The 56,207-nt window shown below is 68.9% G+C and carries 57 protein-coding genes (1 of these 57 cut by a window edge); 31 read left to right on the top strand and 26 right to left on the bottom strand.

All coding sequences use genetic code 11. The features are described from left to right. Together B2869_RS15465 and B2869_RS15460 are read right to left on the bottom strand one after the other, a co-directional pair. Window positions 1-135: the beginning of a mandelate racemase/muconate lactonizing enzyme family protein gene (locus B2869_RS15465; RefSeq protein WP_292768477.1), read on the bottom strand. The gene continues 1,026 nt to the left of window position 1, outside the view; the window shows 135 of its 1,161 coding nt (coding positions 1-135); it begins with the start codon at window positions 133-135; the stop codon falls past the left edge of the window. A 96-nt stretch (window positions 136-231) separates the two neighbouring features. Further along, on the bottom strand, window positions 232-1,035 hold the full coding sequence (locus B2869_RS15460) for an IclR family transcriptional regulator (protein ID WP_021199741.1): 804 nt from the start codon (window positions 1,033-1,035) through the stop codon (window positions 232-234). A 227-nt stretch (window positions 1,036-1,262) separates the two neighbouring features. On the opposite strand from B2869_RS15460, the gene B2869_RS15455 reads away from it, so the two are divergent. Genes B2869_RS15455 through B2869_RS15445 form a run of 3 tightly spaced genes read left to right on the top strand, consistent with a single transcriptional unit; the run spans window position 1,263 to window position 4,421 of the window. Then, window positions 1,263-2,201, top strand: a complete 939-nt coding sequence (locus tag B2869_RS15455; RefSeq protein ID WP_021199740.1) for a carbohydrate ABC transporter permease — start codon at window positions 1,263-1,265, stop codon at window positions 2,199-2,201. Further along, a complete protein-coding gene (locus tag B2869_RS15450) occupies window positions 2,201-3,058 on the top strand; it encodes a carbohydrate ABC transporter permease (RefSeq protein ID WP_021199739.1) in 858 nt (285 codons plus the stop codon). The genes B2869_RS15455 and B2869_RS15450 overlap by 1 nt, the downstream gene beginning before the upstream one ends. Window positions 3,059-3,107: 49 nt before the next feature. Continuing rightward, on the top strand, window positions 3,108-4,421 hold the full coding sequence (locus B2869_RS15445) for an extracellular solute-binding protein (protein WP_021199738.1): 1,314 nt from the start codon (window positions 3,108-3,110) through the stop codon (window positions 4,419-4,421). Window positions 4,422-4,487: 66 nt separating this feature from the next. Here B2869_RS15445 and B2869_RS15440 read toward each other — a convergent pair whose 3' ends face one another. Both B2869_RS15440 and B2869_RS15435 read right to left on the bottom strand, forming a co-directional pair. Next, a complete protein-coding gene (locus B2869_RS15440; protein WP_292768473.1) occupies window positions 4,488-5,207 on the bottom strand; it encodes an SDR family NAD(P)-dependent oxidoreductase in 720 nt (239 codons plus the stop codon). Continuing rightward, the gene (locus tag B2869_RS15435; protein WP_029260540.1) at window positions 5,204-6,121 is read right to left on the bottom strand and encodes a dihydrodipicolinate synthase family protein; all 918 of its coding nucleotides are present in this window, start codon (window positions 6,119-6,121) and stop codon (window positions 5,204-5,206) included. Before B2869_RS15435 ends, B2869_RS15440 begins: the two co-directional genes overlap by 4 nt. Before the next feature lie 112 nt (window positions 6,122-6,233). Between B2869_RS15435 and B2869_RS15430 the strand changes: the two genes are divergently transcribed. The 4 genes from B2869_RS15430 (at window position 6,234) to B2869_RS15415 (ending at window position 10,183) form a co-directional block, all read left to right on the top strand. Further along, a complete protein-coding gene (locus B2869_RS15430; RefSeq protein WP_292768470.1) occupies window positions 6,234-7,151 on the top strand; it encodes an SMP-30/gluconolactonase/LRE family protein in 918 nt (305 codons plus the stop codon). After that, window positions 7,148-7,792 (top strand): bifunctional 4-hydroxy-2-oxoglutarate aldolase/2-dehydro-3-deoxy-phosphogluconate aldolase, encoded by a 645-nt coding sequence (locus B2869_RS15425; protein ID WP_292768461.1) that lies wholly within the window; start codon window positions 7,148-7,150, stop codon window positions 7,790-7,792. Before B2869_RS15430 ends, B2869_RS15425 begins: the two co-directional genes overlap by 4 nt. A gap of 103 nt (window positions 7,793-7,895) precedes the next feature. Further along, window positions 7,896-9,368 carry an ABC transporter permease gene (locus B2869_RS15420; RefSeq protein WP_292768459.1) on the top strand — a complete coding sequence of 491 codons (1,473 nt, stop codon included), beginning with the start codon at window positions 7,896-7,898 and terminating at the stop codon, window positions 9,366-9,368. 89 nt (window positions 9,369-9,457) lie between these two features. Beyond that, the gene (locus tag B2869_RS15415) at window positions 9,458-10,183 is read left to right on the top strand and encodes an ABC transporter ATP-binding protein (RefSeq protein ID WP_172889133.1); all 726 of its coding nucleotides are present in this window, start codon (window positions 9,458-9,460) and stop codon (window positions 10,181-10,183) included. 74 nt (window positions 10,184-10,257) lie between these two features. On the opposite strand, the gene gndA is transcribed toward B2869_RS15415, so the two are convergent. After that, complete coding sequence (gene gndA, locus B2869_RS15410; RefSeq protein WP_292768455.1) at window positions 10,258-11,712, bottom strand: NADP-dependent phosphogluconate dehydrogenase; 1,455 nt, start codon at window positions 11,710-11,712, stop codon at window positions 10,258-10,260. A gap of 56 nt (window positions 11,713-11,768) precedes the next feature. Then, window positions 11,769-12,659 (bottom strand): NAD(P)-dependent oxidoreductase, encoded by an 891-nt coding sequence (locus B2869_RS15405; protein WP_292768452.1) that lies wholly within the window; start codon window positions 12,657-12,659, stop codon window positions 11,769-11,771. Between the two features lie 99 nt (window positions 12,660-12,758). Here B2869_RS15405 and B2869_RS15400 point away from each other — a divergent pair, with 99 nt between their 5' ends. The 7 genes from B2869_RS15400 to B2869_RS15370 all read left to right on the top strand — a co-directional run bounded on the left by B2869_RS15400 (window position 12,759) and on the right by B2869_RS15370 (window position 19,280). Then, window positions 12,759-13,817, top strand: a complete 1,059-nt coding sequence (locus B2869_RS15400; protein ID WP_292768449.1) for a D-2-hydroxyacid dehydrogenase — start codon at window positions 12,759-12,761, stop codon at window positions 13,815-13,817. 54 nt (window positions 13,818-13,871) lie between these two features. Further along, window positions 13,872-14,660 (top strand): IclR family transcriptional regulator, encoded by a 789-nt coding sequence (locus B2869_RS15395; protein ID WP_292768447.1) that lies wholly within the window; start codon window positions 13,872-13,874, stop codon window positions 14,658-14,660. A 146-nt stretch (window positions 14,661-14,806) separates the two neighbouring features. Next, window positions 14,807-16,225: an MFS transporter gene (locus tag B2869_RS15390; protein ID WP_029260549.1), complete on the top strand. Its 1,419-nt coding sequence runs from the start codon at window positions 14,807-14,809 to the stop codon at window positions 16,223-16,225. Then, complete coding sequence (locus tag B2869_RS15385) at window positions 16,222-17,007, top strand: SDR family oxidoreductase (RefSeq protein WP_292768443.1); 786 nt, start codon at window positions 16,222-16,224, stop codon at window positions 17,005-17,007. The genes B2869_RS15390 and B2869_RS15385 overlap by 4 nt, the downstream gene beginning before the upstream one ends. Beyond that, window positions 17,007-17,738, top strand: a complete 732-nt coding sequence (locus tag B2869_RS15380) for a fumarylacetoacetate hydrolase family protein (protein ID WP_292768440.1) — start codon at window positions 17,007-17,009, stop codon at window positions 17,736-17,738. The genes B2869_RS15385 and B2869_RS15380 overlap by 1 nt, the downstream gene beginning before the upstream one ends. A 16-nt stretch (window positions 17,739-17,754) precedes the next feature. Further along, a complete protein-coding gene (locus B2869_RS15375) occupies window positions 17,755-18,792 on the top strand; it encodes a zinc-binding dehydrogenase (protein ID WP_292768437.1) in 1,038 nt (345 codons plus the stop codon). Next, window positions 18,789-19,280, top strand: coding sequence for a gluconokinase (locus B2869_RS15370; protein ID WP_292768434.1), 492 nt, complete (start codon window positions 18,789-18,791; stop codon window positions 19,278-19,280). The genes B2869_RS15375 and B2869_RS15370 overlap by 4 nt, the downstream gene beginning before the upstream one ends. Window positions 19,281-19,323: 43 nt before the next feature. Here B2869_RS15370 and B2869_RS15365 read toward each other — a convergent pair whose 3' ends face one another. Then, window positions 19,324-19,449 (bottom strand): hypothetical protein, encoded by a 126-nt coding sequence (locus B2869_RS15365; protein ID WP_017828452.1) that lies wholly within the window; start codon window positions 19,447-19,449, stop codon window positions 19,324-19,326. Window positions 19,450-19,673: 224 nt separating this feature from the next. On the opposite strand from B2869_RS15365, the gene B2869_RS15360 reads away from it, so the two are divergent. Together B2869_RS15360 and pth are read left to right on the top strand one after the other, a co-directional pair. Then, entirely contained in the window at window positions 19,674-20,288 is a 615-nt protein-coding gene (locus B2869_RS15360) for a 50S ribosomal protein L25/general stress protein Ctc (RefSeq protein ID WP_021199722.1), read from the top strand. A gap of 98 nt (window positions 20,289-20,386) precedes the next feature. Next, entirely contained in the window at window positions 20,387-20,968 is a 582-nt protein-coding gene (gene pth, locus B2869_RS15355; RefSeq protein ID WP_021199721.1) for an aminoacyl-tRNA hydrolase, read from the top strand. Window positions 20,969-20,995: 27 nt separating this feature from the next. On the opposite strand, the gene B2869_RS15350 is transcribed toward pth, so the two are convergent. Together B2869_RS15350 and trpS are read right to left on the bottom strand one after the other, a co-directional pair. After that, window positions 20,996-21,679 (bottom strand): hypothetical protein, encoded by a 684-nt coding sequence (locus B2869_RS15350; protein WP_292768427.1) that lies wholly within the window; start codon window positions 21,677-21,679, stop codon window positions 20,996-20,998. A 21-nt stretch (window positions 21,680-21,700) separates the two neighbouring features. Then, window positions 21,701-22,705 (bottom strand): tryptophan--tRNA ligase, encoded by a 1,005-nt coding sequence (trpS, locus tag B2869_RS15345; RefSeq protein WP_292768424.1) that lies wholly within the window; start codon window positions 22,703-22,705, stop codon window positions 21,701-21,703. 45 nt (window positions 22,706-22,750) lie between these two features. Here trpS and B2869_RS15340 point away from each other — a divergent pair, with 45 nt between their 5' ends. From B2869_RS15340 to B2869_RS15330, 3 genes are read left to right on the top strand one after another with little or no spacing between them, the layout of a single operon-like run. Then, window positions 22,751-23,392 (top strand): SRPBCC family protein, encoded by a 642-nt coding sequence (locus tag B2869_RS15340; protein ID WP_292768421.1) that lies wholly within the window; start codon window positions 22,751-22,753, stop codon window positions 23,390-23,392. After that, window positions 23,389-24,072 (top strand): DUF4166 domain-containing protein, encoded by a 684-nt coding sequence (locus B2869_RS15335; RefSeq protein WP_292768418.1) that lies wholly within the window; start codon window positions 23,389-23,391, stop codon window positions 24,070-24,072. Before B2869_RS15340 ends, B2869_RS15335 begins: the two co-directional genes overlap by 4 nt. Then, window positions 24,069-24,707 (top strand): DUF4166 domain-containing protein, encoded by a 639-nt coding sequence (locus B2869_RS15330; protein WP_021199716.1) that lies wholly within the window; start codon window positions 24,069-24,071, stop codon window positions 24,705-24,707. Before B2869_RS15335 ends, B2869_RS15330 begins: the two co-directional genes overlap by 4 nt. Here B2869_RS15330 and B2869_RS15325 read toward each other — a convergent pair. The 6 genes from B2869_RS15325 to sdhC form a co-directional block, all read right to left on the bottom strand. Continuing rightward, entirely contained in the window at window positions 24,701-25,540 is an 840-nt protein-coding gene (locus tag B2869_RS15325; protein ID WP_292768395.1) for an exodeoxyribonuclease III, read from the bottom strand. The two genes, B2869_RS15330 and B2869_RS15325, sit on opposite strands and share 7 nt — an antisense overlap. A 10-nt stretch (window positions 25,541-25,550) precedes the next feature. Next, window positions 25,551-26,756 carry a YihY/virulence factor BrkB family protein gene (locus B2869_RS15320; protein ID WP_021199714.1) on the bottom strand — a complete coding sequence of 402 codons (1,206 nt, stop codon included), beginning with the start codon at window positions 26,754-26,756 and terminating at the stop codon, window positions 25,551-25,553. Between the two features lie 106 nt (window positions 26,757-26,862). After that, the gene (locus B2869_RS15315; RefSeq protein ID WP_021199713.1) at window positions 26,863-27,630 is read right to left on the bottom strand and encodes a succinate dehydrogenase iron-sulfur subunit; all 768 of its coding nucleotides are present in this window, start codon (window positions 27,628-27,630) and stop codon (window positions 26,863-26,865) included. 2 nt (window positions 27,631-27,632) lie between these two features. Then, entirely contained in the window at window positions 27,633-29,459 is a 1,827-nt protein-coding gene (gene sdhA, locus B2869_RS15310; protein ID WP_021199712.1) for a succinate dehydrogenase flavoprotein subunit, read from the bottom strand. A gap of 17 nt (window positions 29,460-29,476) precedes the next feature. Then, window positions 29,477-29,926 (bottom strand): succinate dehydrogenase hydrophobic membrane anchor subunit, encoded by a 450-nt coding sequence (locus B2869_RS15305; protein ID WP_292768388.1) that lies wholly within the window; start codon window positions 29,924-29,926, stop codon window positions 29,477-29,479. Then, window positions 29,926-30,360, bottom strand: coding sequence for a succinate dehydrogenase, cytochrome b556 subunit (gene sdhC, locus B2869_RS15300; protein WP_072591539.1), 435 nt, complete (start codon window positions 30,358-30,360; stop codon window positions 29,926-29,928). Before sdhC ends, B2869_RS15305 begins: the two co-directional genes overlap by 1 nt. A 183-nt stretch (window positions 30,361-30,543) precedes the next feature. Here sdhC and B2869_RS15295 point away from each other — a divergent pair, with 183 nt between their 5' ends. From B2869_RS15295 to B2869_RS15250, 10 genes are all read left to right on the top strand, one after another. Further along, complete coding sequence (locus B2869_RS15295) at window positions 30,544-31,659, top strand: mannose-1-phosphate guanylyltransferase (RefSeq protein WP_292768375.1); 1,116 nt, start codon at window positions 30,544-30,546, stop codon at window positions 31,657-31,659. 160 nt (window positions 31,660-31,819) lie between these two features. Then, on the top strand, window positions 31,820-32,941 hold the full coding sequence (locus B2869_RS15290; protein WP_021199708.1) for a BMP family lipoprotein: 1,122 nt from the start codon (window positions 31,820-31,822) through the stop codon (window positions 32,939-32,941). Window positions 32,942-33,075: 134 nt separating this feature from the next. After that, the gene (locus B2869_RS15285) at window positions 33,076-34,590 is read left to right on the top strand and encodes an ABC transporter ATP-binding protein (RefSeq protein ID WP_021199707.1); all 1,515 of its coding nucleotides are present in this window, start codon (window positions 33,076-33,078) and stop codon (window positions 34,588-34,590) included. Further along, window positions 34,587-35,906, top strand: coding sequence for an ABC transporter permease (locus tag B2869_RS15280; RefSeq protein WP_029260564.1), 1,320 nt, complete (start codon window positions 34,587-34,589; stop codon window positions 35,904-35,906). Before B2869_RS15285 ends, B2869_RS15280 begins: the two co-directional genes overlap by 4 nt. Continuing rightward, complete coding sequence (locus B2869_RS15275) at window positions 35,906-37,189, top strand: ABC transporter permease (protein ID WP_029260565.1); 1,284 nt, start codon at window positions 35,906-35,908, stop codon at window positions 37,187-37,189. The genes B2869_RS15280 and B2869_RS15275 overlap by 1 nt, the downstream gene beginning before the upstream one ends. Then, entirely contained in the window at window positions 37,132-37,614 is a 483-nt protein-coding gene (locus B2869_RS15270; RefSeq protein ID WP_268741824.1) for a cytidine deaminase, read from the top strand. Before B2869_RS15275 ends, B2869_RS15270 begins: the two co-directional genes overlap by 58 nt. Next, window positions 37,611-38,924 carry a thymidine phosphorylase gene (locus tag B2869_RS15265; protein ID WP_021199704.1) on the top strand — a complete coding sequence of 438 codons (1,314 nt, stop codon included), beginning with the start codon at window positions 37,611-37,613 and terminating at the stop codon, window positions 38,922-38,924. The genes B2869_RS15270 and B2869_RS15265 overlap by 4 nt, the downstream gene beginning before the upstream one ends. A gap of 50 nt (window positions 38,925-38,974) precedes the next feature. Further along, window positions 38,975-40,090, top strand: a complete 1,116-nt coding sequence (locus B2869_RS15260; RefSeq protein ID WP_292768364.1) for an adenosine deaminase — start codon at window positions 38,975-38,977, stop codon at window positions 40,088-40,090. A gap of 2 nt (window positions 40,091-40,092) precedes the next feature. Then, entirely contained in the window at window positions 40,093-41,202 is a 1,110-nt protein-coding gene (locus B2869_RS15255; RefSeq protein ID WP_292768361.1) for a polysaccharide deacetylase family protein, read from the top strand. A 35-nt stretch (window positions 41,203-41,237) separates the two neighbouring features. Continuing rightward, entirely contained in the window at window positions 41,238-42,131 is an 894-nt protein-coding gene (locus tag B2869_RS15250; protein WP_292768358.1) for a carbohydrate kinase family protein, read from the top strand. A gap of 3 nt (window positions 42,132-42,134) precedes the next feature. Here the strand turns inward: B2869_RS15250 and B2869_RS15245 are convergent, their stop codons facing one another. The 8 genes from B2869_RS15245 to B2869_RS15210 form a co-directional block, all read right to left on the bottom strand. Further along, window positions 42,135-42,878, bottom strand: a complete 744-nt coding sequence (locus tag B2869_RS15245; protein ID WP_292768355.1) for an alpha/beta hydrolase — start codon at window positions 42,876-42,878, stop codon at window positions 42,135-42,137. 49 nt (window positions 42,879-42,927) lie between these two features. Next, on the bottom strand, window positions 42,928-44,220 hold the full coding sequence (locus B2869_RS15240; protein ID WP_292768352.1) for a flavin-containing monooxygenase: 1,293 nt from the start codon (window positions 44,218-44,220) through the stop codon (window positions 42,928-42,930). Between the two features lie 99 nt (window positions 44,221-44,319). Continuing rightward, the gene (locus tag B2869_RS15235; protein WP_292768349.1) at window positions 44,320-45,477 is read right to left on the bottom strand and encodes a mannitol-1-phosphate 5-dehydrogenase; all 1,158 of its coding nucleotides are present in this window, start codon (window positions 45,475-45,477) and stop codon (window positions 44,320-44,322) included. Then, a complete protein-coding gene (locus B2869_RS15230) occupies window positions 45,474-45,908 on the bottom strand; it encodes a PTS sugar transporter subunit IIA (protein WP_292768346.1) in 435 nt (144 codons plus the stop codon). Before B2869_RS15230 ends, B2869_RS15235 begins: the two co-directional genes overlap by 4 nt. Beyond that, window positions 45,905-47,539 carry a PTS mannitol transporter subunit IICB gene (locus B2869_RS15225; protein ID WP_292768343.1) on the bottom strand — a complete coding sequence of 545 codons (1,635 nt, stop codon included), beginning with the start codon at window positions 47,537-47,539 and terminating at the stop codon, window positions 45,905-45,907. Before B2869_RS15225 ends, B2869_RS15230 begins: the two co-directional genes overlap by 4 nt. Further along, window positions 47,536-49,221, bottom strand: a complete 1,686-nt coding sequence (ptsP, locus tag B2869_RS15220) for a phosphoenolpyruvate--protein phosphotransferase (protein WP_036331196.1) — start codon at window positions 49,219-49,221, stop codon at window positions 47,536-47,538. Before ptsP ends, B2869_RS15225 begins: the two co-directional genes overlap by 4 nt. Further along, window positions 49,218-49,496 carry an HPr family phosphocarrier protein gene (locus B2869_RS15215; RefSeq protein ID WP_021199694.1) on the bottom strand — a complete coding sequence of 93 codons (279 nt, stop codon included), beginning with the start codon at window positions 49,494-49,496 and terminating at the stop codon, window positions 49,218-49,220. The genes ptsP and B2869_RS15215 overlap by 4 nt, the downstream gene beginning before the upstream one ends. Then, window positions 49,493-49,810: a PTS sugar transporter subunit IIB gene (locus B2869_RS15210; RefSeq protein ID WP_292768337.1), complete on the bottom strand. Its 318-nt coding sequence runs from the start codon at window positions 49,808-49,810 to the stop codon at window positions 49,493-49,495. Before B2869_RS15210 ends, B2869_RS15215 begins: the two co-directional genes overlap by 4 nt. A gap of 166 nt (window positions 49,811-49,976) precedes the next feature. On the opposite strand from B2869_RS15210, the gene B2869_RS15205 reads away from it, so the two are divergent. After that, window positions 49,977-51,899: a BglG family transcription antiterminator gene (locus B2869_RS15205; protein ID WP_292768334.1), complete on the top strand. Its 1,923-nt coding sequence runs from the start codon at window positions 49,977-49,979 to the stop codon at window positions 51,897-51,899. A gap of 11 nt (window positions 51,900-51,910) precedes the next feature. Here B2869_RS15205 and B2869_RS15200 read toward each other — a convergent pair whose 3' ends face one another. The 3 genes from B2869_RS15200 to B2869_RS15190 are packed head-to-tail and all read right to left on the bottom strand — an operon-like array spanning window position 51,911 to window position 54,677. After that, window positions 51,911-52,174 (bottom strand): HPr family phosphocarrier protein, encoded by a 264-nt coding sequence (locus tag B2869_RS15200; RefSeq protein ID WP_021199691.1) that lies wholly within the window; start codon window positions 52,172-52,174, stop codon window positions 51,911-51,913. Window positions 52,175-52,176: 2 nt separating this feature from the next. Beyond that, window positions 52,177-53,847 (bottom strand): phospho-sugar mutase, encoded by a 1,671-nt coding sequence (locus tag B2869_RS15195; protein ID WP_292768329.1) that lies wholly within the window; start codon window positions 53,845-53,847, stop codon window positions 52,177-52,179. Further along, window positions 53,844-54,677: a purine-nucleoside phosphorylase gene (locus B2869_RS15190; RefSeq protein WP_021199689.1), complete on the bottom strand. Its 834-nt coding sequence runs from the start codon at window positions 54,675-54,677 to the stop codon at window positions 53,844-53,846. Before B2869_RS15190 ends, B2869_RS15195 begins: the two co-directional genes overlap by 4 nt. Window positions 54,678-54,725: 48 nt before the next feature. Between B2869_RS15190 and B2869_RS15185 the strand changes: the two genes are divergently transcribed. After that, a complete protein-coding gene (locus B2869_RS15185; protein ID WP_021199688.1) occupies window positions 54,726-56,174 on the top strand; it encodes an NAD(P)H-quinone dehydrogenase in 1,449 nt (482 codons plus the stop codon). Window positions 56,175-56,207: the final 33 nt, after the last annotated feature.

Below are 56,207 nucleotides of genomic sequence, written 5' to 3'. Positions count from 1 at the left end.
GGGGGAGTAGAGGCTCCGCCACGGCGGGCGGATCACGTAGCCGCGGTGGTCGACTGCGGTGTCGCCGGCGTAGGAGTTGTTCGCCTCCTCCTTCGACAGGTAGAGGGGGAAGGTCTGGACGCGCGTGATTCTCACAGGGGTCTCCAAGGACATCGAGGGGCGAGCGGCCGGCGGCTGGTGCCGCGGTCAGGGATCAGGGTCGGATCAGGGGGCCGCGTCGCGGCGGAGGAGTCAGAGCGCGGCGAAGGCCGACGCGGTGCGGGACGGGCTGTAGCCGAGAGCCACGGAGATCTCGTCGGCGGCTTCGATCAGCTGCAGCGCGAGTTCCTGGTGCGGGGCGTGCAGGTCGAGAACCGAGAGGGGACCGCTCGCGGAGAGCCCGGCGACGATCTCACCCGCGCGGTTGCGGATGGGGGCGGCGATGCACGCGCGTCCGAAGGCGAGCTCCTCGATCTCGGTCGCATAGCCCCGGCTGCGGGTCTCGTCGAGGGCGAGCTGCATGGCTGCACGGTCGACGATCGTATGAGGGGTGAAGCGCTGAGGCGTCTGGGCGAAGTACTCGTCCACCTGCTCATCGGTCATGCCGGAGAGCAGGGCCTTGCCGAGGCCGGTGGCGTGCAGAGGGCCGGTGCGTCCGGCCATCGCGAAGGACTTGGGCGCGAGTGCGCCTTCGAAGTTGCAGAGGTAGGTGAAGGTGAAGCCGCTGAGCTCGGCGACGTTCACGCCGATCTCGATCTTGCGGGCGAGGTTCTGGGCGATCTGCCGCGACGCGCGGAAGATCGGGGAGCCGTTGAGGGCGATCGTGCCGAGCGCCACGGCTGCCGGTCCCAGGCGGTAGAGGCCGGTGCGGGCGTCCTGCACCACGAACTTCATGCGGTCGAGTGCCGACATCATGCGCGAGACGGTGGACTGGCCGAGCCCGGTGAGGGTGCAGAGCTCGGAGACCCTCAGCTCGCCGGACTCCTCGGTGAAGCATGCGAGCAACGACATCGCCCGTTCGACGGTCTGGGTGCCGCCCACCGATTCCGATGCCATGGTCACTCCTCCTCAGTACTGCCGCCGCGGATGCGACGCTGCGGCTGGTCGCCGCTGCCAGTCATCTTATGCAGTGAAATGGCTTCGAGCAACACAAATGTGGGTGTCTTATGCATTTTGTGGATTTCGCATCCGCATTGTGGTTAACTGGCCGCACGTCGACGTTGACGACTGTGACGACGACGCGCAGGGCCCCCGGGGGTCGTCTCTACTGGAAAGTGACTGCAATGCAACAAGCCATACTCGAGCGGCCCGCGGAGAGCGAGCAGAAGGCCGTCGAGCCACGCTCCGGGCGACGCTCCACGCTGGGCGCGAAGGATCGCACCTTCGGTTTCATGATCGCACTTCCTGCGGTCCTTCTGTTCCTCGTGATCGCGATCTTCCCCCTCGTGTCGAGCATCTTCACGAGCCTGTTCGATCAATCGCTCCTGCGTCCCGAGCGCACCTTCGTGGGTCTGGACAACTATGCGGCCGTGTGGGAGGAGTTCTTCGCCCGGCTCGGCACGACCCTCGTGTTCGCGTCGCTCTCCACGGTCTTCCCCCTCGTGCTCGGTGTGGCCCTCGCCCTGCTGCTGAACGCCCGCATGCGCGGACGCAACATCCTGCGCGGCGCTCTCATGCTTCCCTGGCTGCTCCCCGGCGTGGTCGTCTCCTTCCTCTGGGCCTGGATCTTCAACGACAGCTACGGCGTCGTCAACCACGTGCTCTCGGTCTTCGGCCTGCCGGAGGTCAGCATGCTCGGCACCCCGACCGGCGCGATGGCCGCCGTGGTCATCGCCAAGACCTGGCACTCGTTCCCGTGGATCATGGTCGTCGCCCTCGCGGTGCTCCAGACCCTCCCGAGCGAGCAGATCGAGGCGGCCACGATCGACGGTGCGACGCGTGCGCAGCGGTTCCGCCACATCTCGCTGCCGCACATCGCCGGCCCGGTCACCCTCGTCGCGGTGCTCGAGTTCATCTACAACTTCGGCAACTTCGACACGATCTTCGTCATGACCGGCGGCGGGCCCGGCAATTCGACCACGACGCTCGCGGTCAGCCTCTACGACCTGGCCTTCGGCAGCTACGAGCTCGGCAAGGCCTCGGCCATGGGCACGCTCTGGCTCGTCCTGCTCGCGATCATCACGACCGGATACCTGTTCCTCAACCGACGGCTGGAGAAGTGATGCGCCGTAGTCGCGATGTGGGGGAGTCGATCATCCGCCCCCACCTGTCCATCCCGGGGCGCGTGCTGCTCCTGCTCCTCGCTCTGTTCGGCCTGCTGCCGGTGTACTGGCTCACGGCGACTGCGTTCACGAAGAAGGAGGACGTCTTCTCCCTGGACCGTCCGTTCTTCCCGGTCGACCCGACTTTCGAGAACTTCGTCGGCTTCTTCCAGAACGACCTGCTGCTGAAGAACCTCATGAACAGCATCATCGTCTCCACCGGAACCGCTCTGCTCGCGGTCCTGGTCGGCGGCCTGATGGCGTACTCGCTGTCGAAGTTCCGCTACCGCGGCCGGAACGCCGTCATGTTCATGTTCCTCATCGGCCAGCTGATCCCCGGCGCCCTGCTGCTCATCTCGCTGTACCTGATGCTGAGCTCGGCCGGGCTGCTGTACACCTACACGGCGCTGATCATCTCGTTCACGACGTTCACGCTGCCGCTCGCGGTGTTCCTGTTGAAGGGCATCATCGACGCCCTTCCCGACGACATCATCGAGGCGGCGAAGGTCGATGGCCTGTCGCGCACGGGCACGATGTTCCGCATCGTGTTCCCGCTCGTGGTCCCCGGTCTCATCACCGCGGGCATGTTCGCGTTCATGCGCGGCTGGAGCGATCTGCTCTTCGCCCTCACGCTCGCCGGCCCCGACAAGCAGACTCTGCCCGCCGGACTCACCCAGGCGTTCATCCGTGAGGGCACGGCCGACTGGCCGGCACTCATGGCGGCGTCCCTCATCACCTCCCTCCCGCTCGTCATCATCTTCATCCTCCTGCAGCGCTACTTCGTCTCCGGCCTCGCCGCCGGAGCGGTCAAGGGCTAGCGATGCACCGCAGAACAGCTCGTCCCCCTCATCCCGAAGGAGCAGTCTCATGAACATCTCGAACTCGCAGCTGAGCCGCCGAGCCTTCCTCGGAGGCGGCACGGTCCTCGCCGCGTTCGGCGCTCTCGCGCTCGCCGGCTGTGCCACTCCCGCCGCCCCCGGCACCGGTGCCGGAGCCACGGCCGCCGGGGCCACGAAGGCCAAGACCATCAACTTCTACGGCAACTCGCTCGGCGAGGAGGCCCTGAAGTCGGCATGGCAGGGCATCCTCGACGGATTCTCGAAGCAGGAGGGCGTCAAGGTCGCCCCCGTGATCTACCCGTACGATCAGGCGGCCACTCAGCTGGCGCTGACCGGACGCTCCGGCAACCTCATGGGCGTCGGACAGTCGGGCGGGTGGCAGGTGCTCACCCCCATGAACGTGCTCGCCGACCTCTCCGACCTCGCGAAGGGGCTCGGCATCCCGCAGGGTGTGCTCGACTCGTACACGATGGACGGCAAGCTGCTCGTGCTGCCCCTGACGGCCGCCGGCATCGGCATCATCACCAACGGAGAGATCGCGAAGAGCGTCGGCATCAAGTCGGGCATGACCGTGGAGCAGTTCGCCACGGCGCTCGAGAAGATCAAGAAGCAGGACTCCTCGTTGATCCCGTACGCCGCCGTCACCAAGAACCCCGACCTCAAGGACGCCGTCCCGTGGATGTGGGGCTTCGGCAGCGACGTCGTCACCGACGATCTGAAGTGCACCCTGGGCGACGCCGAGAGCGTCAAGGCCGTCACCTGGTACAAGTCCCTGCAGGACGCAGGGCTGACGCAGACGAACGTGGCGCGCAGCGATGCCCGCATCCTGTTCGCGAGCGGACGGGCGGCCCTGTACGACGACGCCCCGCTCGCATCGACCTTCGTCAAGACGAACGGTGCCGCCCAGAACATCATCGACAACATCGGCGCGATCTCGCGTCCGACCGCCGGGGGCAAGGATTCGTTCAACCGGGCCTGGGGCAGCGGTGTCTTCGCGACGGCGGGCGAGGGAGAGCTCACGAGCCGTGACTTCATCCTCTACGCCGCGACCAATGTCGAAGCGGCGACCGCGCTGTACGAGAACTCCGCGGTGGCGCCTGCCGCCAAGAGCGTCGCCGACAAGATCCCGGCCCTCGCGGCAGACAAGTTCCAGGGCGCGTTCCGCACCGAGGTCTCCGAGCACGCCCGTGGCGCCGCCTGGGACCGCGTCGCGGTCACCGCGCAGATCGATGCGGCCATCGGAGCGGGGGTCGCGACGATCCTCGCCGGTCAGGTCGAGGTGCAGGCCGGTCTCAACGCGCTGAAGAAGGAAGTGCAGGGTCTGCTCGACGCGAACGCCTGAGCGGATCGCAGGGTTAGAAGGCCGCGTCCCGATGGGGACGCGGCCTTCTTCGTGGGAACGAGCGGCTCAGAGCCAGCGTTCCCGCAGCACCGGCTTCAGCCAGGCGGCGGGCGAGGAGATCGACAGACCGCCGTCGACGGCGATCGAGGTGCCGGTGACGAAGGATGCGGCGTCGGAGGCGAGGAACGCCACGACCGAAGCCACCTCCTCCGGGCGCCCGATGCGCCCGAGCGGGTAGCCCTCGCTCTCTCCGGTGTCGACGGCCGAGATGCTGCCAGGCTGCACGGCGTTGACGCGGATGCCGCGGGGGCCGTAGTCGAGAGCGAGCTGGCGGATGAGGCCGTCCACACCGGCCTTCGCGGCCGCGTAGGCCGGGAGGGCAGGAGCGGCGAGGGACGAGTTGACCGAGGTCACCGCGACGACCGACGACCCCGATGCGAGGCGGTGGAGAGCGGCTCGTGCCACGAAGAACGCCGAGTCGAGCGTGGCGCCGAGCGCGCCGCGCCAGTCTTCGTCGCTCGTCGCCTCCGCGCGGGCGATCGGCATGCGGCCGGCCGCGAGCACGACGACGTCGAGTCGGCCGAGCGCCTGCTCCGCATCCGCGACGGCGCGGTCGGCGGCCTCCGGTCGGCTGCAGTCCGCGACGAGGTACCGCTCGAAGACGGGATCGTCGGAGTCTTCGAGCCCCACCCCGACGACGGCGTCTCCACCGTCGACGAAGGCGCGGGCGATCGCGAGACCGATGTCGGAACTGCCGCCGATCAGCAGCACGCCGCGGCGGGTCACACGCGCACCGTGGTGGGGATGGGCGGAAGGGCGAGCTCGTCGATGACCAGCTTGACCGATGCACGGCTGCCGGCATCCAGGCGCGAAGCCGGATAGCGCACCGTCGCGTGGTCGATCACGCCGCGCGCGACGAGGACCTCCTTGTGTACCGCCCACGCGATGCCGCCCTGCAGACCGATCAGCACGAGAGGGAGCATACGACGGAACTCGGCACGGGCCTCGTCGACGCGCCCCTCCGTGAACTGCGCGAGCACCGGACCGAGGAGGTCGGGGAACTCGCAGGCCGGCATCGTGCCGACGGCGCCCCTGGCATACTCCTCCAGGCAGAATTGCGCATTCTGTCCACCGAGCACCGCGAAGTTCGGATCGTCGATCGCCGAGACGACCGCGCCGACCTTGGGCGCGGTCGGCGGGGCTTCGACCTTGACGGAGTCGACGCCCTCGAGGCGGGCGATCTCGGCGATCAGCGCAGGGGCCATCACGACGCCGGTGACGCCGGGGGCATCCTGCACCATGACCGAGAGGGAGGTGGCGTCGGCGACATCTCCGTAGAAGTCGACGAGCGTCCCGGCGGGCGGCTTCACCATGAACGGAGGAAGCACCATGAGGGCATCAGCGCCCCCTTCCTCCGCGAGGAGGGCCTGCTCGATCGAGGTCGCCGTGGACGTGCCGTTGACGCCGGCGATCACGGGCACCCGGCCCTCGACCACACGGACGACATCGTCCAGGATCGTGCGGCGCTCCTCGGTGGTGAGCGCGAAGCCCTCGCTCGCCATTCCGAAGACGGCGACGCCGTCGACTCCGGACGCGAGCTGGAACTCGACCAGTCGGCGCAGGCTCTCGCGGTCGAGGGCACCCGACTCGTCGAAAGGCGTCGCCAGGATGGGCATCAAGCCGTGGAGTGTCGGAGCCATCAGCTGTTTCCCCGCTTCATCATCGTGTATCCACATTTCTCGCAAGTGTTATGCATATTGTGAGATAGTCTGCCACATAACGGTTATGACCTACCAGAGAAGGATGACCCGGATGTCGCACCCTCAGGCCGCCCGCACCGTCGAGATCCTCTCCGACGCCCGCTACGTCCAGGCCGAATCTCCACGCTGGGATGCCCGTGACGGCAGCCTCCTCTGGATCGACATGGCGACGGGTTCGCTGCACCGCGGACGCATCGAGGGCATCACGGTCGTTCCCGAGGCCGCGGTCGTCGTCGGCGCGCAGATCGGTGCCCCGATCCCGCTCGCGCAGCCGGGCACGGGGTGGCTGGTCGGCGTCGACCGCCGCGTCGTCCACGTGAGCGACGATGGCGTCGTCTCGCCGATCACCGACGACATCGCGGGACCCGGCGACTACATGAACGATGGCGGGGGCGATCCGTCCGGGCGCTTCTGGGTGGGGAGCCAGGCTATGCCCCGCGACCCGCACTGCACACTGTGGAGCCTCGGTCCCGACGGGCAGCCCGTCGCGCGCCTCGGCGGCATCACCGTGTCGAACGGCCTCGCCTTCGACCGCACCGGTGCCACGCTCTACTACATCGACACGCTCCCGCATCGCCGCATCGAGGCGTTCGATGTGGCGCCGGACGGAGAGCTCTCGAACCGCCGCACGGTGTGCCGGGTCGAAGGAGGCAACCCCGACGGCATGACGATCGACCTCGACGGCATGCTCTGGGTCGCGGTCTGGGATGCGTCCGAGGTGCGCCGCTACTCGCCGGCCGGGGAGCTCCTGGAGACGATCGTCCTTCCGGCGAAGCGGCCGACAGCCGTGGCTCTGGTCGACCGGCTGCTGGTGATCACCACCGCGAGCATCGGACTGACCGATCCCGCCGACGCCGACGGCGCACTGCTCGGCGTGGAGGTGGAGGTGGGAGGCGCACCCGCGTTCCCCTGGCGAGGCGCGGTGCCGGCGACGACGGCGGCCGGTTCGATCGAGGAGGGGGCATCGTGAGCACCGTGGACAACGCGCAGCTGCAGGAACGCCTGCGCCGCACCCGACTCGTCGCGATCCTGCGGGGGACGGATGTCGACGCCACGGTCGGCGCGGCGCGGACGCTGCTCGCGGCGGGCGTGCTCACCCTCGAGATCGCACTCACCCTGCCTGACGCGGAGGAGGCGATCGCCCAGGTCGTGCAGGACGCGCCGAACGGAGCGCTGATCGGCGCCGGTACCGTGCTCGACGAGGCCGACGTGGAGAGGGCCCTCGCCGCCGGCGCACAGTTCATGGTGACGCCCACGCTCAGCGCTTCCGTCGCCCATGCGGTCAGCCTGGGCATCGGCGTGCTCCCGGGCGTGTACACGCCCACCGAGATCCAGCGCGGCCACGACCTCGGCAGTGCAGCGGTGAAGCTGTTCCCCGCATCGGCGCTCGGGTCCGGTTTCATCCGCGCCGTCCGCGATCCTTTTCCGCAGGCGCGGATCATCCCCGTGGGAGGGGTGCGCGTCGACACTGTCGCCGAGTACCTCGCCGCCGGGGCCTTCGGCATCGGGGTGGGCGGGCCTCTCGTCGGCGATGCGGCGAGTCCCGGCGGCGATCTCGACGCGCTCGCCGTCCGCGCCGGGGCATTCATGCAGGCCGTGCGCGCCGGGTGACCGACGTACTCCATAGGTTCCTCATCATCGGCCCCTCGATCTCGCATATGCGCGATTCCTAACGTCGATCTCGCCCCGCGATGGCCGCGGCGGAAGGAGAGAGATGTACGGAACATATCTGCGGCGCGAACTCGCCGGCCGCAAGAAGCAGACGATGATCGTCGCGATCGGGCTGGCGATCGCGATCGCCCTCGTGATCGTCGTCAACGCCCTCACGGCGGGAGTGCGGGACGCGCAGGCGCAGGCCCTCGCCTCCGTCTACGGAGTCGGCACCGACCTCACCGTGACGGGCGAGCCCGCCGAACCCGGCCAAGGCGAAGGGCCGCGCTTCGACTTCGACGCGGATGCGGGTCAGAGCGACGGCGAGACCACCACGCTCGCGCAGTCCACGCTGCGGACCGATTTCCTGCGCGGCACGCTCGACTCATCGGTGCTCGACACCGTCGCCGCCACGCACGGGGTCGCCGCGGCATCCGGGGCACTCAGCCTCACGAACGCCACCTTCTCCGGTGAGGTGCCCAGCGGTGGATTCGCTCCGCAGGACGGCGAGCAGCCGGCTGCGCCCGAGGAGGGGCAGACCGCACCGGAGGCCGGGCAGGGCGGCGGAGGAGGATCCTTCGGAGTCGACTCCTTCTCGGTGCTCGGCATCGACCCCGCAGCGACCTCGGTCGGTCCGCTCGCGTCGGCCGAGGTGACGGACGGACGCGGATTCGACGCCGATGATGCCGAGGCGCTCGTCGCCCTCGTCGACAGCACCTACGCGGGTACCGATGAGATCGCGGTGGGAGACACGATCGATGTCGCCGGCTCCGATGTGGAGGTCGTCGGCATCCTCGGCTCGACCTCGGACAGCGCGGATACGGCCGCGAACGTCTATCTGCCGCTGCGCACCGCGCAGACGCTCGCCGGAGTCGACGACGTCATCTCCACCGTCTACGTGCAGGCGGACTCGGCCGATTCGATCGAGGCCGTGCAGTCCGCGTTGGCCGACGCGCTCCCCGATGCGACCGTCACCTCGCAGTCCGAGCTCGCCGCGACCGTCTCCGGTTCGCTCTCCAGCGCGACCGCACTGATCACGAACCTCGGCACCTGGCTCTCGATCATCGTGCTCGCCGTCGCCGTGCTGCTCTCGGTGCTGCTCACCCTGTCGGGCGTCGGGCGTCGCACCAGGGAGTTCGGAACGCTCAAGGCGATCGGCTGGTCGAACGGCAGGGTCGTCCGTCAGGTCGCAGGAGAGTCCATGGTGCAGGGGCTGATCGGGGGAGCGGTCGGCCTCGTCCTGGGTATCGCCGGCATCGTGCTGATCAACGTCCTGAGGCCCACGGTCGCTGCGAGCGGTGCGAGCCAGGGAGCGGGTCCCGGTGCCATCGGCGGGGGCATGGGCGGGGGACCGACCGGAGGTGGAGGGATGCTCCAGACCGCCGCGGCGGATGTCGTGCTCCAGGCGCCGTTCACCCCCTGGGTGCTGGTCGCCGCCGTCGGTCTCGCGGTGCTCGGCGGACTCGTCGCCGGAGCGTTCGGCGGCTGGCGCGCCGCGCGTCTCAGCCCGGCGGAAGCCCTGCGGTCGGTCGCATGATCACCGCACGCGCGGGCGACGTCCGGCACGACCCGCCACCCCCGCTCCGAACAACCCGGAAGCCGACGACCCACGAGCAGGAGACGCACATGACCATCGCAGACCTCGAGCAGACGGCGCCCCGAGGCGGGCACGAGCAGCCGATCTACCGCGTCACGGGCGTGACCCGGACGTACACGCAGAAGGGGCGCATCGTGAAAGCGCTGACCGGTGTGGACCTCGACATCATGCCCGGCGAGTTCGTCACGATCCAGGGCCCCACCGGCGGCGGCAAGTCCACGCTCCTGCAACTGCTCGGTGCGCTCGACACGCCGACGACGGGTTCCCTCCTGCTCGACGGCCGCGAACTCGCGTCGGCCTCGGCGAAGGAACTCGGACGCCTCAGGGCGGAGGAGCTCGGATTCGTGTTCCAGGGGTTCAACCTGATCCCCACGCTCACGGCCACGGAGAACGTCGACATGGCGCTCGAGCCCCTCGATCTCGACAAGGGAGAGCGGCGCATGAGGGTCGCTGAGGCTCTCGCCCACGTCGGTCTCGACGACAGAGGCGACCATCGGCCCGCCGAGCTCTCCGGGGGTCAGCAGCAACGCGTCGCGATCGCGCGCGCCCTCGTCAAGAGGCCGCGGGTGCTCCTGGCCGACGAGCCGACGGGCAACCTCGATGAGAGCATGCGCGACGAGATCCTGACGCTTCTCGAATCGCTGTGCGCCGAGGGGATCACGATCATCGTGGTGACGCACGACTCGGCGGTGGCGCGACGCGCGACACGGCGTCTGCGCCTCACGAAGGGTGTCGTCCAGGACATCACGAGGTAGGCGGCGGGATGGCACCACCATGATGCACGAAGGGCCGGGTACCTCGCGGTATCCGGCCCTTCGACGACGGGACGTCAGTGCGTGTCTTCCGCCTCGATCTCGGTGCGGTCGCCCGACCACAGCGTGTGGAACGTGCCCGGCTTGTCGATGCGCTTGTAGGTGTGCGCACCGAAGAAGTCGCGCTGTCCCTGCACGAGCGCGGCGGGGAGGCGGTCGGCGCGGATGCCGTCGTAGTACGACAGCGACGACGAGAACGCCGGAGCCGGGATGCCCGCCTGGGCCGCGGTCACGACGACGCGACGCCACGATGCCTGGCCACGCGTGAGCGCCTCGGCGAAGTACGGTGCGGTCATCAGCACGGGCAGGTCGGGGGTCGCCGCGTAGGCGTCGGCGATCCGGTTGAGGAACTGGGCGCGGATGATGCAACCGCCGCGCCAGATCTTCGAGATCGCGCCGAGGTCGATGTTCCAGCCGTACTCGGCCGCCCCCGCCCGGATCTCGTCGAAGCCCTGCGAGTAGGCCACGATCTTGGAGGCGTAGAGCGCCAGGCGCACATCCTCGATGAACTGCTCGGTGTCCTCGGTCGAGACCGTGAACTCCTCGTCGGGGCCGGGGAGGCCGCCGGCGACGGCGCGCTGCTCGGGGTGCGACGAGAGCGAGCGGGCGAAGGTCGCCTCGGCGATGCCGGAGACGGGGACGCCGAGCGAGAGCGCGGTCTGCACGGTCCAGGCTCCGGTGCCCTTGGCGCCGGCCTGGTCGAGGATCACGTCGACGAGCGGCTTGCCGGTCTCGGCGTCGACCTGGCGGAGCACCTCTGCGGTGATCTCGATCAGGTACGACTCGAGCTCGCCCTTGTTCCACTCGGCGAAGATCTCGGCGATCTCGGCCGACGACTTGCCCGTGCCGCGGCGGATGAGGTCGTAGGCCTCGGCGATGAGCTGCATGTCGGCGTACTCGATGCCGTTGTGCACCATCTTGACGAAGTGCCCGGCGCCGTCGTGGCCGACGTGCGTGACGCACGGCTCGCCCTCGGCGATCGCGGCGATCGACTTCAGGATCGGTCCGAGCGTGACCCACGACTCGTCAGAGCCGCCGGGCATGATGGAGGGGCCGGTGAGGGCACCCTCCTCGCCGCCGGAGATGCCGGCGCCGACGAAGTTGATGCCGGTCTCGCGGACCGCCTTCTCGCGACGGATGGTGTCGGGGAAGTACGCGTTGCCGCCGTCGACGATGATGTCGCCCGGCTCGAACACCTCGACCAGCGCGTCGATCACCGCATCGGTCGGGCCGCCGGCCTTGACCATGATGATCGCGGTGCGCGGCTTCTGGAGCGAGTCGGCGAACTCCTGGTAGGTGTGGGCCGGGACGAATCCGGCCTCGGGGTGCTCGTCGAGGAGCGTCTGGGTCTTCTCGTAGCTGCGGTTGAAGATCGCCACCGTGTTTCCCTCGCGGCTGGCGAGGTTGCGGGCGAGGTTCGATCCCATGACGGCGAGTCCGACGACTCCGATGTTCGCTGATGCTTCGGGCACAGAAGGCTCCTCGATCGTGAAGAAGGGGTGGTTTCAGCGTATCGCTGTACGGGAGGTCAGTGGGCACCTGTGTCACGAGAGGCGATGAAGCGTCGTGACACCGCGATGTCGCGGTCTCCGAGCCCGGCGGCGACCAGTTCGTCGAAGGCCGCACGCAGGGTGGGCAGCAGGACGGGTGAGGTGCCGGTGGCTTCGGCGATGTCGGCCGCGAAGCCGAGGTCCTTCACCATGTACTGCGCGATGCCGCTGGGGGAGTCGTCGCCGGTGACGAGCTTCTCGCGACGACTGTCGAGCAGGCGCGAGCCGGCGTAGCCGCCCGAGAGCAGCGACCAGAGCGCATCGAGGTCGAGTCCGGAGCGCTCGGCCAGCACGGTGGCCTCGCCGAGCGCCATGATCGTCGCCGACACCACGAGCTGGTTGCAGGCCTTGGCTACCTCGCCGGCCCCGAGTGGTCCGAGCAGCACAGGGGTTCCGCAGGGCGCGAGCACCTCGGCGGCGACGGCGGCATCGTCCGGGTCGCCGCCGAGCATGATCGAGAGGGTCCCGGCGACCGCTCCGTCTTCCCCACCGGAGACCGGGCAGTCCACGATCCTGACCCTGCCGCCCGTCTGCGCTCCGACGCGGTCCGCGAGCGCACGGACGGCGGGAGCAGACGAGGTGGACCCGATGAGGATGAGCAGGTCTCCGGCGTCGGCGAGCAGCCCGTCGGGACCGTCGAGCATGGCTTCGAACGGGGGGAGGTCGGGCAGCATCATGAGCAGGACGTCTACTCTGGAGGCGAGCTCGCGTGGTGTCGGCGCCCACGAGGCGCCGGCGGCCAGCAGTTCCGGCTGCGGGCGGCGCGCATGGATGACGAGCCCCCCGTGGGCGGCGAGCAGGCGGTCGGCCATGGGGTGGCCCATGGCGCCGAGGCCCACGACGCCGACGGTGACGGATGAGATGCTCATGCGCACACGGTAGCAACAATCCAACAGATAGAACAGTGTCCAACAGGGTGGAACTGGGCTAAGGTGAGGGATCCAGACTTCCCGAGGGAGGGGACCAGCATGACGGGGACCGAGAAGAAACTGCGCGCCGTCGTGGCGGTGCCGCTGCCGGAACGCCTGTGTCGACTGATCGAGGAGCTCGAGCCTCGCCTCGAGGTGGTCCGCGATCACGCACTCCTGCCGCCGATGCGCGGACCGGCCGACTGGTCCGGCGACCCGGAGTACGCACGCGCGCCGAGCGCGCAGCAGGCTTTCGACGAACTGGTCGACTCCGCCGACGTGCTCTTCGGGATCCCCGACGTCGACGCCGCTGCGCTGGCTCGCACCGTCGCTGCGAACCCGCATCTGCGTTGGGTCATGACGACAGCCGCCGGTGGCGGGGCCTCGGTCAAGGCCGCGGGTCTCGACCGAGCCGCTCTCGATCGCATCGTGTTCACCACCAGTGCCGGCGTGCACGGGGGCCCGCTCGCGGAGTTCGCGGTGTTCGGAGTGATGGCCGGCGCGAAGAACCTTCCGCGCCTGCTCGCGGATCAGGGCACGCGTACCTGGCCCGACCGCTGGGAGATGCGCCAGCTCGACGAGATGACGGTGCTGGTCGTCGGCCTGGGCGGCATCGGCACGGAGTGCGCGCGACGCTTCCATGCGCTCGGCGCACGGGTGTGGGGGACGACGCGCTCCGGGCAGCCGGTGGCGGGAGTGGATCGCCTGGTGCCGCTGGACGAGCTGACCGACGCGGTGGCCCACGTCGACGCGATCGTCGTCACCCTTCCGGGCACGGCGCAGACGCACCATCTGATCGGCGCCGACGTGTTCGATGCGGTCAAACCCGGTGCGATCATCACCAACGTCGGCCGCGGCACCGTGATCGACGAGAGCGCTCTGCTCGGTGCGCTCGACGACGGCCGCGTGGCCTTCGCCGCGCTCGACGTCTTCGAGCAGGAGCCCCTCGACGGTGCGTCGCCGCTGTGGTCGCATCCGAACGTGCTCGTGAGCCCGCACACCGCCGCACTCAGTTCCAAGGAGGAGGAGCGGATCGCCCGTCGCTTCGCGGAGAACGCGGCGCGCCTGCTCGATGGCGAGCCGCTGACCGCCGTGGTCGATACGGTCGAGTTCTACTGATCGGCCCACAGGTGATCGAGCGCCTGTGGCTCCCTGCTGTCGGAAGGCGCGGCCATGGATGATGACACCCGCGAAGGGCGCGACCCCGCACCCGCCGTGACCCGCAGCATCCGCCTGCTCGGCATCCTCGCCGAGTCCGGGGGTCCACGAACGCTCACCGAGCTCGCGGGGGAACTCGGGCTGGCGAAGTCGTCGACGGCGAACCTCTGCCTGGCGCTCGAGGCCGGGGGCATGATCGATCGCACCCCGCAGGGCTATCGTCTCGGGGTGCGCACGGCCGAGCTCGGGGGTGCGTTCGCTGCCCAGTTCAACCAGGTGCGGGAGTTCTACAGCGTGTGCGAGGCCTCGCCGCAGCTCGCCTCCGAACTCGTGCAGGTGGCGATGCTCGACGGCACCGATGCGCTGTATCTGGCGCGGCACGAGGGGTCGCGCTCGCTCCGTCTGGGCACGCCGCTCGGTTCGCGGCTCCCGGCTCCGCTCTCGGCCACCGGTCGCGCGCTCCTCGCTGCCATGAGCGATGCCGAGGTCGTCGAGCTCCTCGGGGAGGACGCGGTGTTCCCGCAGCTCACCGAGCGCAGTGCGACCACAATGCCGGGGCTGCTGGAGGTGCTGGCGACCGCCCGTCGTCGAGGGTGGGCGCTCGACGCCGAGGAGTCCTTCCGGGGCATCGTGGGCGTCGCGGTTCCGCTGGAAGGGTGGGCCCCGACCGACCCGCCGCTCGCACTCGGCGTCGCGATCCGGGCCGCCGAGGCCGACTATGAGCGGATCGAGCGTGTGGGTGAGGCGCTGCGTGACGCCGCCGCCGCGCTGACGAACCCCTTCAGCTCAGCCGTTCGGCGCTGACGCCCTCCTGTGCCCCATCGCGCTCGCAGGGCGCGGTGGTCTTCCTGCGTGCCCGCAGCGGGACGCGAAGTGAGTCCAAAGGGTTGAACGCAATCCAACAGGCTGGTACAGTCGGGGAACGCCGCAGGCGAAGCCGATCGAAGGAGATGGCCGTGACAGACCCCCGCACCTCACCCCGAGCAGCGTCCGATGACCCGGAATACGCGGCGAACCTGCGCCGTGCGACCCTCGCGTCGAGCATCGGCAGCGCGCTGGAGTACTTCGATTTCGCGCTCTACGGCCTCTCCACGGCGTTGATCTTCAATGTGCTGTTCTTCCCGCAGGATGACCCGGCGATGGCGACGGTCGCCGCGTTCGCGACCTTCGGCGTCGGATTCCTTGCGCGTCCGTTCGGCGGCCTGTTCTTCGGCGTCCTGGGTGACAAGCTCGGGCGGAAGTGGGTCCTGGTCGCGACCATCGTGCTGATGGGCGGCGCCTCCACCGCGATCGGACTGCTGCCCACCTACGCGGCGATCGGCGTGTGGGCACCGATCCTGCTGGTGCTGATGCGGCTGCTGCAGGGTTTCGGAGCGGGTGCCGAGCAGGCGGGGGCGACGGTGCTGATGGCCGAGTACGCGCCGGTGAAGCGCCGGGGCTTCTTCTCGGCACTCCCGTTCGTCGGCATCCAGGCGGGCACATTGCTCGCCGCGGTGGTGTTCGGCCTGATCACGCTGCTCCCCGAGGACCAGCTGCTGAGCTGGGGATGGCGCGTGCCCTTCCTCGCCTCCTTCGCGCTGATCCTGCTCGCGCTGTTCATCCGGATGCGGCTGCGTGAGACGCCGACGTTCATCGAGCTCGAGAAGCACGAGCAGATCGCCGACCGCCCCATCAAGGAGATCTTCACCCACGGCCTGCCCGGCGTGATCGTCGGTGTGGGGCTGCGGATGGCCGAGAACGGTGGCTCGTACATGTTCCAGACGCTCGGTCTCGCCTTCTTCGTCACGGTCGTCGGCGACAACGCCGACAAGAGTCTGCTCACCTGGGGCGTCACCCTCGGGTCGCTGATCGGCGTCTTCTCCGTGCCGTTCACCGGCCACCTCTCCGACCGCTTCGGGCGCCGTACCGTCTACCGCTTCGGAGCGGTCTTCATGCTGGTCTACACGTTCCCCGCGTGGTGGCTGCTGTCGCTCGGGAACTACGCCGTGGCCATCGGTGTGATCGCGATCGGCATCGGCGTCGCCGTGAACAGCATGCTCGGACCGCAGTGCGCCATGCTTCCCGAGCTCTTCGGAAACCGTCACCGCTACCTGGGCGTGGCGATGGCCCGCGAGATCTCGGCTGTGCTCGCCGGTGGCCTCGCCGGTGTCCTCGGTGCCTACCTGATCGCGGTGAGCGACGGCAACTGGGTGCTCCTGGCCATCTACATGGCTGTGCTGGCCCTCATCACCACCGCGTCGACATTCCTCGCTCCCGAGACCCTCCGCCGTGACCTCACCCGTGTCGACGACGCGATCAAGGTCTCGCGCGGGGAGGGCGGCGACGACGTGTTCGCCACCACGGTGTCGATCAAGGCCGTCGGACGATGACGGCGCTGCCGGCGGGACTCGCCGCTTTCGATCTGACCGGGCGCACGGCGCTCGTTACCGGATCGAGTCAGGGCATCGGCAGGACCCTCGCCGAGGGCCTCGCCGGTGCAGGAGCGACCGTCGTCGTGCACGGGCGGGATGCTGCGAAGGCGCAGGCGGCGGCGGGAGAGATCGCACAGGGCACGGGAGCCGTCGTGCACAGCGTCGTCTTCGACGTGACCGAGGCGGCGGCGGTGGATGCCGGCATGGGCGAGGTGGAGCATCTGGTCGGTACTCCTGACATCCTCGTGAACAACGCCGGTGTCCAGCGCCGTGCGCCGATCGCCGAGTTCGCCGACGAGGATTGGGACGCCCTCGTGCAGACCAACCTCTCCAGCGTCTTCCACCTGTCGCGACGGGTCTCCGCCGGGATGATCGCGCGCGGCTCGGGCAAGATCATCCAGATCGGCAGCGTGCAGTCGCAGCTCGCCCGTCCCTCGATCGCGGCGTATGCGGCGACCAAGGGCGCGATCGTGATGTTCACGAAGGGGCTGTGCGCCGATCTCGCCCCGCACGGTATCCAGGCCAATGCGATCGCGCCCGGATACTTCGCCACCGAGCTCACGAAGGCTCTCGTCGCCGACGAGCAGTTCTCGGAGTGGGTCCGCGGGCGCACACCGGCCGGGCGCTGGGGTGACACCGCGGACCTCGTCGGGGCCCTGCTGTTCCTCGCGAGCGGCGCGAGCGACTTCGTCAATGGACAGACGCTGTTCGTCGACGGCGGCATGACGGCGGTCGTCTGATGCGTCTCGGACGAGTCGCCACCACCGGCGGCCCCCGGTGGGTACGGCAGGCGGCCGACGGCTTGATCCCGGTGACGGATCCGTTCGTCGCCTTCGCCGAGGGGCAGGAGCCGGAGGATGCCGGGCCGCGCATCGAAGGCACGGTCATCGCGCCGGTGGATCCGCTGGTGATCGTCGGCATAGCCCAGAACGGACCCGCCCATGTCTCTCCCGTGCAGGCGTGGCTCAAGAGCCCGCGGACGGTGACCGCCGGCGGTGTCGACGTCGTCCTGCGCCGCGATGCGGGCGGCCAGGTCGCCGAGGGGGAGATCGCGGTCGTGATCGGCCGCCCGACCCGGGGGCTGACCGCGCAGAACGCGCACGAGTACGTGCTCGGGGTCACCGCGGTGAACGACCTCTCGAGTCCGGAGCGCGCGGCGTTCGATCCGCGAAACTTCGAATCGAAGTCGGGGGAGGGGTATACGCCGCTCGGCCCCTGGATCGACACCGCAGCCGGGATCGACGATGTGCGCCTTCAGGTGGAGGTCGACGGACGCCCGGTCGCCGAGACCGGAAGCCGGCAGTTGCCGATGTCGATCCGCGACTGCCTCGCCTACGTGGCCGCGTGGTCGCCGCTCGGCCCGGGCGATGTCGTCATGACGGGTGCTCCGCACTCGCAGGCCCGCGTGGGGCCGGGGCAGATCGTGACCGTCAGAGTGGCGGAGATCGAGTTGGTCACGGCTTTCGTGTGACCGAGGAAGGAGCGCGGTGAACAACCTCGCCGTGGTGGCGCACGCCGCCGAAGACCTGCGGATCGATGACATCGGCGCGCCGGTGCCCCGACCGGACGAGGCCGTCGTGGGCATCGCCTACGGCGGCATCTGCGGATCCGACCTCCACTACTGGCAGCACGGCGCGGCCGGTGCATCGGTGCTGCGCGAGCCGATGATCCTCGGGCACGAGGTGTCCGGGGTCGTGGCCGTCGCTGCGGCCAACGGCACGGGACCGGCCGTCGGCACCCCCGTGGCCGTCCATCCGCTCACCGCGCACGGCGACGGTCGCACGCCCTGGCCCCCCGAGCATCCGAATCTCGCACCGGCCTCGACGTATCTCGGGTCGGCGATGCACCTGCCGCACACGCAGGGAGCCTTCGCGCGGCGCGTGGCTCTCCCCGCGCGCATGCTGTATCCGCTTCCTTCCGGCCTCGACCTGCAGACGGCGGCGCTGGCAGAGCCCGCAGCCGTCGCCTGGCACGGGGTGCAGAGGGCGGGGGATGTGCGCGACCGGCGAGTGGTCGTGATCGGCGCCGGACCCATCGGTCAGCTCGTCGCCGCCGTCGCCCAGCGTGCCGGCGCGTCCTCCGTGACCGTCACCGACCTGCAGCAGCGGCCGAGGGAGATCGCCGAGGCGCGCGGGATCCGAGCGATCGATGCGCGGGCCGCGACCGAGATCTCCGAGCTGTATGCCGATGTCGTGATCGAGTCGAGCGGAACGGTTCCGGGGCTCGACGCCGCCGTCTCCGCTGCTGTCCGCGGGGGCACGGTGGTGATGCTGGGGCTCCAGCGCGGGGGCGCGGTTCCCGCGCCGATGGCCACGGCGATCACTCGCGAGCTCACGCTGCGGGGGTCCTTCCGCTTCGGCGCGGAGTTCGGCGAGGTCATCGCCGCCCTCGCCGATGGCAGCCTCGACGTGCGCGGTATCATCAGCCAGGTGGTGCCTGTGGACGACGCGCTCGACGCGTTCGCACTGGCCGCCGACCCCGCGAGTTCCTGCAAGGTGCTCGTCGACTTCGGCCGGGAGGCATGAGTGTGCGCGTCGTCGTGATGGGCCCGAGCGGTTCGGGCAAGTCGACCGTGGGTGCGTTCCTCGCAGAGAGCCTCGGTGCGCGCTTCATCGACGGCGATGATCTGCATCCGGCCGCGAACGTCCGCAAGATGGCGGCCGGGGTGCCTCTGGACGACACGGATCGGCTGCCCTGGCTCCGTCTGGTCGGCGAGACGCTGCAGAGTGAGGACCGCGTCGTCGTGGCGTGCTCGGCGCTCAAGCGCGTCTATCGCGACGTCATCCGGACCGGAGCGCCCGAGACGTTCTTCGCCGAACTCGCGATCGGTCGCGCGGTGCTCGAGGAGCGGATGCGTGCGCGGGCCGATCACTTCATGCCGGCGGCGCTCCTGGACTCGCAGCTCCAGACGCTCGAATCGCTCGAGGCCGATGAGGCCGGAATCCGGGTGGACGAGTCGGCGGACGTCCGGACCGCGGCCGCCGTCATCGCCGAAGCGGCACAGCGGCGCTGAGAGTTCAAACCAGAGCGTGCGGAAACGGCTCTGCGACCGGCGGTCAGTCCTTGCGGTATCCCGAGCGTCCCATCGCGAACAGCGCGATGAACGAGGTGACGGCTGCGCACACGGTCATGGCGCCGATCAGCCAGAGGAGTGCGTGCGAGAGGAAGGCGCCGTCGAGCATGGGGGTTCTCCGTGTTCTGCAGAAAAAGGACCGGTGTCCTCAGCCTATCGGGTCATCCGGTACCATTGAGGCTGTACCTCGGCGAGGGATGCTTCTGCGCGTGCGCGAACATCCGTTATCGACGCGGCGAAGCAAGCCCGGTGGCTTTCCTCCTGCGTCAGCGAGTTCGAAAATTCCAAGACCACCGCGCGGCGCCTTCGCTGCGTGCCCCGAAGGAGAACCCCATGTCTGAAGACACCAAGGTCCAGGCCGAGCTCCGCGAGAGCTTCGGCAAGGGCTTCGCCCGCCGCCTCCGCGCCGCCGGCAAGATCCCCGCCGTCATCTACGGCCACGGCACCGAGCCGGTGCACGTCGCGCTGCCGGGCCACCAGGTCTCGCTCATCATCCGTCGCGCCAACGCGCTTCTCGAGCTCGACATCGAGGGCAAGGGCCAGCTCGCCCTCGTCAAGGACGTCCAGCGCGACCCGGTGCACCAGATCATCGAGCACATCGACCTGCTCGTCGTGAAGAAGGGCGAGAAGGTCGCCATCGACGTCCCGATCGTCGTCACGGGCGAGTCCGCTGCCGGCACCATCGTCAACCTCGACGCGACCACGCTGTCGATAGAGGCCGAGGCCACGCACATCCCGCAGAACATCGAGGTCTCCGTCGAGGGCCTGGAAGAGGGCGCGCACATCACCGGCGCCGACGTGAAGCTCCCCAAGGGCTCCACGCTGCTCTCCGACCCCGAGGTCCTCGTCGTGGCGATCTCGGTCCCGGCTGCACCCACCGAGGATGACGAAGAGGCCGCCGAGGCCGGCGAGGCCACCGAGGCTGCCGAAGAGGCCGCCGCGGAGTGATCTCCGACTGATTCATCACAGAGGGGACGCGATCCGATCGCGTCCCCTCTGTCGTATCCTGACCTGGGCTGCGCACCCGGCGGGGAGAGGACGACGACATGGCATCGACCTGGCTCGTGGTGGGGCTCGGCAACCCCGGCCCGCGATACGAGGCCACGCGACACAACATCGGGCAGATGGTGGTCGACGAGCTGGCATCGCGGCGCGGCGAGGCCTTCCGTGAGCACAAGGGCGGAGCCCGCGTCGTCGAGACGTGGGTGCGCCCCGGCGCGGACAAGCTCGTGCTGGCCAAGCCGAACACCTTCATGAACGTCTCGGGGACCCCGGTGGCGGCGCTGGCCCGGTTCTACTCGGTGCCGCCAGAGCAGGTGATCGTGGTACACGATGAACTCGACATCCCGTTCGACACGGTCAAGCTCAAGACCGGGGGCGGACACGGCGGACACAACGGTGTCCGTGATGTCGCACGGGCGCTGAGCACTGCCGACTTTCCGCGTGTGCGGGTGGGCATCGGACGTCCGGTCGGGCGTCAGGATCCCGCGGACTGGGTGCTCGCCCCGTTCGGCAAGGAAGAGCGGCCGAACCTGCCGATCCTCATCGCGGACGCCGCCGACGCGGTCGAGCTGCTGGTCGACGAAGGCCTTCTCGCGGCACAGCAGAAGCACCACGCGCCGCGCTGAGACGGCCGCTGCGGGGTCGTGGCCCGGTCAGGCCGCATAGGTCGACAGGCCCGTCGCAGCGCCCGCGGTCAGCGCGACGACCAGGGCGATGAAGAAGATCACCGACGCCAGGACCGCGACCACGAGAGCGGCGATTCCTGCGCCGCGGCCACGCTTCTTGGCGATCGCGACGATACCGAGCACGATCGCTGCGATGCCGACGACGGTCCCGAGCCAGAAGGAGAGCTCCGCCCAGAGCACCTGGTCCCGTACCGGGGTGAGCACGCGGAGGTCGTCGGCGGTGACCGATGCGCCGTTCGGGAGGAACCGACCGATCTCGAACGCGCTGATGCTCACGACGATCGCCGGCACCACCGCCGCGACGAGCGCGAGAACCAGCGCAAGTGTTCCGAAGAGTCCGGAGGTGGACGGTGTCGCGGCGTCGGGCACCTGATAGGCGCCGGCCGGGGTCGCGTAGCCGCCGACAGGCACCTGGTAGGCCCCGGGAGGGGCTGCCGGATACCCGGGCGCGGGCGCTGCCGGGTAGCCGGAGGGCGTTGCCGGAGGATACGGGGCACCCGCCGGGGGATACGCGGGAGCTGCAGGGGGATACGCGGGAGCTGCCGGAGGGTACCCGGGGGCGGTCGGCGGCGGGAACGCGCCGGTCGCGGGCGACGCAGACGGGTCGGAGGGCACGGCACCGGGCGGGGGAGGCAGCTGCGGATCAGTCACGCCCCCATCCTAAGGCGAGGCTCAGACGCGCCGGAGCAGACCCACCCGGTCGTACACGTCGGAGAGGGTCGCGTCGGCGACGGCGTCAGCGCGCGCGGCGTTCTCCGCCAGGATGCGATCGAGCTCGGCAGGATCGTCGAGCAGCTCGAGGGCCCTGGCACGCACCGGCTCGAACTCGTTCACGACGACCTCGGCAAGACCCTTCTTGAAGTCGCCGTAACCGCGACCCGCGTATTCGTCCTCGATCGCGGCGACCTGGCGCCCGGTGAGGGCCGCGTAGATCGTGAGCAGGTTCGAGACGCCGGGCTTGTTCTCGCGGTCGAACCGCACCGATCCCTCGTTGTCGGTCACCGCACGCATGATCTTCTTCGCCGACTTCGCCGGGTCGTCGAGCATCCACAGCACGCCGGCATCGCTTTCGGCCGACTTCGACATCTTCGACGTCGGGTTCTGCAGGTCGTAGATGCGCGCGGTCTCCTTCTGGATGACCGGCATCGGCACGGTGAAGGTCTCGCCGAAGCGCGAGTTGAAGCGCTCGGCGAGGTCGCGCGTGAGCTCGACGTGCTGCTTCTGGTCGTCACCCACCGGCACCACGTCGGTCTGGTACAGCAGGATGTCGGCGGCCATCAGCACCGGGTACGTGAACAGTCCGACGCTGGTCGAGTCCGCGCCGTACCGCGAGGACTTGTCCTTGAACTGGGTCATCCGGCCGGCCTCGCCGAAGCCCGTGATCGTGCTGAGGATCCACGCGAGCTCAGCGTGTGCTCGCACGTGCGACTGCACGTACAGCGTCGACAGCGACGGCTCGATGCCGGCCGCGATGTACTGGGCGGCCGTGCGACGCGTCTTCTCGCGGAGCTCGGCCGGATCCTGGGCGACCGTGATCGCGTGCAGGTCGACGACGGAGAAGAACGCGTCGTAGGAGCTCTGCAGGTCCCGCCACTGGAGCAGCGCGCCGATGTAGTTGCCGATCTGGAGGGAGTCGGCGGAGGGCTGCATTCCGGAGTAAAGGCGAGGTCTCGTCACGGAGTCAATCCTATGGGGTGCACGGCGTGCCCCTACGATGGGCGCATGGCCTCCGTATCCCCGCGTTCACGGTCGCGAGGGGATCGGGCCCTCTATGTCGAGATCCTCATCGTCGCGCCCCTGGACGAGGTGTGGCGGCTGACGCAGGATCCGGCCTCGCACGTGCGCTGGGATGCGCGTTTCAGCGACATCGTGCCGCAGCGCACCCGAGCAGACGGTGCGCAGGACTTCCGCTACGAGCTCGATCTCGTGGTGCACACGATCCGCGGGACCGGCGTATCGCTCGCCACGAAGGAGAGCCCCTCGGGAGAGCGCACCTCCGCGCTGCTCTTCGACACCGACGACGCGCTCTCGCCGCTCGGAACCGGGCGCGGCTACTGGCGCTACGTGCCGACGGAGAAGGGCGTGCGATTCCTCACCGGCTACGACTACGCACCGGGATGGGGATGGCTGGGACGCGTTCTCGATCCGCTGGTGACCCGACGGTTCGTCTGGTGGCTCACCGCCCGCAGCTTCGATCGTCTCCGGTTGTGGGCCGAGCTGGGCATACCTCCGGAGGAGACCAGCGGCTGGCGGTCGCTCCGGCGCGGGTACCGACCACGTGCACGCAACTGCCTCTCGCGCCCCCGGCGCACCGGGCGGACCATCATGGAGGATGCACCGGTATCCCTCGAGGAGATCGCATGACGACCGGGACCGGTATCTTCGAGCGCGCACTGGGAGACGACTTCGCGCGCCTCCATCCGCAGCTGCAGCGCCGTTTCGGGGTCGGCGTGGACGCCGGATACGGCTGCATCGGACGCGGGGTGATGTCCGAGGTCCGGCGAGGCCCGTGGTGGACCCTGCCTTTCCTGCTGATCGGCACGTTCCGCAACATCCTGTTTCCCGAGCGGGGGTGGGATGTGCCGTTCCGGATCGACAACCTGGCCTACGTCGACGACTTCGGTCGCGAGACCGTGACCTTCGTGCGGACGATGGACGTGCGCCCCGGCCGCCGCCGCCGATTCGACGCGACCATGATCTACAGCGACGCACGTCGACGGGTGGTCGACTACCTGGGTACGCACCAGCACCTGGCCGTCGACCTCGATCTGGCCGTCACCGACGACGGCGGCCTCCTGCTCACCTCGGGCGCACAGCGCTTCTATGAGGGGCCCATCGCCTTCCGCTTCCCGATGCTCTTCAGCGGGCGCGCTCGGCTCATCGAGCGCTACGACGACGAGCAGGAGCGGTATCTGATCGACCTCGAGATCCATAACGATGTCTTCGGGTTCCTGTTCGGCTACCGCGGTGCCTTCACCTGCGAGTTCGTCGGCGGACCGGCTCCGGAGACCGTCAAGCCGTACCGCGAGGAGATCCGCGAGTGACCGCGCGCGGAGCCGCCTTTCTCGAAGCGCTGGGGGAGGAGGCGGAGAGGCTTCATCCCGAGATCCTGGCGCAGATGCGCGTCGAGGCGAGGAACGACGGAGCCGAGGGGGTCTTCGCGGTCGCCGGCAGCCGGTTCGGGCGCCTCGCCGCCCTCGCGTCGCCCCTCGTCGGGCCGCGGCTGCTCGTCACGCGGTTCGGCCGCGACGTGCCCTTCCGGATCGATACCGTGTCCGGTCGATCGCCCTCGGGGCGGCCGACGCTCGACACGGTCCGGGAGTTCCGTTTCGCCGACACGACACAGCACGTCGTCGACCGGCTCTTCGCGACGGGACATCCCGGCCTCGTCCAGAATGCGCTGGGGTCGAGGGGCCGAGTCGAGATGCTCGAGGAGTGCTCGGTGACCGACGACGGTGCGCTGCGTATGCGCACTCGGGCCGTCGCGCTGCGTCTCGGCCGATGCAGGATCGCGCTACGCGGGATTCTCCGCATCGACGTCGATCTCGTGGACGGCTGGGACGACACTCACGACCGACGCACCATCGAGATGCGCGCGACGAGTCCCGTGCTCGGGACCGTCCTGGAGTACCGGGGATGGTACCGCTACGCGGATGCCACCCCCGGCGCCGCTCAATAGCGGTAGTCGACGACGACGGGCGCGTGGTCGCTCCAGCGCTGGTCATAGGCCGCAGCGCGCGCGACGTGGTAGGTCTCCACACGCTCGGCGAGTGCAGGCGTCGCCAGGTGGTAGTCGATGCGCCACCCGGAGTCGTTGTCGAACGCCTGCCCGCGCATCGACCACCAGGTGTACGGTCCGTCGACCTCGCCGTGGAACTTCCGCCCCACGTCGATCCAGCCGAGGCCGGTGCCCACGGTGCCGTCGACACCGGAGACCTCCGCGCCGGCCTCGCCGAGGAACCGATCGAAGTACGCGCGCTCGCGAGGAAGGAAACCGGCCTTCTTGCGGTTTCCTCGCCAGTTCTTGATGTCGAGCTCGCGGTGTCCGACGTTCAGGTCGCCGGTCACGAGGACGAGGGCGCCGTCGGCGCCGAGTTCAGCGAGCCGCGTGCCGAACGCGTCGAGGAACTTCCACTTCTCATCCTGCTTCGGGGTGTCGGCCTCGCCGGAGTGCACATAGGCGCTCACCACGGTCAGCGGACGGTCGCCGATCAGGTAGTCGGCCTCGATCCAGCGCCCCTTGGAGTCGAAGTCGTCGGGGCCGAAGGCCGTGCGCGAGGCCAGCGCAGGCGTGCGGCTGGCGATGGCGACTCCGGCACGTCCCTTCGCGGTGGCCTCGTCGTGGACGAACGACCAGCCGGGGAGCGCGGCCTCGAGATGCTCGTCCTGCCCGCGCACCTCTTGCAGCGTGAGGATGTCGACGCCGGCGTCGTCGAGCCAGGAGCTCATCCCGTTGCGAGCCGCCGCTCGGATTCCGTTGACATTGACCGTGGCGATACGCAGATGAGGCATGGTCACAAGCCTAACGAGCGCTGCCGACATCCCGTCCCGGTCGGTGCAGTTCGGAGAGCAGACGCTGGGCGAGCGGCGTGCTCGGATCGGGCGGCGGGGGAGGAGAGGCTTCGAGGTCGGCGAGCTCCTGCTCCGCATCGCGCACGGCCTTCGCCGCGCTCCACGCGCGGTACCAGGGCGCGGCTTCACGTGCGGCATGGGCTTCGCGCACGCGGATGCGCGCGGCCGTCAGCAGGGCCTGATACTCCGCCATGCGGCGCTCGGCCTCGGTCAGCGTGAGGAGGGGCAGGTCGCGGTCCTGCGCAGCGACCGCGATCCAGGAGGAGGCCACCAGCATCACCACGCCGTTGATGCGGAACCAGAGCAGCAGACCGATGAAGATCGCGAACGTCGCGAGCAGCGGGTTGGACGGGGTGTAGCTGAGGAGGAACCCCGCACCGAACTGCAGGATCGTCATCGCGCCGCCGCCCAGGAGAGCGCCGGGCCAGATCGTCTGCCAGTGCAGGGAGGTCCCGGTGAGGAATCGGACCATAGCCGCCAGGGCGCCCGACATCAGCGCGAAGGAGACGATGACGGCGCCGATGCGGATGAGGATCACCCCGTTCGAACTGGAGTCCCAGCCGAGCAGACCGAGGAGCCAGCTCAGGATCGCGGCGCTCGCCGAGCTGAGGACCGAACCAGCCACCAGGGAAGCTCCGAAGATCACCGCCGCGAGCAGGTCGCGCGCCTTCAGGATCACGTAGCTGCGACGATCGGGCGGCAGGCCGAAGATGTCTCTGGTCGCACGACGAGAGAACGTGACCCAGCCGATCGCGGTCCAGATCACGGTGCCGAGCGCGATCAGACCGGTGACGCTCAGCACTCCGGTGGTGCTCGCCGCGATGTCCTTCACCTGATCGGGCGTGACCACACCGCCCTCGGGAAGGATCAGATTGGGGATGTAGCTGTTGATCATCGCGATGAGGGCGTCGACGGCTTCATCGCTGCCGCCGAGCCAGAGCCCGGCGATCGCGAAGGCCAGGTAGATCGCGGCGAAGATCGCGAAGAGGGCCTGGTAGCTCACGCCCGCGGCGAGGAGGAATCCGTTGTGCTGCAGGAAGTGGCGCCAGACGCGCACGGGGAACAGTCCGAGGGTGCGCTGCGTCAGCGCGGTCGCGCGCTCGACGGCCGCATCGAGGCGACCGGGGTCGGTCGCGGAGCCATCGGGTTCGGACACCTCCCCACCCTATCCAAGAGAGGAACAGGCGTGAGAAGGGCAGGAACGCAGAACAGGCGGCCCCGGAACGGGACCGCCTGTTCTCGCGTTGTTGCCTGTCGCGGCGTCAGGGGCGACCGCGGAGCACGGCCTGCTTGACCTCGGCGATCGCCTTGGTCACCTCGATGCCACGGGGGCAGGCCTCGGAGCAGTTGAAGGTGGTGCGGCAGCGCCACACGCCTTCCTTGTCGTTGAGGATGTCGAGGCGGACAGCCGCGTTGTCGTCACGGGAGTCGAAGATGAAGCGGTGCGCGTTGACGATCGCCGCCGGCCCGAAGTACTGGCCGTCGGTCCAGAACACGGGGCACGACGAGGTGCACGCGGCGCACAGGATGCACTTGGTGGTGTCGTCGAAGATCTCGCGGTCGGCGATGGACTGGACGCGCTCCTTGCCCTTCTCCGGAACGGAGCTGGCGACGAGGAACGGCTGCACCTCGCGGTACGACGCGAAGAACGGCTCCATGTCGACGACGAGGTCCTTCTCGAGCGGCAGACCCTTGATCGCCTCGACGTAGATCGGCTTCGAGATGTCGAGGTCCTTGATCAGCGTCTTGCAGGCCAGGCGGTTGCGGCCGTTGATGCGCATGGCGTCGGAGCCGCAGATGCCGTGGGCACACGAGCGCCGGAAGGTGAGCGAGCCGTCGACCTCCCACTTGATCTTGTGCAGGGCGTCGAGCACGCGGTCGGTGGAGTAGAGCTCCACGTCGTAGTCGACCCAGTGCGGCTCGGAGTCGACCTCCGGGTTGAACCGGCGGATGTTGAACGTGACGATGAAGGACTGGATGCCGGTCTCTTCGGTCGTGTCGGCAGGTGCCTCTGCGATGGCGGTCGACATGCTCAGTACTTCCTCTCCATCGGCGGGTAGTTGAACTCGCCCTGATCGTTCTTCGTGAAGACGACCGGCTTCCAGTCGAGCTTGATGTGGTCGCTCGGCGTGGAGGAGTGCGGATCACCGGTCAGGTAAGCCATGGTGTGCTTCATGTACTTCTCGTCGTTGCGCTTCGGGAAGTCGTCGCGCATGTGGCCGCCGCGGCTCTCTTCGCGGTTCTGCGCGGCGTAGACGACGACCTCGGCGATGTCGAGGAGGAAGCCCAGCTCGACGGCTTCGAGCAGGTCGGTGTTGAACCGCTGACCCTTGTCGTCGACGTGCACGTTCTTGTAGCGCTCACGCAGCTCGGCGATGACGCCGAGCACGTGCTGGAGGGAGTCGTGCGTGCGGAACACCTGCGCGCCCTTGTCCATCTCGTCCTGCAGCGTCTTGCGCAGGACGGCGATGCGCTCGGTGCCCTGGTTGTTGCGCAGGTCCTCGAGCATGCCCGACACGAAGCCGGCGGGGTTCTCGGGGAGGGGGACGAACTCGGCGGTCTTGACGTACTCGACGGCGTTGCGGCCGGCGCGCTTGCCGAAGACGTTGATGTCGAGCAGCGAGTTGGTGCCGAGGCGGTTGGCGCCGTGCACCGAGACGCAGGCGCACTCGCCCGCGGCGTAGAGGCCGGGGACGACGGTGGTGTTGTCCGCGAGGACCTCGCCGTCGTTGTTGGTCGGGATGCCGCCCATCGCGTAGTGCGCGGTGGGCATCACGGGCACGGGCTCGACGACCGGGTCGACACCGAGGTACGTGCGGGCGAACTCGGTGATGTCGGGGAGCTTGGTCTCGAGCACCTCGGCGCCCAGGTGCGTGCAGTCGAGCAGCACGTAGTCCTTGTGGGGGCCGGCGCCGCGCCCGTCCAGGACCTCCTGCACCATGCAGCGCGCGACGATGTCACGCGGGGCGAGGTCCTTGATGGTCGGGGCGTAGCGCTCCATGAAGCGCTCACCGGAGGCGTTGCGCAGGATCGCGCCCTCGCCTCGTGCGCCCTCGGTCAGGAGGATGCCGAGACCGGCGAGCCCGGTCGGGTGGAACTGGAAGAACTCCAGGTCCTCGAGGGGGAGTCCCTTGCGCCACACGATGCCGACGCCGTCACCCGTGAGGGTGTGCGCGTTCGAGGTGGTCTTGAAGATCTTGCCGAAGCCGCCGGTCGCGAAGATCACGGCCTTGGCCTGGAAGACGTGCAGCTCGCCGGTGGCCAGATCGTATGCGACGACGCCGGAGACCTGGGTCTTGCCGTCGGCGTCCTTCACCGTCAGCAGGTCGAGCACGTAGAACTCGTTGAAGAAGTTGATGCCGAGCTTGACGCAGTTCTGGAACAGCGTCTGCAGGATCATGTGGCCGGTGCGGTCGGCGGCGTAGCAGGCCCGGCGGACCGGGGTCTTGCCGTGCTCGGCCGTGTGTCCGCCGAAGCGACGCTGGTCGATCTTTCCCTCGGGCGTGCGGTTGAACGGGAGGCCCATGTTCTCGAGGTCGATGACCGCGTCGATGGCCTCCTTCGCGAGGATCTCGGCCGCATCCTGGTCGACGAGGTAGTCGCCGCCCTTCACGGTGTCGAAGGTGTGCCACTCCCAGGAGTCCTCTTCGACGTTCGCGAGGGCCGCCGCCATGCCGCCCTGCGCTGCACCGGTGTGCGAGCGCGTGGGGTACAGCTTGGAGATCACCGCGGTCTTCGCGCCCGGGCCCGCTTCGATGGCGGCACGCATGCCCGCTCCACCGGCTCCCACGATCACGATGTCGAACTGGTGGTAGTGCACGCCGTCACGGACGACGGAATCCTGCGTCTCGGTAGTCACTTCTCGTATGCCTTCTTCTAGTTCCCGACGATCGCGGCGCATTCGGACCAGAGGACGCTGTCCTCGGTCACACCCAGGCACGGGTCGAACGTGAAGACCACGAGCGTGCCGAGGATGATGAGCAGGCCGGCGGCCAGCCCGAGCGCCCAGACCAGCGCCTTGCGCGCCGTGCTGTTCGTCACGTAGTCGTTCACGATGGTGCGCATGCCGTTGGCGCCGTGGATGAGTGCGAGCCACAGCATCAGCACATCCCACCACTGCCAGAACGGCGTGGCGAACTTGCCCGCGATGAACGCGAAGTCGAGGGCGTGGATGCCTTCGCCGACCATGAGGTTGACGAACAGGTGGCCGAAGATCAGCACGACGAGCACGACGCCCGAGACGCGCATGAAGATCCAGCCCCACTTCTCGAGGTTGACGCCGCGGCGGCGACGAGCCGGGGCGGCGACGATGGTCTGTGCAGACATCAGTGTCCCCCTCCGAATCCGGCGAACGCGAGCATCAGGTGGCGGGGCACGAAGCCGGCCATGATGATGCCCCACACCAGCAGGACGCCCCAGAACAGCTGGCGCTGGTACTTGGCACCCTTCGACCAGAAGTCGACGGCGATGATGCGCAGGCCGTTCATCGCGTGGAACACGATGCCGGCGACGAGCACGACCTCACCGAGGGCCATGATCGGGTTCTTGTATGTCCCGATGACGGCGTTGTACGCCTCCGGTGACACCCTGATCAGCGCCGTGTCGAGCACGTGCACCAACAGGAAGAAGAAGATGGCGACTCCGGTGATGCGGTGAAGCACCCACGACCACATGCCTTCGCGACCCCGGTAGAGGGTGCCGCGGGGGGTCTTGGACGTGGTTTCCGAAATCGACGGTGTCAAGCGGGCGCTTGTGGACACGGTCGTCCTCCCTGGATCGATGTGACTCGGTCGCGTGCGCTGCGCTTGTCCAAGTGTGAGCCTGTCGAAGTGTCAGGCACGCCCGATCGGTGACCATCCTATTCCTGTCAGATCACTGGGAGCGACGAAGGGGAGCCTAAGTGTCTCGATGTCGAGATGATCGCTGCGGCTACCCTGGGCAGGGTGAGCACACCCATCGAGGACTTTTACGCAGTGATCCCCGCCGGCGGCATCGGTAGCAGGCTGTGGCCGCTCTCTCGAGCGGATGCACCGAAGTTCCTGCATGACCTGACGGGATCCGGACACTCCTTGCTGCGCGACACCTGGGATCGGCTCGTGCCGCTCGCCGGTGCGGATCGGATCGCCGTGGTCACCGGCCGGGCTCATCGGGCGGCCGTCGAGGCGGAGTTGCCGGGGATCCCCGACCTGAACGTGTTCCTGGAGTCGGAGCCGCGCGAGTCGGCGGCAGCGATCGGACTCGCCGCGGCCATCCTGCACCGTCGCAATCCCGACGTGATCATCGGCTCCTTCAGCGCCGACCACGTGATCCGCGGCACCCGGGTGTTCGAGTTCGCCGTGCGCGATGCGGTCGAGGTGGCGCGTGAGGGCTACATCTGCACGATCGGCATCACGCCGACCGAGCCGGCGGTCGGCTTCGGCTACATCAAGATGGGGCCCGAGCTCGTGGTCGACGGTGCGCGCGAGGCCGCGCTGGTGGAGAGCTTCGTGGAGAAGCCCGACCTCGAGACGGCGAAGGCGTACATCGCCGATCGCGGCTACCTCTGGAACGCGGGGATGTTCATCGCCAAAGCCGAGGTGCTGCTGGAGGAGCTGGCCGTGAACGAGCCTGAGCTCCACGCGGGACTGCTCGAACTCGCCGAGGCCTGGGACGATCGTGATCGTCGTGGCCCCGCGGTCGATCGGATCTGGCCGCGCCTGAAGAAGATCGCCATCGACTACGCCGTCGCCGAACCCGCCGCCCGACGGGGACGCCTCGCCGTGGTCCCCGGTCACTTCGACTGGGACGACGTGGGGGACTTCGCGTCGCTGACGAAGCTCATCACCAACGGTCGCAAGAACGACCTCGCCGTGCTCGGCCCGAATGCGCGGGTGCTCACGGATGGTGCGAGTGGGATCCTCGTCAGCCAGACGTCCCGCGTCATCAGCCTGGTGGGGGTGCAGGACATCGTCGTGGTCGACACCCCCGACGCGCTGCTGGTCACCACCGTGCAGCATGCGCAACGGGTGAAGGGCGTGGTCGAGTCGCTCAAGCTCACCGGTCGCGGGGACGTGCTCTGACGTCTGCTCCGATGAGCAGGCCGCGACGCTCATCGGCTGTCTTGATTTCAGCTTGGTAACCATTGGCCAGCGCGTGCGGCACGGGCGTGCACAAAAGCCGAAACAATAGGTAACTTTGATCGATCCGCGATGGCCGCGGTTTCGTTGAGGGAGGCATCAGTTGACCATCTCCACCACCAAGAAGCTGCTCGGCGTCACCGTCGCCGCTGGCGTCGTCTTCGCACTCGCCGGTTGCGGCCAGGCTCCGACAGACAAGCCCGCCGGCTCCGGCGAGCCGGTTGCCTCCGACTTCCTTCCCTGCCTCGTCTCCGACGCCGGCGGATGGAACGACAAGTCGTTCAACCAGTCCGCCAAGGAGGGCATGGACAGCGCCGCCAAGGAGCTGGACATCAAGCCGCTCGAGTTCGAGTCGGCCAATGACAACGACTACGCGCCGAACCTCGAGACCGCGGTCTCGGAGGGCTGCTCGCTCATCGTCTCGGTCGGCTTCAAGCTGTCCGCCGCCACGGTCGAGTCGGCTCTCGCGAACCCCGACATCGACTACGCGATCATCGACGACTGGGCCGACAACGACTTCGACGGCAACGTCGATGCTCCCAACATCAAGCCCCTGGTCTTCGACACGGCACAGGCCGCATACCTCGGTGGTTACGCCGCCGCGTCCTGGTCCGCGCAGAGCGGCGTGAACAAGGTCGGTACCTTCGGTGGAATGCAGATTCCGTCGGTCGCCGTGTTCATGGACGGCTACCAGCTCGGTGTCGAGAAGTACAACGAGGACAAGTCCGCTGCGGTCGAGGTCTTCGGCTGGGACGAGGCCACGCAGAAGGGCTCGTTCACGGGCGGCTTCGACGCGAACGACACCGCCAAGCAGACCGCACAGGGTGTGCTCGACCAGGGCGTCGACGTCATCCTCCCGGTCGGCGGCCCGGTCTACCAGAGCGCGGCTGCGGCGATCGCCGACAGCGGCAAGGACACCCTGATGCTCGGTGTCGACAGCGACCTCGCCGTCGCCGACCCGAGTGTCGCCGGCATCACGCTCGTCTCGATCATGAAGGCGATCGACGTCGCCGTGAAGGACGCGACCATGGCCGCGGCCCAGGGCGAGTTCGACCCGGCCCCGTACGTGGGCACGCTCGAGAACGAGGGCGTCAAGCTCTCCGGCTTCGGTGACTTCGAGTCGAAGCTCCCGGAAGGTCTGACCGACGAGCTCAAGACTCTGCAGGAGCAGATCATCTCAGGCGACATCAAGGTGGAGTCCCCGAACTCCCCGACCTCCAAGTAAATCCGTCGCAGTTCCCGCACGGGGCGAGTGGTGAGCAGGATGCCACTCGCCCCGTCTCGTGGACGCACGATGATCCCCCTGGAAGACTCGTCTGGATGGCTCTTCTGGATGACTCTTCTGGATAAGGTGCAGATATGAAGCTCGAACTTCGCGGCATCACCAAGCGATTCGGCACCCTCGTTGCCAACGACCACATCGATCTGGTGGTCGAACCGGGTGAGATCCACGCGCTGCTCGGTGAGAACGGCGCAGGCAAGTCCACCCTCATGAATGTTCTCTACGGCCTGTATCAGGCCGACGAGGGCGAGATCCTCCTCGACGACGAGGTGCAGCGCTTCCGCGGTCCCGGTGACGCGATGGCTGCGGGGATCGGCATGGTCCACCAGCACTTCATGCTCGTCCCGGTGTTCACCGTGGCCGAGAACGTCATGCTCGGACATGAGCAGACCAAGGCCCTCGGCACGCTCGACATCGCGAAGGCGCGAGAGCACGTGCGATCGGTCGCGGCCCGCTTCGGCTTCGACATCGACCCCGACGCGCTGGTCGGAGATCTTCCCGTCGGCGTGCAACAGCGCGTCGAGATCATCAAGGCGCTGTCGCGCGACGCGAAGGTGCTCGTGTTCGACGAGCCCACCGCGGTGCTCACTCCGCAGGAGACGGATGAGCTGATGGGCATCATGCGTCAGCTGCGTGACGAGGGCACGGCGATCGTGTTCATCACGCACAAGCTCCGTGAGGTCCGCGAGGTCGCGGACAAGATCACGATCGTGCGCCTCGGCAAGGTCGTGGGTGAGGCTTCGCCCACAGCGACGAACTCCGAGCTGGCATCGCTCATGGTCGGCCGCGCGGTCGAGCTCACCGTGCACAAGGAGCCGCCGCGCCTGGGTGAGGGCGGCTTCGAGGTCACGGGTCTGCGCGTTCTGACGCCCACCGGCGCCATCGTCGTCGACGGGGTCGATTTCGCCGTCCGGCCGGGGGAGGTGCTCGCGATCGCGGGCGTCCAGGGCAACGGTCAGACCGAGCTGGTGGAGGCCATCGTCGGTCTCGCCGCCCGTGTCGAAGGCAGCATCCGACTCGACGGCAACGAACTCGTCGGCAAGAGCGTGCGGGCGATCCTCGACGCCGGCGTCGGCTTCGTGCCGGAAGACCGGACGGAAGACGGCCTGGTGGCCGGGTTCTCCGTCGCCGAGAACCTGATCCTCGACCGTTCGGACGACCCGGCGTTCAGCCGTGCGGGCACGCTGCGGCGTGGAGCACTCGACGAGTTCGCCCGTGCGCGCATCAAGGAGTACGACATCCGCACGCAGGGTCCCGAGACCCCCGCCGGCACGCTGTCCGGCGGAAACCAGCAGAAGGTCGTCATCGCCAGGGAGATGAGCCGCGATCTGCGCCTTCTCGTCGCGGCGCAGCCCACCCGCGGCGTGGACGTCGGCTCGATCGAGTTCATCCACAAGCGGATCATCGAGACGCGTGACGCGGGTGTGCCCGTGATCGTGGTCTCCACGGAGCTCGACGAGGTCGCAGCTCTCGCCGATCGGATCGCGGTCATGTACCGCGGCACGATCGTCGGCATCGTCCCCGGCGACACGCCTCGGGAGACGCTCGGACTCATGATGGCCGGAGCGGCCGAAGGGGAGGTGGCCGCGTGAGCGGAGCGACGCCCGGCGCAGGAGATGTGACCAAGGGGATCCCGCCGCAGGAGCTCGCCACGAGCACCGGCACGGTCCCGCGCGACCCTTCCGACGTGCCGCCGCCCCCGCGCGGCAACGTCATCCTCAAGGAGATCCTCCGCGGCAGCGCCGTGACCACGATCCTCGCGATCGTGCTGGCGCTCATCGTCGGCGGCATCCTCATCGCGCTGACGAACGAAGACGTGCAGGCGGCATCCGTCTACTTCTTCGCGCAGCCCGGTGACACGTTCGTCGCCGCCTGGAACGCCGTCTACAACGGATACGAGGCGCTGTTCCGCGGGGCGATCTTCAACGCCCGTGGCGCGGACTTCGCGGCGCAGATCCGACCCCTCACCAACACGCTCGGCTTCGCGGCACCGCTCATCGCGGCCGGCCTCGGCGTCGCGCTGGCGTTCCGCGTCGGGCTGTTCAACATCGGTGCCCGCGGTCAGATGCTGATCGGCGTCGCCGTCGCCGCGCTGCTGACGTTCTCGCTCGACCTGCCGATCTGGCTGCACATCCCGGTAACGCTCATCGCCGGTATCGCGGGCGGTGCGCTCTGGGGTGCGATCGCGGGACTCATCAAGGCGCGCACCGGTGCGCATGAGGTGATCCTCACGATCATGCTCAACTACATCGCGTACTACCTGCTGCTCTGGATGATCCGCACCCCGGGTCTGCTGCAGAAGCCGGGCACCAACCAGGCCCTCGGATCGGCGACGCCGGAGAGCGCGCAGTTCCCGACGCTGCTCGGACCGCAGTTCCCCCTTCTCGACCTCGGCTTCGTGATCGTGATCGTGGCGACCCTGTTCGTCTGGTGGCTCATCGAGCGCTCGTCGCTCGGCATGCGGATGCGCGCCGTGGGCGAGAACCCGCACGCCGCGCGGGCCGCGGGCATCAGCGTGCAGCGCATCTACGTGTACGCCATGCTCTTCGCGGGCGGCCTCGCGGGCCTCGCGGGCATGAATCAGATCCAGGGAGCGGTGACCACTGGTGTCACCGAGACGATCGATGCCGGTATCGGCTTCGACGCCATCACCGTCGCCCTCCTCGGGCGCAGTCGCGCCTGGGGCACGTTCGCTGCCGGCATCCTGTTCGGCGCCCTCAAGGCGGGATCGTTCTCGATGCAGGCACAGGACATCCCGGTCGACATCGTGCTCGTCGTGCAGTCGCTCGTCGTGCTGTTCATCGCCGCGCCGCCGCTGCTGCGCACGGTGTTCTTCCTCCCCAAGACCGATATCGAGAAGGCGGCACGGCTCAGAGCCAAGGCCGCGAAGAAGGCGGTGGCGGCATGATGTCCCTCGTGCAGACCCAGGCCGCCGACGGCACGGTGCAGCTCGCGACCGTGAAGGAGCGGCACCTCAAGGCGCCGATCGTGCTGGCCGGAGCGACCGTGCTCCTGGCCCTGCTGTTCCTGCTCGTGCCGCGCGACGGCATCAGCACGTTCCGCCTTTCCGACCAGTCCTCGGCGCTCGCGCTGCCGGATGTGGCGCTGCCGACGGCCTCGACCTTCTGGGTCGTGTTCGGCATCCTCGTGGTGCTCACGGTGGGGGCGTTCCTGCGGGCATGGACCTACCGTCCGCCGTCCCTGTGGCTCGTGATCGCCTTCAGCGTGCTGGCCGTCTTCGCGTTCCTCGTCTGGGCCTCCGCCGGCGGACTCGTGCCGGTCACGAGCCTGCTGTTCGGCGCGGTCTCGCTCTCGGTGCCCCTGGTGTTCGGCGCTCTGGGCGGTGTCATCGGCGAGCGTGCCGGCGTCGTGAACGTCGCGATCGAGGGGCAGCTGCTTCTCGGTGCCTTCTCGGCAGCGCTCCTGTCGAGCATCACCGGGAACCCGTTCGTCGGCCTGGTGGGGGCGATGATCGGCGGCGTCCTGGTGGCTAGTGTCCTCGCCGCGTTCGCGATCAAGTATCTGGTCGAGCAGGTCATCGTCGGTGTCGTCCTCAACGTGCTCGTCACCGGTCTCACCGGCTTCCTCTACGGCGCACTCCTCGCTCCGAACGAGGCGACCCTGAACACGCCCGTGCGATTCCCGCGCGTCGAGATCCCGGTCCTCAGCGACATCCCGATCATCGGGCCGGTGCTGTTCAACCAGACCTTCATCGGGTACCTGATGTTCATCACGGTCGCCGTGGTGGCCTGGGGCCTCTACCGCACCCGGTGGGGTCTGCGGCTGCGTGCCGTCGGGGAGCACCCGCAGGCGGCCGACACCGTGGGTATCAAGGTGAACCCGACCCGGTTCTGGAACGTGCTGCTCGCCGGCGCGATCGCCGGCATGGGAGGCGCGTACTTCACCCTCGTCTCGGTGCCGCAGTTCGGCAAGGACATGACGGCCGGGCTCGGCTTCATCGCCCTCGCCGCTGTGATCTTCGGCCGATGGGATCCCATCCGTGCGACCCTCGCGGCGCTGCTGTTCGGTTTCGCGACCAACCTGCAGAACCTGCTGTCGATCCTGAAGACGCCCATCCCGGGCGAGTTCATGCTGATGCTGCCGTATGTCGTGACGCTGCTCGCGGTCGCCGGATTCGCCGGGCAGATCAAGGCCCCTGCCGCAGACGGCAAGCCCTACATCAAGTCGTAGCCCTGCCGGAAGAGAGAAACATCGCAATGACCGACATCGACTGGGATGAACTGCGCCAGGTCGCCACGGATGCCATGACGAAGGCGTACGCGCCGTACTCGCGCTACCGCGTGGGTGCGGCCGCCCTCGTCGGCGACGGCCGCATCGTGGCGGGCTGCAACGTGGAGAACGCGTCGTACGGTGTGACGCTGTGCGCGGAGTGCGCCCTGGTCGGTGACCTGCACATGTCCGGCGGCGGCCAGCTCGTCGCGTTCGTGTGCGTCAACAACGAGGGGCAGACGATCATGCCGTGCGGACGCTGTCGCCAGCTGCTGTTCGAGCATGCGATGCCCGGGATGCTCCTGGAGACCGTCTCCGGCATCCGCACGATCGACGAGGTGCTGCCCGATGCGTTCGGGCCGCGCGACCTGGAGGAAGCACGATGACCGCTGGACAGGCTCAGGGAGCCATCGAACCGTTCGACGCGATCGATGTGATCCGCGCCAAGCGCGACGGGGGTGCCGTGCCCGAGGCGGAGCTGCGGTGGATGGTCGATGCCTACACCCGCGGCTATGTCTCGGACGCGCAGATGGCGTCGTTCGCGATGGCGATCTTCCAGCGCGGCATGGAGCGCGACGAGATCCGCGTGCTGACCGACGCGATGATCGCGTCGGGGGAGCGGATGAGCTTCGCCTCCCTCGGCAAGCGCACGGTCGACAAGCACTCCACGGGTGGCGTCGGCGACAAGATCACGCTGCCGCTCGCCCCGCTGGTCGCCTCGTTCGGCGTGGCCGTGCCGCAGCTGAGCGGTCGCGGGCTCGGTCACACAGGAGGCACGCTCGACAAGCTCGAGTCGATCCCCGGATGGCGCGCTGCTCTGAGCAACGAGGAGATGTTCGCGCAGATGCAGGGAGACGTGGGAGCGGTCATCTGCGCCGCCGGCTCCGGCCTCGCTCCCGCGGACAAGAAGCTGTACGCGCTCCGCGATGTCACCGGCACCGTCGAGGCGATCCCGCTGATCGCGTCGAGCATCATGTCGAAGAAGATCGCCGAGGGCACGGACGCTCTCGTGCTCGATGTGAAGTTCGGCTCCGGTGCGTTCATGCAGGACATCGATCGCGCCCGCGAGCTCGCCCGCACCATGGTCGCTCTCGGCACCGACTCCGGGGTCGCGACGACCGCCCTGCTGACCGACATGAACGTCCCGCTCGGCCTTGCGATCGGCAACGCGAACGAGGTCCGTGAATCCGTCGAGATCCTCGCCGGTGGCGGACCCTCCGATGTGCGCGAGCTCACGATCGCCCTGGCACGCGAGATGCTCGCCCTCGCAGGACAGCCGGACGCCGACGTGGAGGCCGCTCTCGACGACGGCCGCGCCATGGACACCTGGAAGGCGATGATCCGCGCTCAGGACGGAGATCCGGATGCCGCGCTCCCGACGGCGCGCGAGACCCACCAGGTGCTCGCCCCCACCGACGGAATCATCACGCGCATGGATGCCCTTCCGTTCGGGGTCGCTGCCTGGCGTCTCGGCGCGGGGCGCGCCAGGGCGCAGGACCCGGTGGTCTTCGAGGCAGGCATCGATCTGCATGCGAAGCCGGGCGATCGCGTCGTCGCCGGCCAGCCGCTCTTCACCCTCTCAGCCGCAGACGATGCCCGGTTCGGCAGGGCTCTCGACGCCCTCGATGGTTCGTGGGAGATCGGGGATGAGGCGCCGGTGACCGGCCCCATCGTCCGTGAGCGCATCACGGCGTGACGGCGGACCGCTAGCCTGAACTGAGCACATCCGCGACCGAGAGGATCACCATGTCGATCGATGCGAACGGCGACGTCACACTTCAGGGGATCTCCCTGCGGAGCCTTCCCAAGGTGTCGCTGCACGACCACCTCGACGGCGCGCTGCGGCCCGCCACGATCATCGAGCTCGCGGACGCGATCGGCCTGGAGATTCCGGAGTCCGACCCGAAGGCGCTGGGGTCGTGGTTCGCGAAGCAGAGCGATTCCGGTTCGCTGGTCGAGTACCTCAAGACGTTCGACCTCACGACCGCCGTGATGCAGACGCAGGAGGGCCTCACCCGTGTCGCACGGGAGTTCGTCCAGGACCTCGCCGCCGACGGCGTGATCTACGGCGAGGTGCGCTGGGCGCCCGAGCAGCACCTGGCTCGCGGCCTCACGCTCGAACAGACCGTGGAGGCGGTGCAGCAGGGCATCGAAGAGGGTGAGGACGCCGCGGACCGCTCGGGACGCAGCATCCGCGTCGGGCAGCTGATCACGGCGATGCGGCACACCGATCGTGCCCTCGAGATCGCCGAGCTCGCGGTCGACTTCCGCGGACGCGGTGCCGTGGGCTTCGACATCGCCGGTCCTGAGGACGGCTTCCCGCCGTCGAACCACCGCAAGGCGTTCGACTACCTCGCCGAGAACTTCTTCCCCGTCACCGTGCACGCGGGAGAGGCGGCGGGTCCCGCCTCCATCCGCTCGGCTCTGCTGGACGGGCGCGCGCTGCGACTCGGCCACGGTGTGCGCATCGCCGAAGACCTCGAGGTCATCACCCAGGAGGGCGACGAGGTGCAGGTGCAGTTCGGCGACCTCGCGCGCTGGGTCCGCGACCGCGAGATCCCGCTCGAGCTCTCGCCTTCGTCGAACCTGCAGACCGGGGCCATCGCCGCGTGGGGCAACACCATGGTGGACCACCCCTTCGACCTGCTCTACCAGCTCGGGTTCGCGGTGACCGTGAACGTCGACAACCGCACCATGAGCGCCACCTCTCTCACGCGTGAGCTCGCGCTGCTCGTCGAAGCGTTCGAGTACGACCTCGACGACCTCGAGACCTTCCAGTTCAACGCCGCCGCCGCGGCGTTCCTCCCCGTCGAGGAGCGTGAGGAGCTCGTGGAGATGATCGCCGAAGGCTTCGACGCCTGACCATGGCTTCCGGGGGGAAGAAGCGCCGCACGCGTGCCGCGATCATCATCAGCGCCGTCGTGGCGGTCGTCGTCGTCGGAGGAGGCGCTGCCGCCTTCGTCTGGCTGAACCGGGCGCCGGAGAACACGATTCCGAAGGCGCAGTCCGCCACGATCGAGCACCCGCTCACGCCGGCGGAGCAGATCGTGGCCGATGCGAACGATCCGCGCGCCTGTGCGGTGACATTCTCGGGCGACGGGGCTCCCGCCGACCCGATGCTGCAGTTCCAGGACGCCCTGTACCAGGGTCTTCCGATCCCGCAGCTGGAGGGCCGGGTGTTCGCCGGCTGGTACGCGACGGCGGCGGACGCCGGAGCGTCGACGGTCGCGGCCCGCGTGAACGGCGCCGACCCCGTGGTGTGCACAGACCAGCAGGTCGAGCTCTTCGCCGCCTGGAAGACGCCGGAGGAGAACGCGGCCGAGAACGTACGGGTCCCGATCCTCATGTACCACCAGTTCACGGCCGACCCCGAGGGGGAGAAGGGCTGGTTGCGCGGCAACTACGCGTACATCGGCGACTTCGATGCGCAGATGAACCACATCGCGACGACGGGCTTCTATCTGCCGACGTGGGACGAGCTCAGCGCCTTCATCGACGGTCGTCTCTCGCTGCCCGCCAAGAGCGTGATCATCACCGATGACGACGCCGACCAGTCGTGGTTCGATCTCGCGGTGCCGGTCGTGGACAAGTACAAGCTGCTCAGCACGTCGTTCATGATCACGTCCGCTCGGCAGGACCCGGCGCCGTCCATCTACGTGCAGCGCCGCTCGCACACGCATGACATGCACCAGGCGGGCGACAACGGCAAGGGGCGGATGGTCAACTGGACGGCCGATCAGATCGCGGCAGACCTGACGACGTCGGCTCAGATCCTCGGTGTGGGTCAGGTCGTGGCGTATCCGTACGGGCACTACAACGACACGACCAAGCAGGGTGTTGCGCAGGCCGGCTACGAGATGGGTCGCACCATCGAACCCGGATACGTCACGATCGGCACGGACAAGCTCGCCCTTCCCGTCGTGCGCATCGACTACGGCATGGGGCTGGACGCGCTGGTCTCGCGCATCGGCTGAGAGACGGTCGAGACGAGGCACGGCAGGATGGTCCCATGCCCTCCTCCTCAGAGTCCGCAGCGGAATCCGCCTCCGTCGTCATCGTCGGGCCGGCATCGTGGAACACGATCATCGTGCTGGATCGGCTTCCTGAGCCGGTGCCGCACATGCAGTTCGCCGAGGACACGTGGGAGACGGTCGGAGGGACCAGCGCGGGCAAGGCGCTCAGCCTGACCGCGCTGGGCCGGACCACGCGGCTGCATGCCATCTCCGGGACGGATATGGAGGGCGTGCGCGTGCGCGACGCATTGCGCGCCGCCGGCGTGCAGACCTCCTGGGACGACGGGGTCACCGAACGGCATCTGAACCTGATGACGCGTGAAGGCGGTCGCGTCTCGCTGTACCTGTCGACCCCGAGCACGGCCGAGGGCACGCGCGACGACCGGATGCGCGACCGGATGGTCGCTGCCGATGCGGTCGTGCTCGACCTCGCGGCGGAACCCCTGCGTCTGCTGCCTCTCGCCCGATCGACCGGCACACCGATCTGGGTGGATGTGCACGACTACGACGGCAGGGCGCAGTACCACCGGCCGTTCCTCGACGCCGCTGATGCGGTGTTCTGCAACGCCGACCGGCTGGACGACCCGGTCGTGTTCCTGCAGTCCCGCATCGCGGCGGGAGCGCGCCTGGCCGTGTGCACCCTGGGAGCGGAAGGGGCCATGGCGGTCGACGAGCACGGCGTGGTGCATCGGGTTCCTGCGGTGCCCGTCGAGGTCGTCGACACGAACGGCGCGGGTGATGCGTTCCTCGCGGGCGTGCTCGACGCGCGTCTCGACGGGGCGGGCGTCGCCACTGCGCTCGAGGCGGGGGCGCGTTCGGCGGCGGCGGTCCTGCGCACCCGGCACCTCCATCCGCTGCTCGACCCGGTCCTCGGGGCCGTGGGGAAGTGACGCTCAGGGCGAGAGCGGTGCGAGGAACCCGTCGGTCAGACGCGTGACCTCCGCGTGCATCTCGTCGTGCGAGATCGTCGGAGTGCCGTCGCCGTCCTGCGGTCCGTAGTCGCCGAAGGACGCGTGCGACGCCCCCTCGATCTCGACCATGTCGGCATCGGCGGGCAGCTGATCGCGCGCATCGGCGATCTTCTCGGGGGTGGACAACCCGTCTTCGCTGCCGGACAGGCTGAGGACGGGAAGCCCGCTGCCGGAGAGATCGTTCGCGCAGTAGGAGGCGAACAGGACGAGCGCATCGGCGTCGTCCGCGAGCTGGCACGCACGCACACCGCCCAGGGAGTGCCCGCCGACGCCCCAGACATCGACGTCGGGGGCCGCCGAGGTGAAGGCGTCGAGTCCGCGCGGGTCGAAGAACGCCAGGTTCAGCCACGGGCGTGTGATCACGACCGTGACCCCCTCTTCGGCCAGCCCCTGCAGGATCGCGGCATACGCCCACGGATCCACCTTGGCCCCGGGGATGAAGACGAGGCCGAGGTCCGATCTCCCGTCGGCGGGGGCGAGCACGATGCCCTGGTCGGCATCGGTCACGGTGATGGCGGGGTTCTCCCGCACGGAGGCGAGCGGCTCCGGCTCCGCCGCCATGACGCCGATCTGGGTCCAGGCGAGCACCCCGCCGACGGCGACGACCAACACGATCGCGACGCTCCACAGCACGCGCTTCAGGATCCGGCGGGGCTTCTTCTGCACGAGACAACGCTACTCCGCCCGGTCGACGATCGCTCGTCACCGAGAAGCGCTACGCCCGTGACTCCAGAATGCGCTTCTCGTTCCGGACGGCACCGCGGTAAGCGTCCTTGTTGACGTAGTAGGCCATCCGATCCAGGCCCAGGTAGCGGTAGCCGCCGGTCACATCGGGCCAGGGGATTCCCGTCACACGATCGCGGAATCGCGACGCGCGCTCCGGATCCTGCTCGACCGCGTTCAGGTAGGCCGCGAGCAGCTCCGCCTGCTCGTAGCGGCCCTGCCAGCCGATGCCCGAGGCCTCGATCATGCCCATCACGTAGAGGCCGTTGAACGAGGCGGGGAAGACGTTCAGGAACAGCCGTGGCGCGGCACCGCGCCAGTGCAGGTGGTCGCGGTCGACGAACGGATAGTCGAGGGTGTAGCCGGTGGCGAGCAGCACGAGGTCGTAGTCGTCGGCGCTGCCGTCACGGAAGTGCACGCTCGCGCCGCCGAAGCGCGAGACGTCGGGGCGGATGCGCAGATCGCCCTGCCCGAGGTGGTTCAGGACCATGGTGTTCACGATCGGGTGCGACTCGTAGATGCGGTAGTCGGGCTTCGGGAACCCGAACCGCGCGGGGTCGCCGGTGAAGGCCCGCAGCACACGACTGTCGATGGCCTGCTTGATGCGCGCGGGGAGCGGTCGCCCCTGGTTGAGAGTGTCGCTCGGCCGGCCGAACAGATACCGCGGAACGAAGTAGTACCCCCGGCGGACGCTCATGTCGACGGATACCGCATGATGCACGGCGTCGACCGCGATATCGCAGCCGGAGTTGCCCGCGCCGATCAGCAGCACGCGCCGGTCCTTCAGCTGCTCGGGCGACTTGTAGGCGTGCGTATGCAGCAGCTCGCCTGTGAACTCACCGGGGAATGCCGGGATGTTCGGCTCGGCGAGCGTCCCGTTCGCGAGAACGACGCCCGCGTACCAGTGCGTCTCGTCTCCCCTGGGGCCGGAACTGGTCAGATCCCAGCCGCCGTCGCGCGGCTCGAGACGCGCGACCCGCGTGTCGAAGCGGAAGAGGTCGGTGAGCCCGAAGTGCCGAGCATAGTCGTCGAAGTAGTCCCTGAGTGCCCGGTGTCCGGGGTAGTCGACTCGGGACCGCATGGGGAACTCGGTGAACTCGGTCGTCGTGCGGGAAGAGATGAGATGCGCGGACTCGTACATGGTGCTGCGGGGATTGCTGATGTCCCACAGCCCGCCGACGCCGTGCGAGGCCTCGTATCCGTCCACGGAGATCCCGCGCTTCTGCAGGGCACGCGCTGCGGCGAGACCGGACGGACCAGCGCCGATCACGGCATATCTGTTCATGTGGCTCCCGGACATCTGTGTGTTCTCGCACGTCGTCGTGCGCGAAACGCCCCCGCCCACCGATCGTATCGGCAGGCGGGGGCGTCGACGGGTCGCGGGTCAGGCCCTCTCGATGTGCTGCTGGCGGGCGGCGACGGCATTCCGGATCAGCGGGAACAGCGGATGCTCGGGGTCGAGGCCCGTCGTCCGCGTGGTGAACCCTGCTGCGTCCTCCTCGCGCAGCAGCTGCTGCAGCTCGACCGACTGCTCGTCGGCCGGGTCGTCGAACTCGAGCGCTGCCGAGACGGCGGCGACCAGGGCCTCGGTGGACAGTCCGCGCTCCGCGGCCATGGCTGCGGGTCCCACGAAGCGCTCGTGACGCGAGATCTTGCGCAGCGGCTGACGTCCGACCCGCTGTACGGTGTCGACGAGTGCGGGGTTGCGGAACCGGTCGAGGATCTTCGCGCGATAGGCGGCGAGATCCTCCGGGTCCAAGCCGTGCTCGGCGACCAGCACGGCCGACGTCTCTTCGAGGGCCGCCGAGACGCTCGCGGCGATCGTCGGATCGGCCAGGGCATCCGAGATGCGCTCGATGCCCGCACGGGCACCGAAGTACGCCGTCGCCGCATGCCCCGTATTCACGGTGAACAGCTTGCGCTCGATGTACGGCGCCAGGTCGTCGACGAAGTGCGCGCCGGGGATTCTCGGCAGCTCTCCGCCGAACGGTCCCGACTCGATCGCCCATTCGAAGTAGGGCTCGACCGTCACGTCGACGCCCGATCCCTCCGGCTGTGCCGGCACGATACGGTCGACCGCCGTGTTCGCGAAGACCGCTCTGGCCAGCAGTGTGTCGGCATCCGCCCCTGCGGCCGCGGCGATCTCACGACGCAGCAGGTCGGTGGCGCCGATCGCGTTCTCGCACGCCATCACCTGCAGCGGTGCGGCGGCGGGGGAGCGCAGGGCCAGTCCCGCGACGATCGACGGGGCCACGAACCGCAGCACCGTCGGTCCGACGGCGGTGGTGACGACGTCGGCCGACGCCACCTCTTCCGCCACTGCGGCGGGGTGCGTCCGGCTGTTCACGGCACGGAAGCCGGTGACGACGTGATCGGTCCCTCCGGGGCCGGCCTCGTGCACGGTGTACGAGTCGACCGCGTTGATCGCGTCGACCAGCGCGTCGGCGACGTCCGAGAAGACGACCTCGTACCCGCCCTCGCGCAGCAACAGACCGACGAATCCGCGCCCGATGTTGCCTGCCCCGAAGTGGACCGCCTTCATCCCTCGTTCACCTCCGAGAGGAGGGCGTAGAGCTCCTCCGGGGTCTGCGCAGCGGAGAGCCGGGCCACGTCGTCCTCCTCGGAGAACAGGATCGCGATCCGGGAGAGGATCTCCAGGTGCTCGTCACCCACGCCGGCGATGCCGATCACGAACGTCGCAGGGTCACCCGACCAGTCGACACCGCCGTCATAGCGGACGACCGACAGGGCCGACGCGAGGATCGTGTCCTTCGCGTCGTTGGTGCCGTGCGGAATCGCCAGCCCGTTGCCCATGAAGGTCGAGACGGTCTCCTCGCGCTGCCGCATCGCGTCGACGTAGGCCGGGGTGACGGCTCCGGCCGCGACGAGGATGTCGGTCGCCTCCTGGAGGGCCTCGTCGCGCGACGCCCCTACGGGGTGGATGCGGACCTGTTCGGGGGTGAGAACGCTCATTCGCTTTCCTTTCGCTGTTCACGCACCATCTCGACGACCTCTTCGTACTTGGGTGAGTTCATGAAGTTGTCGACCGACACGTGGACCGAGTTCGGCGACTTCGCTTCGGCGCGCTCGGTGAGCTGCTGCTGCGTGATCACCACGTCGGCTGTTCCGTCGAGGTTCGCGATCGCCTGGTTGGTGACCGTGATGTCCTCGATGCCGGCCTTCTTCAGCTTGTTGCGCAGCACACTGGCGCCCATGGCGGATGAGCCCATGCCGGCGTCGCACGCGAACACGATGCGCTCGATCGGCGCGGCGGCGATCACCGTCGTGCTCGCGGCGGCAGCCGCCTCGGGGGATGAGGTCGCGGTCGACGTGCGCAGCGCGTCCATCGCGGCCGACGACTTGCCCTTGTTCGCCTCGGTCTGGGCGATCGCGGCACCGAAGGTGTCACCCTCGGCCTCCAGATCGCGCTTGCGGGAGGCCCGCAGGATCACACCGGTGATGAGGAAGGTGACGGTGGCGGCGATGATCACCGACAGGTACACGACCAGCAGGTTGCCGACGCCGGGTCCGATGGCGGCCGCGGTCACGGCGATGATGCTCCCCGGTGCGGCCGGGAATGCCAGACCGCCGCCGAGCACCATGTTCGTGGTGACTCCGGCCGCGCCACCCGCGATGAGCGCGAGGATCGTGGTCGGCTTGCTCAGCGCGTACGGGAAGTAGATCTCGTGGATGCCGCCGAAGAACTGGATGATCGCCGCACCCGGTGCGGAGGCCTTCGCCGCGCCGACGCCGAAGAACGTGAAGGCGAGCAGCAGTCCGAGGCCGGGGCCGGGGTTCGCTTCGATGAGGAAGAGGATCGACTTGCCGGTCTCCGCCGCCTGCTCGATCCCGAGCGGGGTGAAGACGCCGTGGTTGATGGCGTTGTTCAGGAACAGCACCTTCGCCGGCTCGACGATGATCGACACCAGCGGCAGCAGGTTCAGCGAGACGAGCCAGTCGACAGCGCCACCGAGGACGGTGCTGATGCCGAGCATGACGGGACCGAACGCGAAGAAGCCGACGATCGCGAGGAGCATGCCGAGGATGCCGGCGGAGAAATTGTTCACCAGCATCTCGAAACCGGGGCGGATCTTGCCCTCCCACAGCCGGTCCATCTGCTTGGTGATCCACGCGGCGACCGGGCCCATGATCATGGCGCCCAGGAACATCGGGATGTTGGTGCCGACGATCACACCGACGGTGGCGATGGTGGCCACCACACCGCCGCGCTCGCCGTAGACCATGCGGCCGGCCGTGTTCGCGATCAGCAGCGGCAGCAGGTACGTGACCATCGGTCCGACGAGGCCGACGTAGGCGAGGATGTTCCCGTTGTCACCCTCGGCGACCGCGGTCATGGCACCCTGCCACCCGATGATGGCGGAGTCGCCGCCCCCGCCGATGATCTCGGACACGCCGGCCCAGTGCCAGCCGAAAGGGCTGTCCGCGCCGAAGAACCCGGCCGGGATGAAGAGCATCGTGATGAAGCCCCAGGCGATGAAGGCCGCGATGTTGGGCATGATCATGCCCGAGAGGAATGTGCCGAAGCGCTGCACTCCTACGCGGAGGCCGCCGGGTCTGGTGGCGGCAGGTGACGTCGTCGTCATGATGTCGTCTCTTTCTTGTGGAGGGGGAGTTCCGCGGCGAGCGTCGCCACGGCGGTTCGGGCGGAGGAGGCATCGTCGGCAGCCAGGGCGGCCTGCGCGAGGCTCCGCGCCTCGGACGGGGTGCGCTCGGACAGCGCGTGTCGTACGTCGGCGAGGGCCGACGGTGCCATCGAGAGGCTGGTCGCGCCGAGCCCGACCAGCACCACGGCGAGGAGAGGGTCGGCCGCGGCCTCGCCGCAGATCCCGACGGGCTTGCCGAGACGTGCGCCCGCATCGCCGACCTCGCGCACCAGGCGCAGGACGGCGGGGTGCCAGGGGTCCTGGAAGCCGGCGACCGAGCCGAGCATGCGGTCGGCAGCCATCGTGTACTGCGTGAGGTCGTTGGTACCGATCGACGCGAAGTCCGCATGGGCGAGCACGCGGTCGGCGAGCAGGGCGCTCGCCGGGATCTCGACCATGACGCCGGCGGTCTTCAGCCCGTATTCCCGAGCGAGGCCGGTGAAGTAGATCGTCTCCTCGACCGTCGCCACCATGGGGGCCATCACCCAGAGGTCCGCCTCCGTCTGGGCGTCGGCTTCCGCAAGCGCGGTGAGCTGCTCGCGCAGGATGTCCTCGCTCGCCCGCAGCGCCCGCAGGCCCCGAAGACCGAGAGCCGGGTTCTCCTCGTGCGCGTCGTTGAGGAACGCCAGCGGCTTGTCGGCGCCCGCATCCAGCATCCGGACCACGACCTTCTTGCCGGGGAACGCCGCCAGCAGTTCGCGATACGACTCGCGCTGCTGCGCGATGGTGGGTGCCTGCGCCGAGGACAGGAACAGGAACTCGGTGCGGAACAGCCCGACGCCCTCGGCCCCCCGAACGACCGCATCGGCCGCGTCTGCAGGCTTCCCCAGATTCGCGAGCAGCGCGACAGGCGTGCCGTCGGCGAGAGCGCCGGGAGTGGGTGGGGCCGCGTCGGCCGACTGGCGAGCGGCTGCGCGCTCCGTGGCTCGGGCCTTCTCGTCATCCGTCGGTTCGCGTGTGACGACGCCGCTGGCCGCGTCGACGATCACGGTCTCGCCGGTGGTGAGCATCTCGCCGTCGGCGACCCCGACGATCGCGACGATGCCTTTCTCCCGCGCGAGGATCGCGGTGTGGGATGTCGGGCCGCCATCGGTGGTGATCAGCGCGAGCACCTGGTCCAGATCGAGGAGCGCCGTGTCGGCGGGGGCGAGGTCGCGCGCGACCAGGACGAACGGGTGTCCCGGGTTCGGAACGCCGGGGGCGTCGACGCCGCGGAGGCGGGCGAGCACGCGCTGCGCGATGTCGTCGAGGTCGGCTGCGCGCTCGCCGAGGTAGCCGCCGACGGCTTCGAGCGTGGCGCGGAATCCGGCGAACGCATCGTGCACAGCCCATTCGGCCGTCGCACCCGCGTCGATCCGGGTGTCGACCTCGTCCTGGAGAGTCGGGTCCTCGGCGATCATGGCCTGCGCCTCGAGCACCTCCTGCGCGGATCCGCCGGCGGCCTCGCCCCGTTCGTTCAGCTCGTTCGCAACGGTGGAGACGGCGTCGCGGACTCGGGCGCGTTCGACGTCCGCGCCCGCGGTGCTGGGCGTGTTCTCCGGAGCGGGCATCGCCTCGGCCATGCGGACGATCGGGCCCTGGGCGACCCCGAGACCGATCCCCACTCCCCGGAGCTCGCTCATGCGGAGTCCTGATCGTGGTCGGTGGTGAGGAGTTCGGTGAGCGTGTCGAGCACGTTCTCGGCGCCTTCGCCGTCGGCCGTGAGCGTCACGTAGTCGCCGTGCTCGACGGCCAGGGCGATGACCCCGAGGATGCTCGCCGCGTTGACCGGCTTGCCCGAGTCCTTGGCGATCGTCACGGCGATGCCGGAATCCTTCGCGGCCTGCGCGAAGAGCTTCGCGGGGCGGGCGTGCAATCCGTGCGAGGAGCCGATCCGAACAGTGCGGGTGGCGGTCATGATGTTCCTTTCGGGGTTTCGCCGGCGGCGGCGAGGATCGATCGGGCGAGGTCGAGCGTGCGCGAGCCGTCGAGATCGGCGAAGACGTCGTCCGGAAGCACCGCGACGGGCGCGCTCGCACCTTCGCGGATGGCGTCGAGGCGGTCGCTCAGATGAGGGCCGACGAGGACGAGGTCATGGTCGGATCCGGCGACGGAGCTCTCCATACCGGCCGCCGCGTCCCAATCGAGACTGGCCGCGGCTGCCGCACGGCGGAGCCGCTGCGCGACGAACGTGCTCGATGCTCCCGCACCGCACACCACGAGAATCCTCATCGATGCCCACCCTTCCTGAGAACAGTCTGGGAACGGTGGAGGGGTGCGCGCCAACACGTTCCTTTCCGCCCCCGCGGAACAGGCCCTTCCGCCCGAGGGCGCCGGGCACCTGACATCATGGAGAACACGTCGAGACAGTGCGGTCAGCACGCGGAAGGGGAGGATCATGTCGCGCCAGCGCCAGGACCAGCTCCTCGCGGCGTTGCTGCGCCAGGAGGGGTGGGCGACGGCGGCGAGCCTCGCCGACCTGATGGGCGTCACCCCGCGCAGCATCCGCTCCTATGTCGCGGCGCTGAACGCCCGCACGCCCGGGGCCGCGGTGATCGAGTCGGGTCCTGCGGGCTACCGTGCCGGATCCGGCGCCCGTGGCGCGCTGCGGATGCGCCAGACGGGGGATTCCGCACCCCGTGACCGTCTGCACACCCTGGTACGGCTCCTGCTCGACGAGCACGGAGGCATCGACGTGTTCGACACCGCCGAGGATCTGCACGTCAGTGAAGCGACGCTCGAAGCCGACCTGGTGCGCGTGCGGGGTCTGCTCGACGGCACGGACCTGGTGCTCGAGCGCGAGCGCGAGACCGTGCGACTGCGCGGCAACGAGACGGCGCAGCGCCGCCTGCTCAGCAGACTCGCCCACGACGAGATGGACGACGCCTCGTTCCATCCGGAGACGTTCCGCCGGGCGCTCTCCGGATCGGCGGTGGCCGCAAGCGCGGTCGGGCCGTTCAAGTCCGCGCTCGTGCGCGAACTCGGCGAACTCGGCTACTACGTGAACGAACTCGCGATCTCCGATGTGCTGCTGCACATCGCGATCGCCGCCGAGCGGGTCGCCGCTGGACACACCCTCGAATCGACCCCGGCGGGCACCCGAGAGGAGATCCCGCGCGTCGGGAGCGTTATCGCCCGCCTCGCCTTCGAGCATTTCTCCGTGGTCCTCGGCGAGGGGGACAGCGGTCATCTCGCATCCCTCGTGCTCACCCGCATCGTCGCGCCGGGCGAGGACGCGACGCGTGAGGTCGCCCGCAGCGGCGTGGATCCGAAAGTCGAGGCCGCGGTACGCGCGGAGATCGCCCGAGCGGCGGAGGACTTCCAGGTCGACCTCGTCGACGAGACCTTCGTGCTGCGTCTCGCCCTGCACGTGCAGAATCTGCTGCGCCGCGCCGAAGAGAGCGCCCTCACCCGCAATCCGCTCACCCGGTCGCTGAAGACGACGTACCCGATGATCTTCGAGGTGGCCGTCTCGATCGCCAGCGGCCTGCACGACCGGGTCGGCACACCCATCCACGACGACGAGATCGCCTACATCGCCATGCACGTGGGTGGGCGTCTCGAACGCAGCCGCAAGGCCGAGTCGATCCTCACCGCCACCATCGTCTGCCCGGGCTATCACGAGTTGCATGAGCTGCTCCGCTCCAGCGTCGACCGCTCCCTGGGGTCGGCGATCGAGGTCACGACCGTCGTGACCAATGTCGATCCCGACTGGGCGTCCTTCGACACCGACCTCGTGCTCAGCACGATCGAACCGGGGTCGTCCGGCGACCGATTCGTGCGCATCCAGCCGTTCCTGACCGACGCCGACGTCGACCGGATCCAGCAGGCGGCCGCCCGGGTGCGCCGAGGGCGACGTCTCACGCGGCTCCGTGGCGAACTCGCCCGCTACTTCCTCGCCGACGCGTACGTGTTCCCGCTTCCCGATGAGGGGGAGGAGACGATCATCCGTCGTCTCGGCGGTCTCCTGGTGCAGGCCGGCCTGATCGGCGAGGACTACGTCGAGAACACCATCGTGCGGGAGCGGATGTCGTCGACGGCGTTCACCGATGCACTCGCCGTCCCCCACGCACTCCAGATGACCGCCACCCGCACCGCGATCGCCATCGGCGTCGCGGACGGCTCAGCGGCCTGGGGCGGCGGACGCGTGCAGGTCGTCGCGCTCGCCGCGTTCAGCGAGAGCGATCGTGCGGCGTTCCAGACCGTGTTCGAACAGCTCGTCGAAGTGTTCAGCGAACGCGAGAGCGTGCAGCGGATCGTCCGGAAGGGAACGACGTTCGAGGCGTTCCTCGATGAGCTCGTCGCTGTGATCGACGGCTGACGGCGCAGCGGTCACCCGCGGGGAGCGAGTACCTCCGCGAGCTGGTCGAGAACGGCCTCCGCCGTCGCGGAGGGCGCCGTCTCGATCACCACGGAGTCCCCGGAGGCGATCCCCAGGTCCATGACCGCCAGCACGCTCGTCAGATCGACGGTCGTGCCGTCGGCCGTGCGCAGGGTGACCGGAGCGTCGTGCGACTGCGCGAGTCGCACGAGCTCGGCCACCGGACGCGCGTGAACCCCGTTGTGCGCGCTGACGATGAGGCTTCGGACCGGCATGCTCAGGAGCGTTCGTCGAGGAGGGCGCGGACGCCCGCTTCGAGCTCCGCGACGGCGTCACGTGCGCTCTCGGCCGACTCCGCCCTCGCATCGATGTAGACCTTCAGCTTGGGCTCGGTCCCGCTGGGGCGCACGATCACACGGGAGCCGTCGCCGAGACGGTACCGCAGCACGTCTCCGGAGGGCTGACCCGGTGCGGCCTGCAGCAGGTCCTCGGCCGAGGCGATCGATCGGCCGCCGATGTGCGTCGGCGGGAGTGTGCGCAGCGCGAGCATCACGGAGCCGATGACGGCGAGGTCCTCGACCCGCACCGACACCTGACCGCTCGCGAAATGCCCGTACGTCTCACCCAGCTCGTCGAGCAGATCGACGAGCGTGGCTCCGCGATCGCGGGCCTCGGCGGCAAGGCCGAGGATGGCGACGGCCGCCGACACCCCGTCCTTGTCGCGCACGGTCTCCGGATTCACGAGGTAGCCGAGAGCCTCTTCGAAGCCGAAGACGATACCCGGTGCCCGGGAGATCCATTTGAAGCCGGTGAGGGTCTCGTGGAAGTCCAACCCGTGATGCGCGGCGACGGCGCCGAGGCCGGGGGAGGAGACGAGAGAGCAGGCGAGCGAGGCGCCCGGTGTGCCGGCCGCCGCGCGTGCGGCTCTCGCGCCGAGCAGGAGACCGACCTCGTTGCCGGTGAGACGACGCCAGCCGTCGGGGGCGGAGTCGTCGGGGACCGCGACGGCCAGTCGATCCGCATCGGGGTCGTTCGCCAGGATGAAGTCGGCCTTCACTCGTCGGGCTCGCGCGAACGCGAGATCCATCGCCCCCGGTTCTTCCGGATTCGGGAACGACACGGTGCGGAACGTGGCGTCGGGGGTGAGCTGCTCGTCGACGACGAACGGCTGCGGGTATCCCGCTTCCTTGACGATGCGGGACAGCGTCTCCCAGCCGACCCCGTGCATCGCGGTGTACACCCACCGCATCCCGGTCGTCCCGGCGGGTGCTGGCGCCACGGCCACGGTTGCCGCGATGTAGGCGTCGACGACCTCTTCGCCGGCCGTCTCATACTCGGTGGAGCGCGGCAACGTGGTGATGGAGCCCGCGTCGGCGATGCGCTGGATGTGCGCGGCGATCTCGGCGTCCGCCGGGGCGACGATCTGGGACCCCTGGTCGGCGCCACCGAGGTACACCTTGTAACCGTTGTCGTTCGGCGGGTTGTGGCTCGCCGTCACCATCACGCCGGCATCGGCGCCGAAGTGGCGCACGGCGAAGGCGAGGACGGGCGTCGGGAGCAGGCGGGGAAGCAGGATCGCCCGCAGACCGGCTCCGGCGAACAGCTCGGCGGAGTCCGTCGCGAACACGCGGGAGTTCCGGCGCCCGTCGTAGCCGATCACGACCGTCGGGGTCGCGCCGTGCGACTTCTCGCGCAGGTAGGCGGCGAAGCCGGCTGCGGCCTGGCCGACGAGAACCCGGTTCATCCGGTTGCTGCCGGCGCCGAGTTCGCCGCGGAGACCCGCGGTTCCGAAGGCGAGGCGAGTGCGGAAGCGGTCGTCGAGGTCGGCGACGGCCTCTCGGTCGCCGGCGGCCGCACGTGTGATCACGCCGGCCAGCTCGTCGCGCGTCTGCGGATCCGGGTCCTGTCGCAACCAGGCGCGGGCCTGGGCGAGCCGCTCGTCGCTCACAGGGCCTCGACCACCCTGGCCAGAAGCGCGGAGATCACCGGCTCGGCCTCGCGCCCGGCCTCGATCACCTCGGCATGGCTGAGCGGTGTCTGCTGGATGCCGGCGGCGAGGTTGGTGATGAGCGAGAACCCGAGGATCTCCATGCCGGCCTCGCGGGCGGCGATCGCCTCGAGCGCGGTCGACATGCCCACGATGTGGCCACCGATGTGCTTCGCCATCTGCACCTCCGCCGGGGTCTCGTAGTGGGGGCCGCGGAACTGCGTGTAGACGCCCTCGTCGAGCATCGGGTCGATCGTCCGGGCGATCTCGCGCAGACGCTTCGAGTAGAGGTCGGTGAGGTCGACGAACGTGGCGCCCTCGAGCGGAGAGTCGGCGGTGAGGTTGATGTGGTCGCTGATGAGCACGGGCTGACCGGGCGTCCACGTCTCGCGGATGCCGCCGGCGCCGTTCGTGAGCACCATGATCTTGGCGCCTGTCGCGGCGGCGGTGCGCACGCTGTGCACGACACGGCGCACACCGTGGGCTTCGTAGTAGTGGGTGCGCGCGCCGATGACGAGGACGTTCTTGCCGTCGGGGGTGCGGATGCTGCGCAGCGTACCGACGTGTCCTTCGAGCGCGGGCTTGGAGAAGCCGGTGACCTCGGTCGCGGGGATCGTCGCCACGGTCTCGCCGATGATGTCCGCGGCCTTGCCCCAGCCGCTGCCGAGGGTGAGGGCGATGTCGTGCTTCTCGACGCCGGTCAGACGGGCGATGTCGGCGGCGGCCTGTGCGGCGACCTCGAAGGGGTTCGCGGTCGGGTCGTCGAGGGGGTTGCTGTGCGTTTCGGGCATGGATCCACTCTAGGAAGGTGCAGGCTCGGGTGCCAGGATTGCGCGAGAATGGATTCCATGTCTTCCACCACTTTCGAGCGCACTCAGCGCGTCGCCGTCCTCGGCGGCGGTCCCGGCGGCTACGAGGCGGCCCTCGCGGCAGCCCAGTTGGGGGCCGAGGTCACCCTGGTCGAGCGCGTGGGAGTCGGCGGATCCGCCGTCCTCACCGACGTCGTGCCCTCGAAGAGCCTGATCGCCACCGCCGATGCGGCCGTCGCCATCTCCGAGGCGAGCGACCTCGGGGTCAACTTCTACGCCAAGGGCGACCACTCGCGACCCCTCAAGCCCGAGATCGCGATCAACCTCGCCGCCGTGAACAAGCGGCTCCTCGCGCTGGCGGGTCAGCAGTCCGAGGACATGCGTGCGACGCTCCTCGAAGCCGGCGTACGCATCCTCTCCGGTCACGGTCGCCTCGAAGGGCCCACCGCGATCATCGTCTCGACGGGCCAGGGCGGGACCGACTTCGACCGGGTCGAGGCCGACACGATCATCGTGGCGGTCGGTGCCTCTCCGCGCGAGCTGGACTCGGCCAAGCCCGACGGCAAGCGCATCCTGACGTGGACGCAGCTGTACGACATGAAGGCGCTCCCCGAGCACCTCATCGTGGTCGGTTCCGGTGTCACCGGTGCGGAGTTCGCCTCCGCCTACATGAACCTCGGTGCCAAGGTGACCTTGATCTCCAGCCGCGAGCAGGTGCTCCCTGGCGAGGACAAGGATGCGGCGAGCGTTCTGGAGAAGGTCTTCAAGCGCGGGGGCATGCAGGTGCTCTCCAAGTCCCGTGCCGACCGCGTCGAGGTCACGGATGACGGGGTCACGGTCACCCTGTCGGACGGGCGCACGGTCGATGGCAGCCACTGCCTGATGGCGGTCGGTTCCATCCCGAACACCGCGGGCATCGGTCTGGAGGAGGCGGGTGTCGAGCTCGACGAGTCGGGACACGTGCGGGTGAACCGGGTCGCGCGCACCTCGGTCCCCAACGTGTACGCGGTCGGCGACTGCACGAACTTCTTCCCGCTGGCCTCGGTCGCCTCGATGCAGGGGCGCACGGCCGTCTTCCACGCCCTCGGCGACATCGTCATCCCGCTCGAACAGATCAAGATCACCTCGAACATCTTCACCGCGCCCGAGATCGCCACGGTCGGCTACGGCGAGAAGGACGTCGAGGACGGTGTGGCCGACGGCCTGGTCTACAAGCTCCCGCTCGCGGCGAACCCGCGCGCGAAGATGATGGGCATCAAGGACGGCTTCGTCAAGCTCATCGCCCGCAAGGGATCGGGCACCGTGATCGGCGGCGTGATCGTGGCGCCGAAGGCATCGGAGCTGATCTACCCGATCGCGGTCGCCGTCGAACGCCGTCTCACGGTCGACCAGGTCTCGCGGGTCTTCGCGGCATACCCCTCGCTCTCCAGCAGCATCACCGATGCGAGCAGGGCGATGCATCTCGTGAACATCTCCTGATCCCGGGAGAGATGCGGAAAGGGCGCCCCCCCC

Source organism: Microbacterium sp. UBA3486 (assembly GCF_002377845.1).
Classification (GTDB): domain Bacteria; phylum Actinomycetota; class Actinomycetes; order Actinomycetales; family Microbacteriaceae; genus Microbacterium; species Microbacterium maritypicum_A.
This window is presented reverse-complemented; position numbering and strand designations above follow the sequence as displayed.

Coding starts and splice junctions, on each gene's coding strand:
- B2869_RS15420 (WP_292768459.1), top strand. CDS start 7,896: ATGTACGGAACATATCTGCGGCGCGAACTCGCCGGCCGCAAGAAGCAG.
- B2869_RS15455 (WP_021199740.1), top strand. CDS start 1,263: ATGCAACAAGCCATACTCGAGCGGCCCGCGGAGAGCGAGCAGAAGGCC.
- B2869_RS15240 (WP_292768352.1), bottom strand. CDS start 44,220: ATGAACAGATATGCCGTGATCGGCGCTGGTCCGTCCGGTCTCGCCGCA.
- B2869_RS15415 (WP_172889133.1), top strand. CDS start 9,458: ATGACCATCGCAGACCTCGAGCAGACGGCGCCCCGAGGCGGGCACGAG.
- B2869_RS15265 (WP_021199704.1), top strand. CDS start 37,611: ATGACCGCTGGACAGGCTCAGGGAGCCATCGAACCGTTCGACGCGATC.
- B2869_RS15215 (WP_021199694.1), bottom strand. CDS start 49,496: ATGACCGCCACCCGCACTGTTCGGATCGGCTCCTCGCACGGATTGCAC.
- B2869_RS15225 (WP_292768343.1), bottom strand. CDS start 47,539: ATGACGACGACGTCACCTGCCGCCACCAGACCCGGCGGCCTCCGCGTA.
- B2869_RS15305 (WP_292768388.1), bottom strand. CDS start 29,926: ATGTCTGCACAGACCATCGTCGCCGCCCCGGCTCGTCGCCGCCGCGGC.
- B2869_RS15230 (WP_292768346.1), bottom strand. CDS start 45,908: ATGAGCGTTCTCACCCCCGAACAGGTCCGCATCCACCCCGTAGGGGCG.
- B2869_RS15380 (WP_292768440.1), top strand. CDS start 17,007: ATGCGTCTCGGACGAGTCGCCACCACCGGCGGCCCCCGGTGGGTACGG.
- B2869_RS15235 (WP_292768349.1), bottom strand. CDS start 45,477: ATGAAGGCGGTCCACTTCGGGGCAGGCAACATCGGGCGCGGATTCGTC.
- B2869_RS15325 (WP_292768395.1), bottom strand. CDS start 25,540: ATGCCTCATCTGCGTATCGCCACGGTCAATGTCAACGGAATCCGAGCG.
- B2869_RS15210 (WP_292768337.1), bottom strand. CDS start 49,810: ATGAGGATTCTCGTGGTGTGCGGTGCGGGAGCATCGAGCACGTTCGTC.
- B2869_RS15395 (WP_292768447.1), top strand. CDS start 13,872: ATGGATGATGACACCCGCGAAGGGCGCGACCCCGCACCCGCCGTGACC.
- B2869_RS15255 (WP_292768361.1), top strand. CDS start 40,093: ATGGCTTCCGGGGGGAAGAAGCGCCGCACGCGTGCCGCGATCATCATC.
- B2869_RS15285 (WP_021199707.1), top strand. CDS start 33,076: ATGAAGCTCGAACTTCGCGGCATCACCAAGCGATTCGGCACCCTCGTT.
- ptsP (WP_036331196.1), bottom strand. CDS start 49,221: ATGAGCGAGCTCCGGGGAGTGGGGATCGGTCTCGGGGTCGCCCAGGGC.
- B2869_RS15250 (WP_292768358.1), top strand. CDS start 41,238: ATGCCCTCCTCCTCAGAGTCCGCAGCGGAATCCGCCTCCGTCGTCATC.
- B2869_RS15450 (WP_021199739.1), top strand. CDS start 2,201: ATGCGCCGTAGTCGCGATGTGGGGGAGTCGATCATCCGCCCCCACCTG.
- B2869_RS15385 (WP_292768443.1), top strand. CDS start 16,222: ATGACGGCGCTGCCGGCGGGACTCGCCGCTTTCGATCTGACCGGGCGC.
- B2869_RS15185 (WP_021199688.1), top strand. CDS start 54,726: ATGGATTCCATGTCTTCCACCACTTTCGAGCGCACTCAGCGCGTCGCC.
- B2869_RS15275 (WP_029260565.1), top strand. CDS start 35,906: ATGTCCCTCGTGCAGACCCAGGCCGCCGACGGCACGGTGCAGCTCGCG.
- B2869_RS15445 (WP_021199738.1), top strand. CDS start 3,108: ATGAACATCTCGAACTCGCAGCTGAGCCGCCGAGCCTTCCTCGGAGGC.
- B2869_RS15435 (WP_029260540.1), bottom strand. CDS start 6,121: ATGGCTCCGACACTCCACGGCTTGATGCCCATCCTGGCGACGCCTTTC.
- B2869_RS15200 (WP_021199691.1), bottom strand. CDS start 52,174: ATGCCGGTCCGAAGCCTCATCGTCAGCGCGCACAACGGGGTTCACGCG.
- B2869_RS15340 (WP_292768421.1), top strand. CDS start 22,751: ATGGCCTCCGTATCCCCGCGTTCACGGTCGCGAGGGGATCGGGCCCTC.
- B2869_RS15315 (WP_021199713.1), bottom strand. CDS start 27,630: ATGTCGACCGCCATCGCAGAGGCACCTGCCGACACGACCGAAGAGACC.
- B2869_RS15360 (WP_021199722.1), top strand. CDS start 19,674: ATGTCTGAAGACACCAAGGTCCAGGCCGAGCTCCGCGAGAGCTTCGGC.
- B2869_RS15260 (WP_292768364.1), top strand. CDS start 38,975: ATGTCGATCGATGCGAACGGCGACGTCACACTTCAGGGGATCTCCCTG.
- B2869_RS15405 (WP_292768452.1), bottom strand. CDS start 12,659: ATGAGCATCTCATCCGTCACCGTCGGCGTCGTGGGCCTCGGCGCCATG.
- B2869_RS15390 (WP_029260549.1), top strand. CDS start 14,807: ATGGCCGTGACAGACCCCCGCACCTCACCCCGAGCAGCGTCCGATGAC.
- B2869_RS15430 (WP_292768470.1), top strand. CDS start 6,234: ATGTCGCACCCTCAGGCCGCCCGCACCGTCGAGATCCTCTCCGACGCC.
- B2869_RS15190 (WP_021199689.1), bottom strand. CDS start 54,677: ATGCCCGAAACGCACAGCAACCCCCTCGACGACCCGACCGCGAACCCC.
- B2869_RS15460 (WP_021199741.1), bottom strand. CDS start 1,035: ATGGCATCGGAATCGGTGGGCGGCACCCAGACCGTCGAACGGGCGATG.
- pth (WP_021199721.1), top strand. CDS start 20,387: ATGGCATCGACCTGGCTCGTGGTGGGGCTCGGCAACCCCGGCCCGCGA.
- B2869_RS15400 (WP_292768449.1), top strand. CDS start 12,759: ATGACGGGGACCGAGAAGAAACTGCGCGCCGTCGTGGCGGTGCCGCTG.
- B2869_RS15365 (WP_017828452.1), bottom strand. CDS start 19,449: ATGCTCGACGGCGCCTTCCTCTCGCACGCACTCCTCTGGCTGATCGGC.
- B2869_RS15335 (WP_292768418.1), top strand. CDS start 23,389: ATGACGACCGGGACCGGTATCTTCGAGCGCGCACTGGGAGACGACTTC.
- B2869_RS15205 (WP_292768334.1), top strand. CDS start 49,977: ATGTCGCGCCAGCGCCAGGACCAGCTCCTCGCGGCGTTGCTGCGCCAG.
- B2869_RS15370 (WP_292768434.1), top strand. CDS start 18,789: ATGAGTGTGCGCGTCGTCGTGATGGGCCCGAGCGGTTCGGGCAAGTCG.